The organism is Chitinophaga pendula, from assembly GCF_020386615.1.
Taxonomy (GTDB): Bacteria; Bacteroidota; Bacteroidia; order Chitinophagales; family Chitinophagaceae; genus Chitinophaga; species Chitinophaga pendula.
This window is the reverse complement of the sequence record NZ_CP077769.1, coordinates 6,374,902-6,432,572: the sequence shown is the minus strand read 5'-3', so window position 1 is coordinate 6,432,572 and position 57,671 is coordinate 6,374,902. Positions and strand designations below refer to the sequence as shown.

The following is a 57,671-nucleotide window of genomic DNA, read 5'->3' as shown; positions in this document are numbered from 1 at the left end:
ATATTCTCAACCAGCAACAACGAAATGGCATGAACGCCGTGGTCGTACAGGTACGTCCCGTAGCCGATGCCTTCTATGCCTCCCCCTTCGAACCCTGGTCCGAATACCTCACCGGTGTACAAGGGCAGGCCCCCAATCCCTACTACGATCCCCTCCAGTTCATGATCGCCGAAACCCATAAAAGGGGAATGGAGTTCCATGCCTGGTTCAATCCATATCGCGCCGTATTCAACGTCAACAGGAGCAGCGTTGCCGCCAACCACATCACCCGGCTCAAACCACAATGGTTCCTTACCTACGGCGATAAAAAATACTTCAACCCGGGTATACAGGAAGTACGCGACTATGTCGCTCTCATCATCAAAGACGTCGTACATCGTTATGATATCGACGCCGTTCACTTCGACGATTACTTCTACCCCTACCGCCTGCCGGGAAAAGAATTTCCCGACTACGCCACCTACCGGCTGCAAGGCACTAACATGATGATCGACGACTGGCGCCGTGCCAACGTCGATGCTATCATCCAGCAACTCGGCACTACCATTAAAGCAGAAAAGCCCTGGGTAAAATTCGGTATCAGCCCCTTCGGCGTATGGCGCAACCGCGATAAAGACCCAGAAGGCTCCGATACCCGCGGCGGCCAGACCAACTACGACGACCTCTACGCCGATGTGCTCAAATGGCTGCGCAATAAATGGATAGATTATGTAACCCCCCAATTGTATTGGGAGAGTGGCCACCGCCTCGTCGCATATGAAGTACTGCTCGACTGGTGGAGCCGCCATGGATATGGCCGTCACGTCTATATCGGCCATGGCGTATACCGCCTCGGCAGCAATGCCGCCTGGAAAAATCCCAACGAACTGCCCCAGCAAATACTGGATGCCCGCACCCTCAGCACCGTACAGGGCAGCATGTTCTATAGCGCCAAGTCGTTCTCCGGCAACCCGCTGGGCATAGAAGACACCTTGCGTAATCACCTCTATAAATATCCAGCCCTCCGGCCTGCCATGCCCTGGCTGGGCCTCCGCGCACCGGAGCCTCCGTATTTCATCGATGCCTTCGAACGCCCCTCCGGCCTGCATCTATACTGGGCCGACGACGATACCTCCGGCCGTACCAATCAATACGCCCTCTATCGCTTCGAAGCCAATGAAGTCATCAATCTCAACGATCCGTCCAAGATCATCGCTATCGTTCCGCAAATGCCGGATCCGCAATTCGTCGATGTCGCCTACGTCAAAGGACATCTGTACACCTACATCGTCACCGCCCTCGATCGTGTACAAAACGAAAGCCCCGCCAGCGACCCGCTGCGTATGCGCATGGCCGGCAGGGAAGTACAGTTCCTCTTTGAACCTTAAACAGGATAAGATCAGCTGAATATACTACCGGCCACATCATATTCTGATGTGGCCGGTTAATTTTATACTACTCACCACCTCCGCCTAGTCTTTCTTCCATCTCCCTTCCTATAGCTCTCCTGTAGCATTCCTGTAACATTCCTATAGCCTTCCTATAAGCAACGGATATACCTCGATATACCCTGCCTATACAATGGCTATACAATGCTTATACAACGCTTATAGCCTGGTTATACAACACCCGCATAACTATACTATAAATCAACACCTTATGCATTGTCGGACGTATACAGGCCGTCGTAATTCCTTGTAAATCAATATATTAAAACCCATTTCACGAGGTATCCTCGCCGCCGGGCTTCCTTTCATATAATGTTATTTTAACATTTCCACATTTTCTCCACTTCCCCTTTTCTTGCTTACCGTTCTCTCCCGGACGATCACCGCACTTCATCTTCGTATATTTTTAATAAACCGTACTTACTTTTTATAATTTTCTAAATTTTTCATTTTAAACAAATGTTTGTGCAAAAAATACCGCATTCCTTTAGTATCTTTAAACCGTTCCCAAAACAATTACGGTACATTTTCCGAAGGCATACGCCTATGGGGTGAAGTGTGCCTGGCCTAAAACTCTAAACTAATGCACGAAGTGAGAAATTTGCAAGGACTGTATCGCCCGGAATTTGAGCATGATGCCTGCGGAACCGGTTTCACCGCCCACATCAAAGGGCGCAAATCGCATCAGATCATCCGGGACGCTTTGACCATGCTCGAAAACATGGAACATCGCGGCGCCTGCGGCTGCGAACGCACCACGGGTGATGGCGCCGGCATCCTCATCCAGATGCCCCATGAGTTCCTGTATAATGAATGTCTGGAAATAGGCATCCGCCTCCCCGAATTTGGTAAATACGGCGTCGGCATGATCTTCTTCCCCAAAGAACCTCGCTGGAGAGAAGAATGCCGCGAAATACTGCAAAGAGCGGCCGAAAAACTCGGCCTCGAAATATTAGGATATCGTAAAGTACCCGTTCGCCCCGAAGGAATAGGAGAGAGCGCCCTCTCCGTAGAACCCGAGATCGAACAGGTATTCATCGCCTGCCCGCATCATATTAACGACCAGGAGTCTTTCGAACGCAAACTGTTCATTCTCCGTAACTATATTTCAAAAACTGTCCGGAACACCGTTCCCAAAGACAAAGCCTCCTTCTACATCGTTTCCCTCTCCTCTAAAACGATCGTATATAAAGGACAACTGACCACCTACCAGGTAAGACATTACTATATGGATCTCAGCGACGAGAAAATGGTGTCCGCCTTCGCGCTCATCCACTCCCGCTTCGCAACCAACACCTTCCCCAGCTGGAAACTGGCACACCCATATAGATATATCGCCCACAACGGCGAGATCAACACCCTCAAAGGAAATCTCAACTGGCTGCGCGCCGGCGAAAGGGACTTCGCCTCCAAATACTTCTCCGCAGAAGAAATGGAAATGATCCTGCCTATCGTAGAAGAAGGCCAGTCCGACTCCGCCAGCCTCGACAACGTCGTAGAACTACTCACCCTCTCCGGCCGGTCACTGCCACATGTAATGATGATGCTCATCCCCGAAGCATGGGATGGCAACGAAGACATGGACCCGGCCAAAAAAGCATTCTACGAGTACCACGCCTCCCTTATGGAACCCTGGGACGGCCCCGCTTCCATCTCCTTCACAGATGGTAAGATCATCGGCGCCACCCTCGACCGTAATGGACTTCGCCCCAGCCGCTTCGTCGTTACCAAAGACGATCGCGTGATCATGGCCTCCGAAGCCGGCGTACTGCCCATAGACCCCGCCAACATACAGCAAAAAGGCCGGCTGCAACCGGGCAAAATGTTCATCGTAGACATGGAACAGGGCCGCATCATCGGTGATGAAGAGCTCAAACAAACCATTTGCACCCAACAGCCCTACGGCGAATGGCTCAATAAATACAAGATCAGACTGGAAGAACTCCCGGAACCTAGGGTCACCTTCACCCACCTGGAACACGACCAGATCTTCAAATACCAGCGATCCTTCGGTTACAGCACCGAAGACCTGGAAACCATCATCTCCCCCATGGCCATCGAGGGCAAAGAACCCGTAGGCTCCATGGGCACCGACGTACCACTGGCCATCCTCAGCGATCAGCCACAACACCTGAGCAGCTACTTCAAACAGCTGTTCGCACAGGTAACCAACCCACCCATCGACCCCATCCGGGAAAGACTGGTGATGTCCCTGGCCACCTTCGTCGGCAACAATGGCAACCTGCTCGACGAGAACCCGCTGCACTGTCACGGTCTCGCCCTGCATCATCCCATCCTGAACAACTACGAACTGGAAAAGATCCGCAGCATCGACACCGGTATCTTCCAGGCCAAAACCTTACATACCTACTTCAAAGCCGATGGCAAACCAGGCTCCCTCGAAAAAGGCCTCGCCCGCCTCTGCCGCTATGCTGTAGATGCCGTAGATGATGGTTTCGAAGTAATCATCCTCTCCGACAGGGCCATCGATTCCGAACATGCCGCCATCCCCTCCCTGCTGGCCGCTTCCGCCGTTCACCACCACCTCATCCGAAAAGGATACCGTGGCCAGGTAGGACTTATCGTAGAAGCCGGCGACGTTTGGGAAGTACATCACTTCGCCTGCCTGCTGGGCTTCGGTGCCACCGCCATCAATCCGTACCTCGCTCTCAGCACCATCCGCGATATGAAACTGGGTGGCAAACTGCAAACCTCCCTCGACGTAGATCAACTCAAAAAGAACTATATCAAAGCCGTTTGCGATGGCTTGCTCAAAGTATTCTCCAAAATGGGTATCTCCACCCTCCAGTCTTACCAGGGGGCACAGATATTCGAAATACTGGGTATCAACCAGTCCGTGGTAGACCGCTACTTCGCCGGTGCTGTTTCCCGCCTGCAAGGGCTCGGCCTCGACGAGATCGCAAGAGAAACACTGGCCAAACACTGGGTAGGATATGGCCGCAAAGAAACACCCGTACAACGCCTCACCACCGGCGGCGTATACCAATGGAAAAGGAAGGGCGAATTCCACTTATTCAACCCGACCACCATCCACCTGCTGCAATACGCTACCCGCCAGGGTGACTATAATATCTTCAAGAAGTACTCCAAAGCGATCAACGAACAGACCGAACAGGCCTGCACCTTACGCAGCCTCTTCTCCTTCAAACGTAATCGCAGTGCCGTACCCATCGAAGAAGTAGAACCAGCAGCCGACATCCTGAAACGTTTCGCTACCGGCGCCATGAGCTTCGGCTCCATTTCGCACGAAGCCCACTCCACACTCGCCATCGCCATGAACCGCATCGGCGCCAAGAGCAATACCGGCGAAGGGGGAGAAGATGAACTGCGTTATGAACTCCTGCCCAATGGCGACAGCATGCGCTCCGCCATCAAACAGGTCGCCAGCGCCCGCTTCGGTGTCACCAGCTACTACCTCACCAACGCAGACGAACTGCAGATCAAAATGGCACAGGGCGCCAAACCGGGTGAAGGTGGACAGCTGCCTGGCCATAAAGTAGACGAATGGATCGCCAAAGTAAGACACTCCACACCGGGAGTAGGCCTCATATCACCTCCTCCACACCACGATATCTACTCTATCGAAGACCTGGCACAGCTCATCTTCGACCTTAAAAACGCCAACCGCGCCGCCCGTATCAGCGTTAAGCTGGTATCCAAAGCCGGTGTAGGCACTATCGCGGCCGGTGTGGCCAAAGCCCATGCCGACGTGATCCTCATCGCAGGTAACGATGGCGGCACCGGCGCTTCTCCCATCAGCTCCATCAAACATGCAGGGCTGCCTTGGGAACTGGGCCTCGCCGAAACCCATCAGACCCTCGTTCGTAACAAACTTCGCAGCCGCGTGATCGTACAGGCCGACGGACAACTCCGCACCGGCCGCGATATCGCCATCGCCACCCTGCTCGGCGCCGAAGAATGGGGCGTAGCCACCGCTGCTCTCATAGTAGAAGGCTGTATCATGATGCGCAAATGCCATCTCAATACCTGCCCCGTAGGCGTCGCTACCCAGGACCCCGAACTGCGCAAACGCTTCGCCGGTGATCCGCAACACGTAGTGAACCTCTTCACCTTCCTAGTCGAAGAACTCCGCGAAATCATGGCCAGCCTCGGTTTCCGTACCATCAACGAAATGGTCGGACAGGTAGAATGCCTCCAGGTACGCGAAGGGGTAGACCACTGGAAATACAAACACCTCGACCTCTCTCCGGTACTCTATCGCGAACCCGCCGGACCAGAAGTAGGCTTGTACAAACAGGAAGAACAAGATCACGGTATCAGCGAAGTGCTCGACTGGCAACTGCTCAAAGCAGCACAACCTGCTATAGATAAGAAAACACGCGTATTCCAGCAATACAACGTCCGCAATACAGACCGGACCATCGGTACCATCGTCTCCAACGAAATATCTAAAAAGTATAAGAGCGAAGGACTGCCGGAAGATACCATCCACTTCAAGTTCCTGGGCTCCGCCGGACAAAGCTTCGGTGCTTTCAATACCAAAGGAGTGACCCTCGAACTCGAAGGAGAAGCCAATGACTACTTCGGTAAAGGCCTCTCCGGTGCTAAGCTCATCCTCTACCCGTCTGCTGAAGCCGGGTTCAAAGCAGAAGAAAACAGCATCGCCGGTAACGTAGCCTTCTACGGCGCCACCTCCGGAGAAGCCTATATCCGCGGTAAAGCCGGCGAACGTTTCTGCGTCCGCAACTCCGGCGCCACCGTCGTGGTAGAAGGGGTAGGCGATCATGGCTGCGAATATATGACGGGCGGTAAAGCCGTCATACTCGGCAGCACCGGCCGCAACTTCGGCGCCGGTATGAGTGGCGGTATCGCCTTCGTATACGATGTAAAAGGCACCTTCGCCGGGTACTGTAACCGCGATATGATCGACCTCGATCCGCTCGATCAGGACGACATCACCCAGCTGCACGACCTGATCACCAAACACCACGCTTATACTAACAGCACCGTGGCCAGATTCATCCTCAAAGACTGGGAAAATCAACTACGGCATTTCGTAAAAGTATTCCCGAAAGAATACAAGGTAGCATTGAAAGCCGCTGTCTCTGCCAAACAACAGGTAAGAAAATAACAGCATTTCTCTATTACCCTCTAAATTTTCAGTAATGGGCAAACCAACAGGATTTCTTGAATTTACGCGCGAACTGCCTGGCAAATCAAAGCCGGCAGACAGGATACAACACTATAACGAGTTTATAGAGCGGTTCCCGGAAGAGAAGCTGAACCAGCAGTCCGCCCGTTGTATGAACTGTGGCGTTCCCTTTTGCCATAGCGGATGCCCTCTGGGCAACGTGATACCCGAGTTCAATGACGCCGTATACCGCCAGGACTGGCGCGAAGCGTACGATATATTAACCAGTACCAACAACTTCCCGGAATTCACCGGCCGCATCTGCCCAGCTCCGTGCGAAAGCGCCTGCGTACTGGGCATCAACCAACCTCCCGTTGCCATCGAAGAGATCGAACGCCATATCATCGAGATCGCTTTCGATAAAGGGCTCGTACAGGCCAAAACACCTCGCGTGCGCACAGGCAAAAAAGTGGCAGTAATAGGCTCCGGCCCCGCCGGCCTCGCCGCTGCCGCCCAGCTCAACTCTGCCGGCCATCTCGTCACCGTATTCGAAAGAGATGACGCCCCCGGAGGCCTCCTCAGATACGGTATCCCCGATTTTAAACTGGAAAAGTGGGTCATCGACCGCCGTATAAAACTGATGGAAGAAGAAGGGATCACCTTCCTCTGTAATGCCAACGTAGGCGTAAATGTCAACGTCAACGACCTACTGCGCGAATATAGCGCTATCGTGCTGGCAGGTGGCTCCACCATCCCCCGCGATCTCGATATCCCGGGTCGTAACCTCCAGGGCGTACACTTCGCCATGGATTTCCTCAAACAACAGAACAAAAGAGTCAGCAACCGCCAGGTAGAGGGCTCCGATATACTGGCCGCCGGCAAACGCGTTGTAGTAATAGGAGGGGGCGATACCGGCTCCGACTGTGTAGGTACCTCCAACCGCCATGGTGCTACTAACATCACCCAACTTGAACTGCTTCCCAAACCACCCGAAGCCCGCACCTCCTTCATGCCATGGCCTACTTATCCCATGGTACTCAAAACATCCTCTTCCCACGAAGAAGGCGCCAGCAGAGAATGGGCCGTGGCCACCAAAGCTTTTATCGGCGACGAACAGGGCAAACTGAAAGCGCTGAAGATCGTGAAACTGGAATGGGCATTGGGCGCCGATGGCAGACCAGGTGGATTCAAAGAAGTGCCAGGTACCGAACAGGAAATACCTTGCGAGCTGGCATTCCTCGCCATGGGCTTCGTTCATCCCCAGCATACCGGCATGCTGGACGACCTGGGCGTCGAAAAAGATGAAAGAGGCAATGTAAAAGCCACCGAAAGAGCTTACCAAACTTCCATACCCAAAATATTCGCCGCCGGAGATATCCGCCGGGGACAGTCCCTGGTAGTATGGGCCATCAGCGAAGGACGCGAATGCGCCCGCAAAGTAGACGAATTCCTCATGGGTACCTCCCAGCTCGAAAGCAAGGACAATTCCCTCCAGGCACTCGCTATCTTGTAATGTGAAAAATAATAACGCTGTTTTAATGCAAAAACCAGCGGGATTTTTTATACTTTAATGGTAGATCTGTGGATGATTGGAAATTCGAACATCGAATTTTAACTTTTTTCTCATAAGCAGGTTTAGATTTTGTTGTAACCTTCAGCCGGGCCGGGTATTCACCCGGCCTTTTTTTACTGTCCCGGGTACAATTATCGGCCGCCGGCACTTCAACGCCCCCCAAAGAACCACCCGCTGGTAATATTCCCCGATCAGGCGATACAATCCGCCCATTAAGCTATTTCCGCTTCTCATGTCTGCCCCGCCGGGTAATTTTAGGCCATGAGACCAGCCATTCTTCTGCTATCACTGCTTTTCCTGTTGCCCATATCCGCCATCACAGCACAGGACAGCGCCGGTAAGCTCCCCTCCGCCAAGGACTTTATCCTGCTGGCCAATACCTTCCGGCCAGGGGTCTATAAGTCCTTCCAGGAATTCCAGCTCAATACCCCCTCCATGCAGGGAAATGTGGTTATCCGCCAACGAAGCGCCACCGCTCAGAAATACCTCCTTGCCAGCAGAAACGAACTATACCTCGTCGATGACAACGGGTTCGAACAAAAGATAAAAGAAGCCTGGGGCTACAGCGATGGCAAAGACATCTATATCCGCGATAATGGTTGGAATAAAATCCAGATGGTCGGCTCCTGGTGCCTGTATGAGATCAGAGGGGTAGGTGCCACTCCAGGTTACAATCCCAACGATATCCAAATCAGACCGGTAGCTTCCTCCTACAAAAAACAACGGGTGTTCAACGCCTACACAGGACAGCAATATGACCTCACGGTCTTTTATATGCGCAAATATATCCTCGCCGACGATCCCCCACTGCTGGACGAGTTCAAGGCAGATAAAGAACGGCAGGATCGCCTGGAATACTATATTCAGCGCTATAATCAGCATAAACGGCCTATACAATAGGGTACTAACTACCGCTCACAGCTATACGCAGCTCTCATTTCTCCTGCTTTAAGTACCTTTACGGTTCTTAACCGTAAATTCAACCTGTATGCTTGGCATTGACAACTTCGGCGCTTTCCTGCTGGCAGGGATATTGCTAAATATCACCCCGGGAGCTGATACTATGTATATACTCGCCCGTAGTATCTCGCAAGGGAAAAAAGCGGGTATCTCCTCTGTATTGGGCATCAGTACGGGGATAATTTTTCACACCCTGGCTGCCACTTTTGGACTTTCCCTCATCATTGCCCGGTCCGCACTCGCTTTTAGCATAGTAAAATATGCCGGGGCCGTATACCTGGTATATTTGGGCGTCCGCACCCTGACCAAAGGCGCCGACCTCCATACAGCTACACTGCCTGGTAATGCCCCTTCCGGACACAAAATATTCTGGTCCGGTGTACTGACCAATGTATTAAACCCCAAAGTGGCCCTCTTTTTCCTGGCCTTCCTCCCACAATTCATTGACAAAGCCCATATACAATCCCCTATACCTTACCTGGTATTGGGGCTGTGCTTCGTGATCACCAGCGTCTTATGGTTCCTGGTAATCGTGTGGTGCGCCGCAGCCATGTCTGCGCAGCTGAAATATAACGTTCGCGTAAAACAATGGCTCAATCGTATATCAGGAAGCGTTTTTATCTTGCTGGGCGTGAAACTGGCCCTGACAAGAAAATAAATAACAGGACCATGTGCTGGCCCCGCAGTAGCCATACTTATCCGTACAGGTATGGATTTTGTTGCGGAAAAATACCCCAAGGTCCGTATTTGTCCCTAACTAAACCATAAATGCTGTAAAGCGTTTATTTCAGTAAATTAATCATAGTAAATTTTAATAGTGGCAGCAACGACAGAGGAACAACAATATCATGGTCGTCCCTGGTGGCGATGGATTATATGGATCATCGCAGGTATCTTGTTATTGCCGGTAATGGCTGTACTACTGCTCCAGTTAGCACCAGTACAGGATTACCTGCGACGTCAGGGCGAATTATACCTGGAACGTAAACTACATACCAAAGTCCGAATCGGTTATCTCCGGGCCCGGGGCTGGCAATACCTGGAGCTCCGGCATGTATCCGTTACAGATACCGCCTCCCAGGCATTATTGTACAGTGGCTCCCTGAAAGTGCGATACAACCTGCTGTCGCTGATCAACAACGAACTACGCATCAATAAGCTGGAATGGGACTCCGTGCTGGCCAACGTATACCGCCGCCCGCAGGATAGCACCTTCAACTACCAGTTCATCATCGATGCCTTCGTCAGCAAAAAGACCGAACCGGATACCCTCTCCGCCGAAACCGGTACCACCCTCCAATTCCATATCAAAGACCTCGACCTGCGGCAGGTACGCCTCCGCTATATCGATGGCCTTACCGGTATGTCTGCCGTGGTACGCTTCGACTCCCTGCACGTTGACCCGGATGATATCCTGCTCAACGAGGGCGTATATGCGTTCAGGGGCCTTGCCCTTTCCGGCCTCAAAGGCTTCTTCAAACAGGAATACCTGCCAGACAGGATCACCAAAGCAGAGCCGCCGCCACCACCGGCAGATACCAGCAGCACCCCTTTCCACCTGCTGCTTAAAAAACTTCGTATCAGTAACAGCAGCTTCCTCTACACCGACGCTGGCAGCGGCATCTACACCGCCTGGCAGATCGGAGCGTTGCAACTGGATAACAGCAATATCGACCAGGATTCTACCCGGGTACAGATAGGCGAACTGAAACTGGATAATACCCGCGGTGTATTCGCCCTCAATGCCGGAAAGGATACCACCACCGCCCCGGTAGATACCAGCGCCGCCCCCAACACCTGGCAGGTGCTGGCTTCCAAAGTAGCGTTGAACAATCTGGCCGTACGTTTTGACAACAACAGCAGTAACAGCCCCAGGGCTCCTCATCATGATCCGGACTACAATCACCTGCTGCTGACCGGCTTCACCGCCAACATAGCAGACCTCCGCTATAAGCCCGACTCTACCAGCGCACAGCTCAAACAGCTGACACTGAAAGATCATTCCGGCTTTGCCGTAAAAACATTCCGGACCAATCTGCTATATACACCGCAGACCGTTTCCCTGCAACAACTGCTGCTGGAAACAAACAAAAGCATCCTCAGAAAAAATATAGCCGTCACCGTTCCTTCATGGTCTACTATCGCCGATCATCTCGACCTGCTGCAGATCAATGCGAACCTGGACTCCAGCCGTATCGCACTAGGGGAGTGGCTGCCATTCGTTCCCGATGCCCGCAAAAACAAGAACTTTGCGCCTTTATGGAACAAACAGCTGGCTATCAATGCTATCCTGAAAGGCAGCCTGGGAAAACTGATCATAGAAGAATTATACCTCCGGGATAATGAAGGCAACCTCATACAAACGAAGGGAGAGGTAGCACATGTTACCAACATGGACCTGCTGCAAGCCAATATCCCCGCCCTGTATATACAAACCGGCAACCGGGCGATCCGCTCCTGGCTACCCCATGGCACCCTGCCCGATACACCGCGTCTGCCCGAAAGAATGTCCATCACCGGGTCGTTCCTGGGTAGTATGAAGGATATGCAGACCTCCATACAGCTCAAAAGCAATATCGCCACTGCCAATCTCACCGCTCATCTGCAAAATATTACCGACAGCATCCGTGCGACCTACGATGTCAGCATGCCATTTTTCCGCATACATCCGGGTGTGATGCTGTACGATACCGCTATCGGCTGGGTGTCGGGCCACCTGAGTGCCAAAGGGCAGGGCTATGTGCTGAAATCCATGGTGGCCAACGCCTCCGCCAGGCTGAATGAAGCTACCTATAACGGCTATACTTACCACGATGTGTCCGTAGATGGTAATATCGATCACCGCCGCTTCCAGGTAAACGGCCAGAGTGGAGACACTGCTATCACCGCAAACTTTGATATCGCCGGCGTCCTGGCCGATACCACGCTGCGCGAACTGGTTGCCCACCTGCAGATTGAAAAAGCAGACCTCTACGCCACCCATTGGTATGCAGCTCCTTTCGTACTCAAAGCCGATCTGAATGCAGACTTTCCGAGCATCGAACCCCGTAACATCCAGGGCCAGGCGCTCATCACCGGTATCCAGGTCGCTACCAAAGGCCAGGTGTTCCCTCTCGACACCGTATCACTCGATGCCAAAAGGGATAGCCTGCAATACATCTCGCTGAAAGGACCTTTCGGGTTCCTAAACGCTAGCGGAGACATTGACTATACCAAAGTAGGAGATGCCTTCAGCAAACTCATTATGCGCCCGATTCAGCCACCGGATACTGCCAGGATAGTGAAGATCCCTTCCGGGCAATTACTGGCCTGGAATGCGGCTATTTCGTGGCCCCGCAGCCTGCAGGACCTGCTGCCCGGTCTGCGTATGGAAACACCCCTGGTCATGGAAGGCCGTCTCAATTCAGACAGCGCATTGCTCTGGATAAATGCCTCCCTGCCTAAAGTACGGTACGACTCTCTGCTGATAGACAGCCTGCAGCTGAAAGCCAGTATAGAAGACAGCCTCCTGCAGGCCGATATTTCAATCGCCCGCCTGCAACATCCGCTGGCACCATTACACCATACCGAGCTGAAAGCAAATGCTGTTGCCGGAAAACTCGACTGGGACCTGCTGCTGGAAGACAATAAACATGCGCCCAAGTATCAGGTCGGCGGCTTACTGTCCTTCCTGCCGGCCAACGTAATGGAACTCAGCATTAAACCAGACCTGCTGCTCAACCGCCTGAAATGGAATGTAGGAGAGCATAATATCGTACGCCTGCGCGATGGCCTGCCTGACAGCGCCCATCTCAAACTATCGTATAAGGAACAGTCTATCGCGTTGGTAACCCAGTCGGACAGTACTACCTTCCCTGCCGTAAATGCCCAGATCAAAGACTTCCAGCTGTCTACCATCACCGGGTTGCTGGCCGCGGACACGCTGCTGGCCACCGGCATCCTGAATGGCGAAGCTACCGCCCGTAACCTGGACAAATCACCGCTGATCGCTGCCAATATCCAACTCGACAGCCTCACCTTCCGGGGCTCCAAACTGGGTATCCTGAAAGCAGATGTACAAACACCTCAGCCGAACCAATACAAACTGGCCGCCAATCTGAGCGGCAATGACAATAACATCAATATCGAAGGTACCTACGACAGCACCATCAACGCCAACGTAGATATTGCCAAGCTCAATATGGCCTCACTGGAAGCCTTTACCTTCGGCCAGGTTACCCAGATGCAAGGAAGCATGGATGGGCAATTTACAGTTGCCGGTACCCCTTCGAAACCACAGGTCAACGGTAAACTCCATTTCAACGATGCAGGCGGAAATATAGCCTACATCGGCTCTACCTTAAGACTGCCGGATGAAACGCTGCTCTTCGATCAAAAAGGCATTACCCTCAATAAGCTGGTGATCGCCGACAGCCTTAACAATGAACTGGTAGTAAATGGGCAGATCCAGACCAACGACTTCTCCAATTTCCAATTCCTGCTGGATGTAAATGCAGAGGATTTTATGGCGCTGGGTGAACAAAAAAGCCAGGACCAGTGGATATACGGCCCCGCTTTCATCGACGCCAAGGCAAAGATCAGGGGCACCCTGGATCTGCCTCGTGTAGATGTCTCCGTGACCCTGCGTGATAAATCTAAAGTGACCGTGTCCATGCCTTCCAGCGATCCGGGTGTATCAGAAAGGGAAGGCGTGATCGTATTCGTCGATAAGGACAATCCTATCGATTCCTCCCTGATCACCAACCAGGATACTACCCGTTTCCAGAATCCCCGTCTCAAAGGCATCATATTCTCCGGTAACGCCGAGATTACCCCGGCCTCTACCATCAAGATGATCATCGATCCGCAAAACGGTGACTTCGTAGAGGCAAAAGGTACGGCCAACATCAACGCTACACTGGACCCCAGCAGCAAGATGAGCCTCACCGGCCGGTATGAGCTGCAAGAGGGTAAATATGAGATGTCGCTGAACCAACTCATCAAACGCTCTTTCGATATTGTAAAAGGAAGTGTGATCACCTTCAACGGTGACGCAATGGATGCAGACCTCGACATTACTGCCAAGTATACTGCCAACGCCCAGGCGATGGACCTGGTAGCAGATCAACTGGGCAATATGAACGAGACCGACCGCAATAAATACAAACAACGGCTGCCATTCGAAGTATACCTTATGATCAAAGGTAACCTTGCCAAACCGGATATCTCCTTCCGGCTGGATATGCCGGAGAGAGAGCGTAACGCCTTCGGTGGTAGTGTATATAACCGCCTCAAACAGATCAACCAGGTAACCTCAGAACTGAATAAACAGGTAATGGGCTTACTTGTTCTGGGCAGCTTCATTCCGGATGATCCGATGGCCGCTCTCAGTGGCGGAGGTGGAGTAGAGCAAGCCGCCCGCCAGAGTGTAAGTAAAATACTCTCCCAGCAGTTGAATAACCTGGCCGGTAACCTGATCAAAGGAGTAGATATCAACTTCGACCTGCAAAGCAGGCAGGATTATTCCACCGGCTCTGCCCAGGAGAGCACCAATCTCAATGTGGGGGTATCGAAACGCCTTTTCAACGACCGGTTAACGGTATCAGTGGGTTCTAATATCATGTTGCAGGGCCAGGCACAACAAAACACCAGCTCCCTCGTAGGGGATATCTCTGCAGAATACCAGCTTACGGCCGATGGGCGCTATCGTGTAAGGATCTACCAGCGTAATGCTACAGAGACCATTGTACAGGGCCAGGTGGTAGAAACCGGTGTAGCGTTCATGATCGTAATGGATTATGACGAATTCCGGGAAATCTTCCGCCGTAGCAGAAAAGATAAGGAAATTGCCGACGATCTGCAGAAAGAGAAGAAAAAATCAAAAAAGAAAAAGCGTTAACAGCAAGGAATGCGATCTACAACGAAACATATCTCCACTATCCTCCTGACGGCCTGTGCCGCTCTCTTCCTGCATGCGTGCAGTACTACCCGCAGTGTGCCCGAAGGAGACCGCCTGTACACAGGTACTACCGTCAAGTGGGAAGGGAAAAAACCGAAAGATTATTCTTCCCTTAAATCCGGCCTCGACAAGAGGGTACGCCCTGCGCCTAACCGCCGCTTTTTTGGCATGCCCATCAAACTCTGGCTGTATAACCTGGGAAAAGAACCCAAACCAGGTAAAAAGGGACTTAACTACCTCCTGCGTAAAAAGTGGGGAGAGCCGCCTGTACTCCTGAGTCAGGCAAAACCCGATTATACCGCCAACGTGCTGGAGCAATACCTGGTAGACAACGGGTACTTCAAGGGAACCGTAACTTCTGCCATAAAGAACAGCGGGGAAAAGAAAGCAGCTGGTATCTATACGGCTACCCCGGATCAACGTTATTATATCAAAAGCGTCACCTACGAAACCGATAGCAGCGAACTGGGTAAAACAGTGGCACAGACTGCCGTTAACTCCTCCCTGATCGTTAAAAAACCGTATAGCCTCGACAGTGTCAAGGCAGAACGTCAGCGCATACATCTCTGGCTGAAAGAACTGGGCTATTACTATTTCACGCAGGACTACCTGCTAGTAGAAGTAGACAGCACCAACCAGGGCTTTGTGGACCTGTACGTGAAGGTCAAAGAGACGACACCAGGTATCGCGCGGCGCAAATACACCATGAAAAATGTTACCCTGTATCCCAGCTATTCGCTGGAAGCAGATTCCAGCGCTACGACGGGGGACACGGTGGTATATAAAGGACTGAACCTGGTAGATCCGCAGAAAAAGTTCAAACCCGAGGTGTTCGAACGCTCTGTGTTCCTGAAGCCTGATAGTCTTTATCGACTGAGTGCGCATAATATCACCCTGCAAAGGTTGGTGAATCTGGGTACTTTCAAGTTTGTAAGGGGCCAGTTCCGGCCTGTACGCGACAGTAATAAATTGAATGCCAATTTCTACCTGACGCCCTATCCGCGTCGCTCGCTACAGGCGGAGCTAAGGGGTACCTCCAAATCCAACAACTTCGTCGGCTCCGAGATCCGGGTCACGGCCCGTAACCGTAACTGGCTGCACGCAGCTAACTTACTGGAACTGGCACTTTCCGGCGGTATGGAGTGGCAGACAGGTGGCCGCAGCCAACAGGCTAGCACCAATTCTTATAGCCTGAAAGGGGAGCTATCCGTGACCATGCCCAGGTTTTTCATTCCGTTCTTTCAGAACGTCAACCTGCGCACACCTTATGTACCCCGTACGCGTATCAGTGGCAGCTATGAACTGTTCAGCCGGGCTAACCTGTACAACCTGAACGCTTATACCGTACAGCTGCAATACCTCTGGAAAAAATCGGCCTTCCTGGAGCATAACCTGGCCCCCATCGCCATCACCTATGTACTTCCTACCAAAACAACGGCAGCTTACGACAGTATATTAAAGGTAGACCCGGCACAACGTAATGCCATCTCCAAACAGTTCATCCTGGGAAGTAACTATACGATCACCTACAATAATCAATCTGCTGAAAAGATACATGGGTTTTACCTGAGTGGTAATGTAGATGTATCCGGTAACCTGGCTGGTCTTATCGTTCCGAAGAAAGGAGATACCGCCCGCCAGATATTTGGTAATCCTTTCGCCCAGTTTGTTCGCTTTGGAGCAGAAGGCAGACACTATTGGAAACTGAGTAAAGGAATGACCTGGGTGAACCGCCTTTTTGCCGGTTATGGTATCCCTTACGGGAACTCCAAGTCATTGCCTTTTATCAAACAGTATTTTACCGGTGGGAGCAGCAGTATCCGCGCGTTCCGTGCAAGAACCCTGGGACCAGGATCTTATCATAATGATACTACTAACCTGTTCCTCGCCAATGAGGCCGGTGATGTTAAACTGGAATTCAACTCAGAACTAAGGATGCATATCGCGAGCGTGGTGAATGCCGCTGTTTTCGTAGATGCAGGTAATATCTGGCTGCGGAATGAGGTGGATAGTAAGCCCGGCTCTGAGTTTAAAACCAGCCGTTTTACCAGTGAGATAGCAGTAGGTGCCGGAGCTGGTTTACGTATCGACGCATCCATTGTGGTAGTCCGTTTCGACCTGGCATTCCCACTGCGTAAGCCCTGGCTGCCGGAAAAAGAGCGGTGGGTATTTAAAGATATCCGCTTCGGAGATCCTGAATGGAGGAAGGAGAATCTAGTGCTTAATATTGCGATCGGGTATCCGTTCTAATACGTATTTGTACATGTTATTGACAGGGCTGTCTCAAAAGTAATCTGAAGGGCTTGAGTATTGTATATATGAAATTTCTCTCCAAGTACCCGAATAAAATCGGGTAAAAATTATTTTTGAGACAGCCCCCGTCTGCTTATAATACGTCCCGTATATGTTTATAATTGGACTTTACGGCATCAAACACTTCTTCATATCGTCCGCTTAGTATCAGTTTGCCCATCCACAACGCAAATCCTTTCATCTGGCTGAATTCTACCTTAGGAGGCATTGCCAATGAATTAGGATTAGTCCTTACTTCTACCAGCACGGGGCCATCCTGCTTCAGTGCCATTTCCAGCGTACGTTCTACTTCTTCCGGCTGATGAATGGCATAGGAAGTAAAACCCATGACGGCGGCTAGTTTTGCAAAGTCGGGGTTTACCATGTCTGTCTGCCAGTCGGGTAGTCCTGCTACTTCCATTTCCAGTTTTACCATTCCCAGCGACTGATTATTGAATACGATCACTTTGATAGGTAGCTGATATTGGATGATGGTCATCAGGTCGCCCAGCAGCATGCTGATGCCTCCGTCGCCACAGAGCGCGACGACCTGCCGGCTTGGCGCGGCAAGTGCGGCACCTATCGCCTGCGGCATGGCATTCGCCATAGAACCATGATTAAAAGAGCCTAATAACACCCGCTTGCCGGTCGCTTCCAGGTAACGGGCCGTCCATACATTGGTCATGCCCGTATCGACCGTAAAGATGGCATCCCGGGCCGCCAGCTGGCTAATCACCGTAGCGACATATTCCGGGCTGATCGCATTTTCCTTTCCTTTGTCTTCCACATATGCCTGTAGTCGTTGTTTAACTTCCTTATAAAATTCCAGCATCTCCTCCAGGAATTCGCGGGAGGATTGTTCTGTCAGTAAGGGAAGCAGGGCATGTAAGGTATCCTTTACCTGCCCGCAGAGGCCCATCTCGAGTTTAGCCCGTCGTCCCAACCGTTCCGGTTTAATCTCTACCTGTATGATCTTTGCCTTGGCAGGCATGAAAGGTGTGTAAGGGAAGTCCGTTCCCAACAGCAGCAATACCTCTGCTTCATGCATGGCCTTATAAGCAGATGCCAGGCCCAGTAATCCGGTCATTCCTACTTCGTAAGGATTGTCGTACTGGATGCTCATTTTACCACGGAAAGAGTAGGCTACCGGCGCTTTCAGCAAGGCGGCCAGGCGTACTACTTCATCATGTGCATCACTGGCTCCTATGCCGCAGAATATGGCCACTTTCCGGCCTTCCTTTAACAAGCTAGCCAGCTGCTGCAACTCTTCGTCAGACGGGCGGATGACTGGCTGAGGTCTGTACAGGAGAGTGGCTGTTTCAGCCTCTGCAGCCTCGGAAGCAGCCACATCGCCCGGTAATCCCAGCACCGCCACACCCCGCTGGTGAACCGCATGTTGTAAGGCTGCCTGTAACATCCTGGGTAGTTGTTCTGCTGTCGTAGCGATCTGATTATAACAACTACAGTCATCAAACAGCTTTATGGTGTTGGTTTCCTGGAAATAACCCATACCAAATTCTTTGGTGGCACAGGTAGACGCAATCGCCAGTACGGAAGCCCCTGCCCTGTGTGCATCGTATAAGCCATTGATCAGGTGTACGTGTCCCGGCCCGCTACTGCCGGCACAACAAGCCAATCCATTTAATTCTGCTTCCGCACCGGCAGCATAGGCCCCGACTTCCTCATGCCTTACATGTATCCATTTGATCCGTCCGTCTCTGCGAACGGCATCGTTCACATGATTTAAACTATCTCCAGTCACAGCATAGATTCTTTTGATCCCTGCTGCTACCAGCATTTCTACTAATTGCTCTGCTACTGTTGCCATATATTGAGGTTTATTTTTTCCGGAATATGATCTGTTGGCGAATGAATATCTAACGTAGATAACAGCTATTTGTTCATATCTCTCCAATAGCTATCCGATTGAAGAATTATGCCTTATTTTTATCCTAAATTCTCTATCCTGTATGAAGGCATTTTATTTATTTCTCCTGACTATCATCACGTTGCTATGCACCACATCCTGTGCCAGAAAGGTTACCCAAACTGGTAAAGCCTCTTTTTATGCCGATAAGTTCCAGGGTAGACGTACCGCTAATGGGGAAATATTCCGGCAAGGAAGGAAGACGGCGGCACACCGTACCTTACCTTTCGGTACTAAAGTAAAAGTGACTAACCTGGCCAATGGCAGGTCCATCAAAGTGCGCATCAACGATAGGGGGCCATTTGTAGACGGGCGTATTATTGATCTTTCTAAAAAGGCAGCCAGGCAGCTGGGGATGATAAGTACAGGTGTCGCACCAGTAGAAATACGTTATAAAAAGCCTAAAAACTAAAAACGGTCCATGATGTTGTATACACCATGAACCGTTGTTGACTAGAGAAAATATTTATGTAGCTGTTTTGCTCGCCAGCTATTTTTTTCCTACTCTTTTTTTAGGCATGTATGCCCTCCGCGATCTCTTCCACCATTTTCTTACAGAATGCAGGTAAGTCATTGGGATTGCGGCTGGTAACCAGTCCGTTGTCTACCACGACTTCTTCATCTACCCAATCCACCCCGGCATTGATCAGGTCTGTTTTGATAGAAGGGTAGGAGGTCATTCTTTTTCCTTTCAATTCTCCTGTTTCTATCAAGGTCCAAGGGCCGTGACAGATAGCCGCTATGGGTTTGCTGTCGTCAAAAAAGCCCCCTACAAAACTTACTGCATCTGCATTTACGCGAAGGAAATCCGGATTCATTACACCCCCTGGCAATACTAAGGCGTCATAATCCTTTGCATTTGCCTGGTCTATTGTTACATCTACTTCATATTCTCCACCCCAATCCTTTTCTGCCCATGCCTTTACTTTTCCGCTTTTTAACGATACCACTTCTACCTGTGCCCCCGCATTTTTTAATGCTTCCAGCGGTTGTGTAAATTCTGATTCTTCAAAACCATTAGCGACCAGTATTGCCACTTTCTTGTTACTCAATTGCTTTTCCATAACACGTATTTTTTTATGTTGATTAATACTGTTTACTACCATCATTTAATCGCCGGCTCGGGCTCCCTGAAGTATTGCAATGCCTGATTCGCCGGTCCATTAATCACTTTTCCTTCGTAGGTAAAACGGCTCCCGTGACAGGGGCAATCCCAGCTTTTTTCATCATTATTCCATTTCACAATGCATTGCAAATGCGTACAACTTGCTTCTACTACATGTAGCATATGATGTTCGTCTTTATATATACCGTACTTTTTGCCATTCAGTGCGACGATACGACCTTCTCCGACGGGTATGGACGAAAGCGATATTTTCTCTGCATCCCTGGGATATTCGCGCAAATACTCAAAAAAACCACCCGCGAATTCTTTAAGCCAGGTCTTGCCGGATTTAAAGATCTTGGCTCTTGCCGGATCGTATATCGATTCCCAGCGAGGTTTGTTTCCCATAATCATTTCCGGTATCATCAGTCCTGCTATGGTAGCATGTGTCATGCCGTTGCCGGAATCGCCGGTGACGATATATACATTCTCTTTGTCTCCGGGATTACGGCCGATGTATGCCAGTGAATCCATGGGTTCCATTACTTGTCCCGACCATTTAAAAACGATTTCTCCAGTATTGAAACGTGCTCTCATCCATCTCTCCAATAATGCATACCTGTCTTCCTCTGCCACCTGTTGTGCAAACGCTAATCCTGTGGCATGATCTTCCCCGCCGCAGATCAACAGGTCATACTGTTCATTGTAAGGTTGTAGCCGGACATAATGATACGGGGGAATGTCGCTGTTGGCTTTTTTATCACCAGTATCCCACCATAGCGCATCCGGTACACTTCCTTTCGGCACCGGGCTAGCTATTACGTAGGTGCGATAGGCAAACTGCTTCAAGTGGATCGTGTATTTGTTATTTACGGGGGTGTTAGTCGCTATCACTACGTGTTTGGCTTTCACTGCATGCCCTTCTGCTGTTATGATCCCGTTACTGTCTATCTCCGCGGCGTGTGTGCCTGTATAAATCCGGCCGCCCATATTGATCACTGCAGCACAAAGTCCATGCAGATACTTCATTGGATGAAACCTGGCTTGTTCTTCAAATAGGATACCTGGTCCGGTAGGCATTTTTAGTCCAGGAACAGTATCGCACAATGATACCGTAAGTCCCGCATCCTTTGCCGCGATAAACTCCTGTTGAATAATGTCTGTCTGTTCTATCTCGTATTGGAACAAGTATCCAGGTACGCGTTTGAACTCACAATCCAATAACAGTTCCCGGATTGTCGCCTCAATAAAATCTATCGCTGCGTTATGACTGGCGACGATTTCTCTAGTTGTATCCTTACCGAATATCCTTGCTAATTCCATATACCTGTCATCCAGGGCTGCTACCAGGTGTGCAGTGGTACGTCCTGTTTCTCCACTGCCGATACTGCCGTCTTCCACCACTACAACTTTATATCCCAGCTGCGATAACCGGTAAGCGATCGTGATCCCAGCTATACCACCGCCTACAATCACTACATCTGTTTCCTCATGAGTTTGCAACGGTGCATACTCTAATGTCGGCAGCGTTTCCAGCCAGTAGCTGTTGTGCACTCCGGATGTGAGATAACTATCAATACGATTACTATTTACGTTTTGCCTTGCCTCTTCCATAACCTTATTTTTAGGTTGTGCATCTTTGCTCTAAAGAAACAAGCAAAAACAGGTCCTTCGATATGAAAGTCGTTAATCTCCTTGTAAACAGGCGCTTAGGGGTAATTTATCGCAAGTGAAATGGGAATTTTCTTACTCAATACGGGTAGGAATGGTATAAGATGTTTAGTAGAAAAACGATAGAATTGCTATCTAAGGATGGGATCGTTTTTCGTGCAAATAATTTTTTTGTTACGGGACTTGTTTTTTCGGTTTTCAACGCTTTTATTTGCCGCCTCATCCTTCCGTTCGTTTCCCCCTATCAACACCAGTAGCAATTGTCATTTATCATGGCTGCCGGTATTTGTCCTGTCTCCATATCCTACATTCATATTAACCGAAACCACAGCTGCCGTTGAGTCCTTCACGGCAGTTTTTGCCCCATAAAAAAACGTGATTCGTTCGTAAAGGATGTTTCTTAATGTGTGATTTGAGTGGTGTCTGTGAGGGTTCTCATAAAGGAGATGACATCCTGTTGTTCTTGTTGGGAGAGGTGTAAAGCGTCTTTCTGCAATGTCTGTCCTTCGATTGCTATTCCCATTCCGGCGCCGCCGCCGTTATTGTAGAACTCCATTACTTCTTCGAGGGAGCTGAAGGCACCATTATGCATGTAGGGTGCTGTAACGGCTATGTTTCTAAGTGTTGGAGTTTTAAAGGCAAACCGTTGTTGTGGGATATCGTACAGGTTAAACTTCCCCTGATCGGGATCTATCTGTGTTGTATGGGGTGCTGTCGGCACTCCGATGATCTCTGCATCTGCTTTTCTGAAAAATGGCGGGGTTACTCCGCTGAACAAAGGTGTAAAATGGCAGGTGCCACATTTTGCTTTCCCCATAAACAGGTTATATCCTCTGCGTGCGGCGTTATCTATAGCAGCGGTATCTCCGCGCATATAAGCATCAAAAGGACTATTTAATTTCACTTGCGAACGTACATAAGCCGCGATAGCACTTTGCACTTCCCGTGGTGATATTTTTGCCGCTTCAATATTAAAGGCTTTATTAAACAATTCTGGGTAATCAGGTCTTTGTTGTATAACGGTCACTGCCTTTTCAAGCGAACCATTCATTTCTGCTTTGTTATGGACAACCGCATGTACCTGGTCTTCCAGATAAGCTACTCGCTGATCGTAAAAGAGAAATGGCTGCAATGCGGCATTCAGTATGGTCGGCGTGTTCCTCATCTGCGCCTTTTCTCCATGTAGTGCCAACGGTAACGTTTGTCCATCTGTAAATGCCTTCGAGGGTTGGTGACAGGTGGCGCAGGATCGATCTTTGTCTTGCGAAAGAATAGGATCCTGAAACAATTGTTTTCCGAGAGCAACCTGTGCGGGTGTTGCTTGCAGGGTCTGATCCGGTGCAAAAAAAGCCGGATTATAGGCATCCTTCGCAAATGCGTTGGAGGCGGCAGGGTCCAGGAAATAGGGGAGATTATCGTATGGTATCTTCAAAGCCTCTCTTGCCAGTTTTAAATTGACGCTGAGGCGATTCAAATACCGGGTAGTAAAATCAAGTCGGTCAAAGGAGTTGAAATCTTTTTCCTTCCGGAGGAGTTGCTGTGCATCTTCCAGGAGTGTGCTGGTATAATTGGTCAGGGAAGGATTGATCAGTTGCAGACTTGGTACGTAAAAATGCCAGATGGTAGTGATCCCTTTTAACGCTGCCGCAGCTTCCGGAATACTATGTTGCGCGATCGGCGAATCGAATCCACTGATACCCAGCGAGGTAATACGCAATAGTTCCAGTCGCATGGCATCGAACAGCTGGGCATCCGTTGCCTGTAATATTTCTGCGGTCATCTGCAACCTGTTCAGATTGGCTCTGAGTTGTTTTGCCTGTTCCAGCGCCTGCGGTTCGTCTTCCGTTTCCAATGCCGGGAATATCAATTCTTCCAGTACCTGGAATCCCTGTGCATCGATCACTACCTCTTTCTCATCTGCTTCTACTTCAGGTATATTGGGTCCATTGATGAACTTTTCCGTATACGGGTTAAAATGGGCGGTCACCACTTCCAACGCTTTATATTGCAGGCGGGCCTCTTTGAAAGCAGTCTGTATTTGAGATAGTGACTGGTGAGTAGCCAGTGCTTTACATAAATTATCGACACTGCTTTGCAATGCTGTTACCTCATGTTGATACCATTGTTTAGTATTTGATACGGCTTCTTTTCTTCCACCATCTTCATCCAGTAATGTGTAAGAAAATATGGCCAGTAACGTAATCGCTATGATAGTAATACTCTTGTACATGCAGGTAACAGCTCTTTCAGTTAAAAAAATGCTTATCTGGGCAATCCTTTTATCAATACGATCTGACTTGCCTGGTCGTCGCCCTTTGATCTTGCTCCACCATCTGCATTGGTATAACGTTGATTGCCTGTGGCTGCAGTTGTCCAGCTATGTGGTTGCACACTTAATGTGAAGGTGTTTTCCACGCCTATGATATCAGAGATATCTACCAGTGCACCGTATTCCCAGCTTCCTTTTTTTGAGTTAGCGCTACCAAATTTCTGTGCGTCTCCAGGTACATTTCTACGATGGTCCAGTTCAAATACTTTCTTTAATTCTTTTGTGGCGATATTATACTGGTAGATGTAAGCGTCATGGTCTTCTGTGCCATATCCATTGGAATCTTCCTGGATATACACATAGTTCTTTGTTACGCAGATATTATCCGGGTCCTGAAATTCTTTTGCCGGCCCATTGTCGTCATCTCCATCCAATATTACTTCCAGTTTACCTTTTAAAGGGTTGGTTTCGTCGAGTATGAGCCGGTATACACGACCATACATTGTTCGGGAGCCATCTGCATTGTAACCGGATTTATCCTGTCCTGTTGCGGTAAAATAGATCTCACGACCGGCGGCTTTATCTGTTCCTTTGCGATAATCCACATCTTCTACCCGGCCGAATTTTATTGCTTTCAGCTGATCTACCTGTGCACTTACCTGGGCGCCTGTAAGGTCACTGCTATAGTTAACAAACTCTACGTCGTAGGTATTGCCTGTTCTGATATCGGTCTCTCTCTGATTCAGGTCGGTGCGACGCAGCATATACTGTTTTCCATTCTGGAGGTCGCCGACTTTATCGCTTATATACATAAACAGTTGTCCACCGGATGCGGCGTCATCATCTTCTCCAATCAGTATTATGCTCTTGCCTGTATAGGTTTTCTGTGGTAATGGCACGGCGTTTTCGGCACTACGGAAGCCTAGGCCTTTCAGTACATGGCTGCTGCTTACATCATTATAGGTAGCAAAAGGGTCCAGGCCATGTACGTTGGCTTCTTCATTGCTTTCGCCGCAGGTAAGGTACAGCGGGCCAAAGCCATGTTCTTCCGGCATTGCCATGGTAGCCGAGCATAGGCGCCATTGGCCACCATTGGTGTTCATGATATATTCGCCTTTCACTGGTTTGAAAGTCTTGTCCAGTGTGATACGGGACACAGCAAAGTTATCTTCATGGTTGACCAGCATGATATACTTGTCGCCTTGTTTTACCAGCCCGGCTCCATCTGCGGAGCCACCGAAAATAAAGTCTTTACTTTCGGACAGTGTATCATCGCTGCCAATCAAAGCGTATACTTCCGTTCCTTCAAATCCTGTTAGTTTTTTGATCAACGCCGGGGTTTTCGATTGATCTTTGAATGCAATTCCTGTTTCGGGGTTTGTATCCCGGTGATCATTGTTCTTACAGGATAATAGTCCGCATGCAGCCATCAGGCTGAGTAAACAAATTTGCTTCCTTACAGTTAACATGTGTAGGTTTTTACAGGTAATGAAGATACCCGGCCTATGTTATCGCTGGGTTAAGGATACTTTAATTAATTTTTACGCTTATCTGCGCCTGTTTTGCGGCAGGTTTTCCCGGTTTTCCGGGGCAAGGTATCATCTGGCACAATTTTGCCGGATAAACGCCTATAACAGGCCGGTTATGTATATTGTGGTGTTTATTGATTGCAGTGCTTAAATAGTTGTGCTTCCATGTCTAAAAGAAACATTTTACCCATCCCTGAAGTACTGGATGTTTTGAATCCTTTTAAGGTAAAAAAGCAGCGGTTGATGAGTTTCAATCCTGTCACCAGTAATATTTCGCGTAAGGATGCCGAATGCATTACCATTACTGTATTTGACTATGACGGTAAGACCTTTGAAGAGATCAAGGTAACTGAGGTAGAAGATGTTTTTAAGTACCTGGATACTCCCCAAGTGAGCTGGATCAACATCGATGGTATCCGTAAGGAAGCGGTGCATGCTATTTGTATCCGTTATGGTATTCATTACCTGATAGAGGAGGATATACTAAGTATTGGTCAGCGGGCTAAAATGGATGAGATTGGCGACCGGTTGTTTTGTCTGCTACCAATGATATATTTCAATAAAGAAAGTTCTACTATTGAGCAAGAGCAGGTAGGTATTGTACTGGGTAAAAACTTTGTGATTTCTTTCCAGGAAGATCCCCGGCGCGATGTATTCGATCCTGTACGGGAACGTCTGCGCATAGCTGGTTCCCGGTTGCGGATGGCCGGTGCGGACTATCTCTGTTATTCGCTGATAGATATTATTGTCGATAATTACTTCACTGTTATGGAGCGGTTAGGCGAGCGAATTGAATTGATGGAAGACGTTATTCAGCATCAGCCTAATACACGGGCGCTGGCGCGGATCAATTTTCTCAGGAGAGAGCTGGCTTTTTTCAAAAGGGGGGTACTTCCAGTGAGGGACTTGGTCAATGGGTTTCTTAAAACGGAGAGTTCGTTACTCGATGAGCGTACAACCAAGTATTTTAAGGATGTATATGATCACATTGTCCAAGCCAGTGAACTGATAGAGAGTTATCGAGATATGATGCTCAACCTTCAGGAGTTATATCATACGCAACTGAATGTCAAGATGAACGAGGTGATGAAGGTGCTGGCGGTGGTAACGACATTAATGGCGCCTTTGACAGTTATTGCGGGTATATATGGGATGAACTTTGATAATATGCCGGAGCTGCATAGCCCCCATGGTTATTTTATCACACTGGGGGTAATGGTGGTCTTGTTTATACTGATGATCATTGTGTTTAAGAAAAGAGGGTGGTTCTAATGATATGTCCAGTGTGACAGTGTTTGTTGTTTTACATTATATCGCCATAGATCCGGCATCAATTTCCGTTGGTGATCGTAGGTTCCGCCGCCGATAAAAAGGGTACTGTCGTCTATCCATACTTCCTGTTTAATGATTGTAGCGGGACTTGTTGAAAGTATAAGCTGGCGTTCCTTTGTTTGTACGTTTACCAAAGCCACTTCTGTGCCTTTTCCAGCCCTTTGTTCTTTTCCATCTGTATCATTTCCGGTACTTTTTCTATAACTGATCATATCCAGTACATAGCTACTGTCGGGGCTATAAATAAAAAAGGAGTCAAATTCATTGAACTGTTTATCGGACATTATGGTATGGGTCGTGGGGAATCTCAGTTGTGCTGTACCGGTGTAGTACATGCTGTCGGTACTGAATATAAAACGCGTGTTACTATCTATCCAGCTTTTCCACTTGATCAATCTTAGTTCTGTCCATAGTTTTATCGTATCCATCTTTTGGCGATGGGTCAATATACTGTCGGGTTGCTCGATCTTTTTGTTGTGAGAATGAGTACTACCTCCGTTACAACTCTGTAACAACCAGGCAATAAGAGCTACGCCAGTGAAGACACTTCCCGGTTTTTCCTTGATACGGAGCATACCTATTAGCATTAATAGCTTCCTGTTTCCGAATGAGCCTACATATAGGTCGGTAAAATGGCAGGTACATTTACTTTTTCTTGTAGATAGGTACGGTAGAGCAGGGCTCTCCATACATTATGCTTTTCACAACGGGGCGTAGCAGGCGGGTGATCTCTGCATAAGCCAGCTGATCTACTCCTTTATCTCCACAACCTTTGATCACTACGCGTTTATCTTTATATTCCTCCGTGTTGATGCTTCTTAACTTCTCCAAGAACAAGGTATTATGATGTGTATGTTCATCTGCTGCCATAGCTGATTTGGCTATTGGCTCCAGATAAGTCATCACGAGCATATAGGCCCATAACGGGATAACAGCGTCAGCTGTACAAATAATAGAAACGTTTTTGCCGCTATATTGTTCCCAATCATGTGTCTGCATGGCTGCTCTGAAATCCTTTTCTTTCAGGATCAATTCCATAAAAAGGAATGGTTTCAGATCGAATGTGACGAATGTGCCTTCGGGGTAATGATCTTCGAGGTCCAGGGTTTGTAATGCACTCTGTGCCACTTTATTTATGATCTCTTCCATGATTTTCAATGTTTAGTATATATGTATATTCTTCACAGCATCTTTGTCATTTACACATTATAACAAATTTACGAAATCCGGCCTTCATGGAATACCGGCTTTAGGGTGGTGTAGGCCCCTAAAAAGAAAAAAGGCTATCCGGCATCGGATAGCCTTTTTTCTTTGTCAATTATTTATTAGAAGAACTTGGCGCGGTTGTCTTGTACTTTGCTCAGTTTCTTCAGCACTTCGAACAGTTGTTGATCTAACAGGGACTTGATACCTTGCTCATAAGCTGCGCGCAGGGTAGCAACGTCTTGTTGTGCTTGTGTAGGTTGGTAAGCGTCTACTTTGATCACGTATACGCCGGCATTGCCTTCGATCGGAGCGGAAGTTTTTCCTACACCCCATTTCTTGCTGAAAGCGGCGCCTGTTACGCGAGGTTCAAAGCCCATAGCGGGGATGAAAGGAGATGCGAAGTTTACGCCTTCTGCTTTGAGGATGGGTTGGTTACTGGATTTAGCAGCAGCATCCAGGCTGGCGGGCTCTTTCAGTTGTGCGATGATCTTTTCCGCTTTTTTAAGCTTTCTTACTTCTGCTTCTACCTGTGGGCGAACTTCGTCCAGTGGCGCAGTACCTTCTTCACGGCTACCGCTGATTACGGCTACTACGTGTTTGTCATCGAAAGAGAATACTTTACTTACGGCGCCTTTTTTACCTTCATATGCCCAACGAACGAGGTCGCGTGCCTGGCCTACACCAGGTATTACGAAGTCCATGGGGCGGATGTTATCTGCCAGGCGTTTAGCATATCCTTTTTCCTGTACTTTTTTATCGAAGGAACCCTGATCTTTTACGGCGGCAGCGAATTCGCTGGCGGCAGCATATGCCTTACTGTCAGTTTCTTTGCTTGCGTCTACTGGGCGACCCAGGTAAGCTACCCGGATAGCGGGGCCAAAGTTTTTCTGATCCAGTATTTCAATCAGGTGGTAGCCGAATTGTGTTTTCACTACTTTACGTTGACCTTTTGTTCCTTCGAGTGCGAAGTTTTTGAATTCTGGAACGAAGGAAGAACTAGGTGTTACATCGTATTCTCCTCCATTGGTTTTGCTACCAGGATCGTCAGAGAATTTTTCCACCATTGTTTTGAAGTCAGCACCACCTTTGATGGCAACATCGATGCTGTCGATGCGGATCTTGGCGATGGAGTCGGTTAATCCTGGTTTAGTAGCTACTAATATGTGGCGTACTTTAACGCTATCGGGTAATGTCTTACGATCTAACATTTTCGCATATACGATAAGATTATTATCAGCGTAAGGTCCGAATGTTTGTCCTATAGCCAGTGCAGCGATCGTATCTTTCTGAGGTACCATCAGTGCGGACTTTGACACATATCCGTCAAAATATTTGATTTCTGAATTGAGGTTCAGGAATGACTGGATATCTTTTGTGGTATCCATTTCAGCCTTCAGTTCATTCAGTTGTTTGAGTGCCATTGCAGAATCTGTTGCGGAAGGCAGTGCATCGAAAGCAACATATTCTATTTTACGCGCTTCTTCTGTTTTGAAGAGCGGTTTATGGTCCTGGATGAATTTGTTCAATTCATTATCGGTCACTTTGATTGTTGAATCAGCGATCGTTGCATAGGGAACGCTTACATAAGATATAGCAGCTGTTTGGCTGTTATCTTTCTGTTGTTGTTCTGCTAACCACTTAGGATAATATACGCCTTGTCTTACGAGGGTAATATATTTCTGTTGTTGTTGTTGTTTGGCGATTGCTTCTTCGAGTTGTTGTAGTGCGTCACGCATTCTACCGGATTGATCCTGGCCTACGTTCTGCAGGGCCTGTTGCATCAGTGCTCTGTCAAATTGACCGGTTTCGGGATTGGTAAATTGTTGTACAACGATCGGATTGGGATTTTTGCCGTTGAATTGGTCTACTACTTCTGCTTCAGTTACTTGCAGACCCAGTTTAGCATATTCGTCTACCATGATCTGTTCGGTCAGGAACTGGTTCCAAACCTGCTCGCGGATATATTGACGTGTTTGTTCATCGATATTTCCGTTCGGCATTTGTGACCGGGCGCCGTTCTCCGCATTTTGAATACGCTGTTGATATTCAGCGAAATCCAGTGCTTCACCGTTTACTTTTCCCACTGAAGTGGAGCGACTGCCTATAGAGTTCCTACCAAAAAAGGCATCTTGAAGAAGGAAACTAACAATAGCCAGGCAAATCACTACAACGATCACTACGGCATATTTGTCCCTGATCTTTTGAATAACTGACATAATATTATATAGTATAAATTTTTAAGGAAAGCAAAAATAGAATAAAATAACTGTAACTGCAAAATAGGTTTTTTTGGCATCAAATCCAATACAGTAAAGGATTTCAAGAAGTAGAACCTGCTTTCCGTCAGGTCATATTTCACAGGTTATCCACAAAGCTGCTCTGTTGGTTGATAGGTAAATTTACTAATTTCAATGTACCTTTTTGCTATAAGGAGCAAATATTTGGGCATTTTTCGACGGTGTAGGTACCTGGGTGCTTATTCACAAAACTGAAAAATGTTAATTTCTTCATTCACACCCCAAATGTGTATAAAAACTATTTACAGGCTATTACAGCTCTTTAAAACGTCGGTGGTGTTTTGAAGCAATTTTTTCCACATTGGCTGTGTAAAAGCCCTAGATAAATCAGAAAACAGGTGGGAAAACCTACCCTCATGAAGAGGGAAAACTAATTTTGTTATTCCCACAGAAATCATTTCCGCTCAAAAACCGGATTTGCTGTGAATAGTTCCGCCCAACTGTTAACACTTTTTTAATATAGCTCCTGACTAAAAGATTTTCACGTTCCCCGATATCCACCTATGTGGAATACTATATAGAAAGTCAATATTGGCGGGATTTTAGCGTGTTAATTTCCTGTGGATAGCCTAGCTCAGAAGAATAACAACTACATTTGTACACGGGCTAAAAATTTAATTTCCACATATTCACGGCCCTAATAGTAGTGGGTTTTTCTTTTTAAATAAATAAATAGATATATAATTATGATTAGGGAGCTGACCAACGCAAAAAAAAATTTGCAGCGTAATGGTTTTTTGGATATACCTATTGACGTCAACCTGGACCTCTTCGCTGAAATTGAAAGGCTGAAAAAAGAGAAGAATGCTATCGTCCTGGCGCACTATTATCAGGAACCGGATATTCAGGATGTAGCGGATTACATTGGAGACAGTCTTGGACTTAGTCAGCAAGCCGCCAAAACTGATGCGGATATTATAGTTTTTGCCGGCGTACACTTTATGGCGGAGACGGCTAAGATCCTCAGTCCTCAGAAAAAAGTGTTGTTACCCGATCTGAAAGCTGGCTGTTCACTGGCAGACAGTGCTCCACCTGAATTATTCCGGAAGTTTAAGGAAAAGTATCCTGATCACCTGGTGATTTCTTACATCAACTGTTCTGCCGGTATCAAGGCACTCAGTGATATTATTTGTACTTCTTCGAATGCAGAAAAAATAATTGAAAGTGTTCCGAAAGACCAGCCTATCATTTTTGCACCTGACAGAAACCTGGGTGCATACCTGATGAAAAAGACGGGCCGGGAAATGAAGTTGTGGAACGGTGCCTGCATGGTACATGAGATATTCTCTCTTGAGAAGATTCTGAAATTGAAAGTGAGACATCCTTATGCGAAGGTGATTGCACATCCGGAATGTGAGCAGGCGGTTTTGGATGTTGCTGACTACATCGGTTCCACGACGGGTTTGCTGAAATTTACGCAAAGGGATAGTGCGAAGGAATATATCGTTGTGACCGAAACGGGAATTCTGCACCAGATGCAGAAAGAGAATCCAGACAAGACTTACATTCCAGCTCCACCTAACAATGCCTGTGCTTGCAATGATTGTCCGCACATGAAATTGAACACGCTGGAGAAACTATATCTCTGTATGGAGTACGAAGAACCTGAGATTACGATGGATGAGACTTTGCGTATAGCAGCCAGGAAACCTATTGAGCGCATGTTAGAAATAAGCGCCCAAGCGGGATTGTAATTAACTAATTGATTTTCAATTAGTTGTAAAGTATTAATATAGTTAGTATCGACCAATAAAGGCATCAAACCCTCCAGGAGTGCAGTATTTCTGCCAATACCTGGAGGGTTTTTTATTTATTCAATTCTCAGCGCCTGACCAGCGAGCTGAGAGTGAAATAGTTTTTTTCGGCAACGGTATTACCAGGACTATTCAATTCTGGTACATTACGAGACAGATTTAGCGAATGAAGTTACGATATATTTTGCGCTATTCCCTACTGGAAGCGGACTTTATCTTTGGTTAGGCTGTATGCTATGAGCGCTTTTACAGTTTTGTTAACCCATCTATTCCTTTCATTACTTCAAAAAATAAATTCTCAGCGCTTTAACAAGGCGATGAGAGTGCGATATTTTTATAAAATCAGTGGGTTAGTCTGATTACGCCATGAATATTTAATTCTCAGCACTTTTAGAAGGCGCTGAGATTTCAATATTTGGTTAATTGCTGATGAAGGTATAGGATATCTGATTTTTGGCTAATTCTCGCGGCATTATTAACACGCTGAGGATTGCTTATTTTGATTTCGTGTTGATAGTAACCACGGACAACACAATATGGGTCAATTCTCATTGGCTTGTTCAGGCGCTGAGAATTGAATATTTTCCCGATTACTTGCTGCGAGGCGGATCAAGCCTATCTATGGAAATCTCAGCTGCTCGTTAAAACGCTGAGATTTTAAAATTTTTTTTTGCTTTACCCTAGTATTACAAATATGATCTGTAAAGCGATCTGAAAATGTTGCTTCAAATTTTTTTAGCGTGCTGAAGCAATGATATGTGAATGGCGTAAAAACTTTCCTTCTGAAGTATGGGATCTGCTAAAATCTTTTTGCTCATTCTCGCTGGCTAATAAGGGCGCTGAGAATTGAATATTTATTTCCGGTGGCTGTTTGTATCACTAATTTTACATTGTAGCAATCTCAGCGTCTTCTTAAAGCGCTGAGATTTTAAAATTTCTACTTTTTCCTACTATCTACCAACGAGGATAATAATAAGCGATTGTCAGCGGGCTTTTTAAGCGCTCAGAATCGAATATATTCCTATGCTCCTTCCCCTATGCCAGGAAAATGTTTTTCGCGCGTTTTTGAGCCTTTTTACAAAGGCTTGAGATTTCAATTCTGCTTATTTTCTCCTGGTCACCCCGGGAGTTTATTGTTGGTACTATTTTAATAGCACATACAGGGCTTTGAGAATGGCTTATTTTATTTGTTCTTTGGGTATGTCCATAAAATGATATCGCATGCGAACCTCCTGAGGTGATAGAGGCGCTTAGAAATAAAAATTTTTTTTGTTTCTATACACAGCGCGAAAACTGTATTTACGCTTGATCCTCGCCGGATAAGAAGAGCGCTGAGCATTGAATATTTTAAAACTCACCTGCAACTGTTTTTATATTTATTACCAGGGATAATCTCAGCGCGTTATTTAAGCCCTGAGAATTGAACGGAGGTCGTTTTAACTAAGTTGTATTCAGTGGAAGGGTTTGACGGAATTCTCCCTTGGTTTGCCAAGGGCTGAGATTATGCTGAAAGTTTATTCGCTTGATACATCCCCGGATATGTGTTTCGGGAAACAAACTGGGAGGCGACTACTATCGCCTGAGAATTGTGTGGATGTTTTTTGCCGAGGTATGTACGGAGATATCCAAAAGCAGTTAAGGAGCAGGCATTTACAAAGAGCGGAGAATATCAAATTTCTATAAACACAAGGGGTAGGGCAGGATGAAGGTATTCCGCCAGGGCCAGCAGGCATAGTAGGAAGGCTGAGAATGGATTATTTATTGGTATTTGGAGGTGTAGGAGGTTCTGTTGATATCAGCGAAAGGAGGGGAGATGAGCTTACTATATCCAATAAAGTACGGAGCCAGGTAGCAGGCGATAAAAGCTGAGGAGCGAATTTTAATGTGTTTGACCGGGAGAGAACCAAGGTGTTGACGGAGCAAGTTGAGAGTGTTTGGCGGGTAAGGATTGAATTCGATTTAATCGCATGGAGACGTACCTGGTGATTCGGTGAAGGCACTGATAGGAATAACGAATTCGGATTTGGATCTGTGCAAGTGGATATTTGTTTGTGATAAAGTTGATGAGAGAGGATTTGGACCGATTACCTGGAATGCATACACTTAATGATTTTGGGAAGCAATGTAAGAAGGAGTACAGTCAATTAATATCTGCAGGTGTGCTTGTATGGGTGAGAAGAATGACATTTAATTGTGTGGAGGGTATGCATTTCATTGTCTACACGTGTGCTTGTATAAAGGCTTGTATGGGTGAGAAGGATGGCTTTAATGTGTGGAGGGTATGCATTTTATTGTCTACACGTGTGCTTGTATAAAGGCTTGTATGGGTGAGAAGGATGGCTTTTAATGTGTGGAGGGTATATATTTTTTATTGTCTACACGTGTACTTGTATAAAGGGGGCCTGGGGGGAAGGGTAGATTCCAATGCGAGAAGTGTGTGCATCTTATAGTTTTTGGATAGGAAGGAGTTGTTTGATGTCTTTTAATGCGCTGGAGACTGGGAGTCTGGTGGATGTAATACGATAAAGGGGGCGGTATATTGATTTTGTTGGATACAGTGATCACAATAGAGGTGGAGGCATGGCGGCAAAAAGAGGAACTTTAAATTTCCTCTACCCAAATATGATCGGCTTCTGTTTTTCGGAGGGACAGATTGTATCCTGCTACCATGATAGATATTGGGTCTCCCAGGGGGGCAATTTTTTCGATCTTAACGGTTTCGCCTGGCACACATCCCATTTCCATGAGTTTAATATGCAGATCGTCTTTTTCAAATTCTATTATAACTGCGCTTCTACCTGTGCTTAATGCAGAAAGTTTGATCATTTCTTTTTTCATGTACCTACGATTAATCGTGATGAACTTTGCCATTCGTTTTCGGGAGACTTGCAATGGAATAATGAACAAAGGTATCTGTCCGGTGGCAATTGGCCAAACACGGAGGTGCTGTAAACCAAAATTTCACTATACTTTTACATCTTTATTACGGATAGCGAGAAACATGGCGATTAACTTTATAGCACATGAGATTAAATTAGATCTCAGGAACAAGACCAGGTTAAAGTCCTTTTTAAAGGATCTATTTGCTGCAGAACAACAGGGATTATCTGGGCTACAGTATATCTTTTGTTCTGATGATTATTTGTTGGAGATCAATCAATCTTTTTTGCAACATGATACGTATACTGATATAGTGACTTTTGAGATGAGTGATGATCCTGCTATTACGGAGGGGGAGGTTTATGTGAGTGTGGATCGGGTAAAGGATAATGCGGAAAAATATGGGGTATCTCCGGAGCAGGAATTACACCGCGTTATTTTTCACGGTGCATTACATCTTTGTGGTTTCAAGGATAAAACGAAAAAAGAGGCGTCGTTGATGAGAGAAAAAGAAGAAGAATATCTTCAAAAATATTTTTCCAAGTAAATGTTCCACGTGGAACATCACATTTGCCAACGGAGTTTTTATACCGTTTCCCATTATTAGTTCCAGTTTTTTATGATACTGTCTATGCCAATGAGGGTAATTACCTACCTACTACTTTTTATGTTGCTGCTTGCCGGCATGCATGCGCTGATCCTTTTATTGATCTGCTGGTTTATTACTTTACCATTAGGTTGGATGGTCTGGGGAACTATTGGATTTCTCCTGATCAACTTGGCCGGTGTGAAATGGAGTTGTGCACTTTTGTCTAAGTGGTCTATGCAAATGAATGGGTTAGGGTATACCTTTTTACCGGTGGTTGCTATGGGTTGTAGTTTGTTAGGAAGTGCCTTTCTTTATCGTTACCTGCTATCTGCTCCTGGGCAATTTTTGTGGGCGATTTGTTTGTACATCATATTGGCGGGAGGCACCTGTGCCTTTTTGATCTACCAACGCAAACAGTAAATTCAAATGTTCCACGTGGAACATTCATCAAATGGAATAGCGCCTGATTTTTCCTTGCTTCTCTGTAACTTTGCAGTTCGATTTATAAATTATGTTTCCTTCTTACGATGTAATTGTGGTAGGCGCCGGTCATGCCGGTTGCGAGGCAGCGGCTGCTGCTGCCAATATGGGCTCCAAAGTATTGTTGGTGACCATGAATATGCAGACTATCGCGCAGATGAGCTGCAACCCTGCTATGGGTGGAATCGCTAAAGGACAGATAGTTCGGGAGATAGATGCTTTGGGAGGATATTCCGGTATTGTCACTGACCAATCCATGATACAGTTCCGTATGCTGAATCTTTCAAAAGGTCCTGCGATGTGGAGCCCCCGTACCCAGAATGACCGGATGTTATTTGCTGCCAAGTGGAGAGAGGCGTTGGAGCGGACATCGAATGTGGATTTTTATCAGGACATGGTAAAAGGACTGTTGGTAAAAGATGGAAGCTGTTGCGGGGTGATCACCGGGCTTGGACATGAGATCAAATCAAAAGCGGTGGTACTGACCAATGGTACTTTTCTTAATGGTGTGATCCATATCGGTGATAAAAGATTTGGCGGGGGCCGGGTGGCGGAAACCGCGGCCACCGGTATAACGGAACAACTGGTTTCCCTGGGTTTTGAAAGTGATCGTCTTAAAACGGGAACGCCTCCCAGGGTAGATGGACGGAGTCTGGATTATTCCCGGATGGAAGAACAGAAAGGGGACGATATCATCACCGGGTTCTCTTACCTGGATGTAGAAAAAATAAAACCTTCCCAGCAGAGAAGCTGCTATATCACCTATACCAGCGAAGCGGTACATGAGATGCTTCGGACGGGGTTTGACCGTAGCCCTATGTTCCAAGGCAGGATACAGGGAGTAGGCCCCAGGTATTGTCCAAGTATTGAAGATAAGATCAATCGTTTTGCAGAAAGGGACCGGCACCAGCTGTTTGTAGAACCGGAAGGCTGGAACACGGAAGAAATATATGTGAACGGTTTTTCTACTTCCCTGCCGGAGGATGTACAGATGAAGGCATTGAAGATGGTGCCTGGTTTTGAGAACGTGAAGATGTTCCGTCCCGGGTATGCTATCGAGTATGATTACTTCCCACCTACCCAGCTGAAGTTTACCCTTGAGACCAAACAAATAGCATATCTCTATTTTGCCGGGCAGATAAATGGTACTACCGGGTATGAAGAAGCTGCCTGTCAGGGTCTCATGGCGGGGATGAATGCCCACCTGAAAGTGAACGGACAGGAACCTTTTATTCTGAAAAGGAGTGAAGCTTACATAGGGGTATTGATCGATGATCTGATCAATAAGGGTACAGATGAACCTTACCGTATGTTTACTTCGAGGGCTGAATTCAGGACTTTGCTTAGGCAGGACAATGCGGATCTGCGACTCACGGAGAAAAGTTACCGCCTGGGGCTGGCTTCAGAAGAAAGGGCGCGTCGTGTAGAGGAGAAAGGGAGTGGAGTAGCTGCCATTAAAAAAATACTGAAGGAGTTGCCTATTGATCCGGAGGATATTAATCACCTGTTGCAGGAAAAAAATTCTGCTCTCCTGGTACAAAGACAAAGAGCTTTCCAGCTGTTGTTACGTCCTGGAATGGATATTTTCTCTATGATGCAAAAGGTAGACAAGATTGGAAATGCCTTGAAGGGATATGACCGGGAGATACTGGAACAAGCAGAGATCCAGGTGAAGTATGATGTCTATATAGAGAAGGAGCAGGAGTTGGTTCAGAAGATGAGTCAACTGGAAGATCTGATTATTCCAGATAGTTTTGATTATGGTAAACTGGTATCGCTGAGTGCAGAGGCCAGACAAAAATTCAACAAAATACGTCCCCGTACATTAGGGCAGGCCAGCAGGATCAGCGGTGTAAATCCCAGTGATGTACAGATACTCATGGTGTACATGGGACGATAAAAAATAAGCCAAATAAAAAGCGCCGGTCTGATTTCAGACCGGCGCTTTTTATTTGGCAGCGAAACAGTCCAATATCTCTATTGTCAGCCTGGTCAGTTCAGGTAATGTAGATAGCTGGAGTTCGGCAATATTTAGTCCGACGATTGCGGCTGCATACCAGACGGGATAACTGGTACTGCCTGGCATAAGCGCCCAGATCAATGGACTATATACACTCATGCCATCGTTGGGCAGTTTTTGCTGTAATTTCTTTTGGTATGATTCGTAGTGTGGGGAGGGGGGATGATCTGTGGTAAGTTGTTTGATCAATTGCAGGGCACCTTTACCCAGTTCATCCAGGTGGTTACCGGTGAGCAAGCAAAAGTTATAAGTGATCATCCGTTGTTGTTTTTCTGTGAGTGGTCGAACTTTTGTATTAAAGAGTTCCCAATATTCTTTAGATCCTTCCGGGTTATTATTCATGCAATTTGGTTTACGGATATGGCGGTCATTAGTTGTAATGTTCCACTTTACAAGTTTAACTTATTCGGGGATGATTAGAGAACCGGGATTTGATTATTGTTTGATCTAGTGGTGAAACGGTTTGTATATGAAATGGCCTTCAGCTAACACAAATACAATTTGGAAAACCCGTAGATATTGTAGACTTTTAAATCTGAAAAACTTAGACCCTATTTGTATCAATTACCAAAGCAAGTCACAACAATCATTTTTATTGTTCAAACATCACTTTTTCGACGCATCTCTTAAAAAAACAGCTCTCAGAAAGGCGGTAAAATTTGCCGAACGCCACCCGGTTAATACCATTCATCCAAAAGGAGAAAGGTGTCCTTAAATTGGCTAAAACGCCTGAATTTGACGATTTGTCAAAAAGTGAAAAAAATTTTTTCTTCAGGCAACTGTTTATGGACGGCTTCCGTACTCACTGAGGTGCAAAAAGAAATTCGATATTAAACTCGAACATGAACAACCAAATCCGGATATCAGGATAATTTGTGCAGGACCTAACAAATATAATAGCAGGTTGCCGGAAGCAAAACCGAAGCAGCCAGGAAGAGTTATACCGGCAATTCTTTGGATATGCCATGAGCATCTGTTTGCGCTATTCACATCATAGAGAAGAAGCTATTGAGATACTCAATGATGGATTTCTAAAAATATTCCAGCATATTGATACTTTTGATATGAATCGTCCATTCAAAAGTTGGCTGGGCAGGATCATGGTCAACACTTCCATAGATTTTCTGCGAACTAAAAAGAAACTGGCTTTTACGGAAGATATTTCCCAGACTTATGAAATAGGGGTAGATGACAAGACGCTAGATAAATTATCTTACGAAGAATTGCTGCTGCTGATACAATCATTACCACCGGGCTACCGGGCGGTGTTTAATCTATACATTATGGAGGGGTATCAACATCATGAGATAGCAGAAATATTAGGTATCTCTGAAGGGACGTCCAAATCCAATCTATTTAAAGCAAAGAAGATATTGAAGGATCGGATTACCGAAACAGCTGCTTATACCGCATTTAATAACGAAGACATGGGGAGGCTTACCGACAGGAAATGAAAGATGCTTTTGAAAATAAGATCCGTGAGAAGCTAGAAAAGGCAGAGCAGGAATCATTTGATCCCATTGCCTGGGAGAAGATGAAAGCCCAACTCGATGCTACTGGCGATGATGACAAAACCGGCGCCTTTTGGTGGTGGTGGATACCTGTGCTTGTACTTCTGCTGGCAGGTGGTATTTTCATCTGGCCGGGCGGCATCCTATTAAATAAACATAGCTCAACGCCTGTCGCTGCTCAATTGTCTGTATCTGATAAACATCCTTCATCTGCTACTTCTCTCCCCCTTACAAAAGATAGAAACGATCATTCAACGCAGAAAAATATATCCCGTACGTCAGCGTATAGTAATACAGGTAGTGATTTGATTCTTGGTAATGGAAATAATGGAAAGGTGGACGACCCTAGTATTTCATCTGGTGCTCATCATGGTCAGCAACAGGCTATTACCACCAGCATCACACCGGCGAAAAAAGGAATATCCACTGCTTCAACTGTGCCTGGACACCGGCCACCTGTATTAGCAGCTGTGAGTGGTCAGCACCAGGCTACTGCTTCACCTTCGGAGGGGGCGCAGATACCGGAATATTCGCAAACGAATACTACCGTTGTTCCCAATACTGCCGCAATACCGAATACCATACAAGCGATTGCTTCCCTGTTCCCACAAGAACCGGAGATCGCTACCGGTCTTACGCTGCAACGGCCTACGGCAATGCCTGTAAAGGAAACGACGACAGTAGTGATTGCCGGCAATAAATCCCGTAAGGAGCCGCAAGTGAAGGGGATTGGTGTAGGGTTATCATTGGGAGCGGATTATAATAGTGCACCCTCTCTGAAATATGGAAAGATCAAACCTAATTTTGGATTGTCTGTCAACTATTATTTTAACAATCGCTGGTCTGTTTCCACAGGTTTGGTGTACAGTAAGAAATCGTATGGTGCGACGCCATCTGACTATAAACTGCTAAAAAAATTACCCCCGCCCAGTTCTCCTTATTACGTAGTTAAAAAGGTAGATGCGGATTGTATTGTACTGGATGTGCCGATCAATGTAAATTACACTTTTGCGGAAAAGAACCGGCATCGCTGGACTGCTACGGCAGGCCTTTCCAGTTATTTTATGATCAGGGAGAACTATTGCTACATATATGCCTGGGCTACTCCCAAAGAGATAGAACTGAATAACAAAAACCAGCATTACTTATCCATACTTAACCTCGGTATTACCTATCAGTATTCATTAGGCAAACACACCACACTCGGACTCCAGCCTTACGCCAAAATACCATTACGCCCCATTGGTTTTGGTGAAATCAACCTGTTCAGTGCGGGTGCGGCTATTCAACTCAACTTACACGGAAGGAGATAACAACGTTGTATTTCCAATGATCGCCTCTTTGAAAAAGTGGGCGCTGTTTTTGTATTTTGTAACGATTAAACCCTGATACAAATGCATAAGTTTTTATTATTCTTTTACCCGATAATAATACCATTTATAGCTATGGCACAAGGAACTGCAGATAAGCAGCTGCTACTGATCGGCACATATACCAAAACCAGCAGCGAGGGGATATATCTCTATGAATTTGACAGCAAGAATGGACAGTTACAACCTGTGGGTGTAGCGAAGCAAGTTGACAATCCTTCCTATCTGGTGGTATCGCCTAATGGTAAGCAGGTGTATTCCGTGAATGAGGTAGGTGCGAGTCGTAAGGGCAGTGTGAGTGCATTCACTCTGGACCGTAGTGCCGGCCTGTTGACATTTACGGGTAAGCAGCCTGCGGGTGGTGATGGTCCTTGTTATATTAATACCGACAGGCAAGGTAAGTTTGTTGTGGTGGGTAACTATGCGAGTGGTAGTTTATCGGCGCTGCCTATACAGGTAGACGGTAATATTGCAGCGCCGGTACAAACCATACAACATACCGGCTCCAGCATCAACAAGAGCAGGCAGGAAACGCCGCATGTACACTGTGTAGAATTTTCTCCTGAGCAACATTATCTCTATGTACCGGACCTGGGTACGGACAAAGTAAATATTTACAAATTTGATCCGGCGGCAACACAACCTTTACAGCCTGCATCTCCTGCTTATGTGGTTTTTCCGGGAGGTTCAGGACCTCGGCACCTGGTATTCCATAATAACGGGAAGTGGGCATACGTAATTCATGAATTAGATGGGAAGATCAGTGCATTTAACTATCAGCCACAGAGCGGAGCACTGGATCGTTTTCAAACCATTACGACCCTTCCTGCCGGCTTTAACGGCACGATCTCCGGCGCGGACATACATATTTCTCCGGACGGTAAATTTCTCTATGCTTCTAACCGTGGTACACTCAATGATATTGTCATTTACCGCATCGCTATGAATAGTGGTAAACTTACTTATGTGGACCGGCACAGCAGTGGTGGTAAGACGCCCCGCAATTTTATGATAGACCCTTCTGGTCAGTTTCTGCTGACGGCGAACCAGGATTCTGATAATGTGGTGGTATTCAAAAGAGATGTCAATACGGGTAAACTGGCTGCTACGGGGCAAGAAATAAAGATCGCTATGCCGGTTTGTCTTAAAATGACGTCCCGTCAATAAGATACTGGCACTATCTTTTTGCGATACTTACTAAAATGTAGTGTTATGAAAGATAAACAGCCGAAAAACGAGGAGTCGCAGGTACCTGGCGGGCAAAGGCAAGATAAGCCGCAACCACCGACAGCAGCGGAGCAGGAGCAGCGGCATGATGAGTTGTTTCCCGGGTACCCCAGTTATCCTAAAGGAGAAGATATCACCAGTCGTAATGAGGAGGTGGATATGGATGTAGAAGATGCTACCCGTTCTACCCAGCTGAATGATGAAATATTACGCGAGCGCCAACGTACTGCGCGAGAAGATATGGATGAAGGGTTGGATGTACCCGGTGCAGAGTTGGATGATGCGGATGAAGAGACGGGAGGAGAAGACGAGGAGAATAATTTCTACAGTCTGGGTGGTGATCGACATGAGGATTGATCTTATAATAAAGGTGTCAGTAAGCGGCACACGGCGTCGGTGAACTTTTGGAATAATGGCCGGTTGCGCCAGGACTTTCTATCTACTTTGACGGCGTCGCACAGGTCGTCTTCAAAACTTTTATTCAGTTTGTTGGCGAATGTTTGATCGTAAATAATAGCAGCTATTTCACAGTTAAGATAGAAGCTACGGTTGTCGAGGTTTACGGTGCCTACCATGGCTACATTGTCGTCTATCAGGATGGTTTTTGCGTGCATGAAACCTTTCTTATACAAGTATACATGAATACCTGCTTCCAACAGGGATTTGATGAATGACATAGCTGCGTGCTGTACTACGAATGAATCTCCTTTTTCGGGTAATAGCAGCTCCACATCTTTACCCGCCAGGGCTGCTATCTGCAAAGCAGTCAATATTTGTTCATTGGGGATAAAATAGGGATTACAGATCCTGATGCGACGTTTGGCTACATTGATAGCCATGAGGATGCATTGCATTGCCATGGGCCATTCTGAATCGGGGCCGCTGGCTACGATGTCTGAGAAGCAAGTTTCCCGTATGGTAGAACGCTGAAAGTAAGGAATGGCAAAAGAGAATGTTTGTTTGCTGCAATAGCGGTAACTCAGCAAGAACTGTAGTTGGAGGTTGTTTACTGCGTCGCCTTCAATCATCAGGTGGGTATCTCTCCAGAAGGTACTATGTTTTCCGTTGTTGACGTAGCGTTCGTCAACATTGATACCACCGGTAAAGCCTACACGTCCGTCGATGACGATGATCTTACGGTGATTGCGATAGTTAGCGTTCAGGTAAAAGTATATGCGGACAGGGGAGAAGGGGTATACTTCTGCGCCATGTGCTTTAAGGCGGGCAGGTATATCGCCGATATGATTGCTGCCCAGGTCATCATATATTAGTCTTACTTCTACGCCTTCTTTGAGTTTTTCGATGAGTATTTCTGTTACGGCGTTGCCGATATCATCCGCTACGAAAATGTAGTATTCTATGTGAATGTGATGTTTGGCATGTTTCAGTGCTTTGAATAGGGCGGGGAATTTCTCTTCTCCATTTAACAGGAGGTGTACGCGGTTGTGTTTGGTAAGAACTGATTGCCTGGTGTTAAGGAGCATTGTGGATACTTCCTGTTTACTGGCTACCTGTTGTCGTAGTTCCAGCTGCATGCGTTCCATTTCGGGCCGTTGTGTTTCCCAGAAGCGGTAGATCAGTGTTTCATCTTTACTTCCTTTTAAGGTAAAACGGCGGCGTTTGCGCAGATCGCGGCCCAGGTAGTAGTATACGATCAGTCCCAGTACGGGTACAAAGATCAGCAATAATATATAGGCGGAGGCTTTAACCGGATTGCGGCTTTCCAGTAAAATAGTGCCTACTACGCCTATGAAGGTAAGTGCAAGCAGTACATAGCCCGCTATTTTTACATAGGGATGCCATGTTGATCCGGATAATAGTTGTACGATCGAATTCAAGTGAGAAAGTATTGCCTGTCTAAAGTTAAAATAATTTGTAGTCAGTTAAGTCACTACCAGTTATCATCACAAGGTGTGCCTTTCTTTCTTACGTCCATACAAAAAGATTAATTTAGTGCACTTCATAGCGGGGGTATCCCGTTATTATATGCGATAAACTACCATATACGAGCATGCAGGAGACCATCCTTCAAAAGCTGGAAGCATCCCGGAGGGAACTATTGGACCTCGGAATGCGCAATCCCTTATTAAACTACAGATTACCCGCAGGACGCGGTATTCGAATCGTACAGGAGCAATCGGTGGCGACGTATGATATACTCGTTGCCCAGGGCAAGGCGATGACGTTTAGTCCGCGGCCGGAGAAAATGCCTGCTGATGTGCTTTCCGAAACGATTGATAATGCGCCGGATGCAAAATTGCAGACAACGGAGTTAGCTGCGGCGTTACAGCTCCGGTTGCTGAACACTTATTATGCGGCGCGTACCAGTGTGGAAGAGCAAGGGGTCAATACGTTGTACCTGACCCTTGGCATGTTGCGGTGGTATGAGGCGGCGAATGGTACGGAGGTGAGGCAGGCTCCGCTGATATTGGTTCCGGTATCTCTGGAGCGTTCCAGTGCCCGGGAACGATTCCGTCTGCGATATACCGGGGCAGAGGTAGAGATGAACTTGTCCCTGCAAGCGAAGCTGAAAGCAGATTTTAACCTATTCCTGCCTGATATCCCGGATGAAGAGGAAACAGATATTGCTGCTTACATCCTGGCGGTGGAAAAAGTGATCAAAGGGATGTCGGGCTGGGAGGTCGTTGCGGATGCTATTGAACTCGGCTTTTTCTCTTTCGGGAAATTCATGTTATATCATGATCTGGATAGTACGCAATGGCCGGCAGATAGTAAACCGATTGCGCATCCTATTTTACAGGATCTTTATACGGATGGTTTCCGGGATGCGCAGCCATCTGTGCCCGAGGATGCTTTTATTGATGCGGAACCGAGGGCCGCGACCTTACACCAGGTGGTAGATGCTGATAGTTCACAGTTGTTGGCGATGCTGGCTATCCAGGAAGGCCGTAACCTGGTGATACAAGGTCCTCCGGGTACGGGTAAGTCCCAGACGATCACCAATATTATTGCGAATGCGATCGGGGAAGGGAAGAAGGTGTTGTTCGTTGCCGAAAAGATGGCGGCGTTGGAGGTGGTAAAGCGGAGGTTGGACAATATTGCATTGGGAGAGGCCTGTCTGGAATTGCATAGCCACAAAGCCAATAAAAAGGAGCTTCATCAGGCATTGAAAAGAGTGCTTGATCTGGGTAAGCCAGCTATTCAGAAACTGCAACAGGAAGTATCGATGCTGGCGGAGTATCAGGATGAGCTGAACGGATATTGTGCGGCGATACATACAGAAATAGGGAAGAGTGGGTGGAATGCTCAGGAGGTTACGGGACGTCTGCTGCAGATCGCGGCGGAGTACCCGGTGGAGCTGCCCCATCTGGTGCCTCCCGGTATGTCTATGTGGGGTGCTGAGCAGATGCAACAGGCATCTGCCCTGGCGGAACGTATACAGGCCTGGATAGCGGCATCTGGTCAGCCTGCGGACAATGCCTTCTGGGGTTCCCGGTTGCAGGTGCTGGTACCGCAGCAACAAACGGTTGTAGCTAACTCTTTGCAGCGAGCTAACGACGCGGTACAAGCTTTACAGGCATTGTCAGCCACGGTAGCGGCACATGTAGCTACACCTGCCCCGTTGAATAGGACAGAGACGGTATTGCTATCTGTTACGATGCGGCTGGCATCGCAAAAGCCGGATCTGTCTGATATCCATGTCCAGCATGATGCCTGGCTATTGCAGGCTGCTGATATACAGGATTTATTGCAGGTAGGCAGGCAATTGGATGCTATCCGTAAGGCGTATGAGCAGGTATTGCTACCTATTGCCTGGCAGCAGCCGGTACTTGATATCCGGTCGCAGTTGCTCGCTTATGGAGACAAGTGGTATAAGTTTGTGATGGGGACTTATCGCCGTAGCAAACAACAGTTGGCAGCCCTGTGTAAGCACGATCTGCCTGCTGATACGGCGACGCAGTTATCGCTCGTAGATGCTATACTACAGGCCCAGCAGCTGACGGCCTCTTTGCAGGTCTACGATACGTTGGCCAAAGCATTATTTGGTGTTCGCTGGAAGCAGCAAACATCTGACTGGGCGCAGCTGGAAGCGATACATGTTTATTTGCAGCAAGTACATCGGGCTGTGCAGCAAGGCGATTGCCTGGCGATATTACCTGCTTATCTGCAGCGGCAGGAACCAGCCATCAGTGCGGCTACTCATCACCAGGAGCTGGAGCAAGCCTTGCAACAACAGGCGCAGCAGTTGCGTGAATTGCTTGGTCTGATCGACCTGGACGAAAAGGTACATTTTACTGACGGTCCATTGCTTTTGCAACGTCCCTATGAGGAGCAGCTGCTAATATTGTCTGTGTGGAAACAGCGGTTGCCGGAGCTGCACCAGGTGATCGCGTGGAACAATCTGAAGGAGAAAGCTACTGCTTTGCAGCTGGACTGCCTGATACAGGAAGCGGCACACTGGCCTGCTGCGGGGACCCAACTAAAGGCGGCATTGGAACAAAGCTGGTATAACTATCTCCTGGAGCAGGCGATCCTATCGGCACCTGCTATACGAAGTTTTGAACGTAGCAGTCATGAGGAGGCCATTCGTCAATTCCGTAAGCTAGATATTATTCATCAGCGATATAACAGGGCGAGGGCGGCTCTTACGCATTGGGAAGCTATTCCGCGGCTGGAAGCCGGTGGGCAGGTGAATGTGCTCCGGACGGAGTTTAATAAAAAGGCGAGGCATATGCCTATCCGCAAACTGATGCAGGAGGCGGGGCTGGCCATTCAGGCGATCAAGCCGGTATTTATGATGAGCCCTTTGTCTATTGCCAACTATTTACCACCGGGAGCATTGGAATTTGATTTGGTCATTTTCGATGAGGCGAGTCAGGTGAAGCCGGTAGATGCACTAGGTGCCATTTTGAGGGGGAAGCAGTTGGTGGTGGTAGGAGACAGTAAACAATTACCCCCGACCAGTTTCTTTGATTCTCTTACGGCAGACCTGGAGGATGAGGAGAATGTAACGGCCGATATGCAGAGTATATTGGGGATGTGTGAAGCGCAAGGTGCGCCGCAGCGTATGTTGAGGTGGCATTATCGCAGCCGTCATGAATCGCTGATCAATTTATCCAACCAGGAATTCTACGATAACAAGCTGGTGATCTTCCCGAGTCCTGGGGGAGAGGACCGTATGGGGCTGGTATGGCATTATCTGCCTGATACGGTATATGACAAAGGGCAGACGCGAACGAACCGGCAAGAAGCAGCCAGTATAGCTGCGAAGGTGATGGAGCATGCGCGAATATATCCTCATCTCAGTTTGGGGGTAGTAGCGTTTAGTACGACGCAGATGCAGGCGATACAGGAAGAGCTGGAGACATTACGGAAGGCTTCTCCGGATCAGGAAGTATTTTTCCGGCAGCATCCAGAAGAACCGTTTTTTGTTAAGAATCTTGAGAATGTACAAGGTGATGAGCGAGCGGTCATATTTATCAGTGTGGGTTATGGAAAGACGGCGGAAGGAACTGTTAGTATGTCGTTTGGGCCCTTGAATAATGAAGGCGGTGAAAGGCGGCTGAACGTGTTGATCACCCGGGCTAAATTGCGCTGTGAGGTGTTTACCAATTTGAGACCGGAAAATATAGATCTGGGGCGTACGCAGAGCAGGGGGGTAAAAGCGTTGAAACATTTCCTGTATTACGCGGCACATGGTAGTACGATGGCTGCGGATAGTACCGTCGAGCCATTGGTACATCCTTTTGAAGATCATATCGCTGCCTTGTTGCGAGAGCGGGGATATACCGTTCATACGCAGGTGGGTACAGCAGGTGTTTATATTGATCTTGCTATTGCAGATCCGGCTACGCCGGGGAGATACCTGCTTGGTATTACCTGTGATGGTGCTTCTTACCAGGCAGCGCGGTCTGTGCGTGACAGGGATCGTTTGCGTCAGCAGGTATTAGAAGGGATGGGATGGAAGCTGTACCGGGTATGGAGTACAGATTGGTTGCGTCATCCTCAGCGGGAGCTGGAAAGATTGATCAATGCTATAGAGGACGCCAAGGCTAGTGTTCATACAGTAGCTGCTGCTAACGAGCCAGTGGCTATACTAGAACGGGAGGAGAAGGAAGTATTGCCGGAAGCGACTGTTGTGATGTACGAGCAGGCGACAGTGCCTCAGGAGATTGCGGCTGTTGATTTTCATGATCATCCTATTGGCAGGCTGAGTGGTTGGATGGAGGACATTGTAAATGTGGAGAGTCCTGTTCACATAGAAGAAGTGACGCGCCGGTTTGGCGAGGCGGCGGGATTACAACGGATCAGTAGCCGGGTGAAGGAAAGTCTTAAAACAACGATGGATTTTGCTGCAGATAAAGGGATTATTAAGGTAAAAGGGGACTTCCTCTGGCATAAAGATATGCAGACGCCATTGCTGCGTAATAGGAGTGAGTTGCCAGCCTCCTCTCGCAAATTGGTATACATTGCACCGGAGGAATTACAGCTTGCTATTTTGCAAGTCGTCACTGCCGCTATTGCTATCACTGCTGAAGATGCGGTGCCGCTGATTGCGAAGTTATTTGGCTTTACCCGTGTTACGGAAGAGATGAAACTGACTATACTGGAGCATCTGCAAAAGGCGGTAGATCAGCAGGTCGTTATCGAGGATGGAGAATGGCTTAAAATAACTGCTTAAATATAATACCGGGAGTATGTCTACTCATACTCCCGGTATGCATTAAAAGAGCGGAAGTGTAAATGTTCTGACGGCATTGCCCCGCTTTGTATAATGGTGTTGTTGCCATTGTTGCGTTGCCTGTATCGCTGCCTGTTGCCATTGCCATGACTGTACCTTCTCTTTCAACCGTTCGACTGCTTCCTTCTTATTCTGATGTTGTGAGCGGGATGTCATGCAGAGGACACTGATACCGGAGGGTATGTGTGTTGCCCTGACGGCGGTTTCGGTTTTATTTACATGTTGTCCTCCGGGGCCTGCCGCACGGCAGGTTTTGAAACTTACCTCTTTCGTATTCCATTCTTTCAGTGATAATGTATCGTACCGTTGTATGGTGATGAACCAATTCTTCCTTTTATGCATTTTGCGATAAGGGCTTTGGCCGATCCATTGGATGGTACCGATCCATGATTGTATAAATGACACTAATTCATTTCCAGATAATTTTACTGTTACGGACAGCAATGTGCCGTTCATCGTACCCGGTATTTTATTTATAACGTCAGCGTATATATTATTTTTCCTGGCTTCTTTCAGGAGTTGTTCCAATACCAGTGCCACTACGCGGGAGCATTCCGTGGGACCCTTGCCGGCAGATAGTTGTAGTAAGCTGTTGTTATTTATGTTTTGTTCCATGTAATTATTCTTTATTCATTCTTACGATGCGCGGGGTGAAGTGTCCATGTATGGTGATGAGTTCTTCCTGCGCGTTCATTACTGTCTGTATGTCTTTGTAAGCCATAGGAGATTCTTCTACGCTACCTCCGATCAAGGTGACACCGGCGGCGGAGAGTAGCTTTTTAAGGGATGACTGTGTGAATTTTTCTTTGGCTTTTTTTCTGGACATCGCTCTACCGGCTCCATGGGCAGCGGACTGGAGGGATGTGCTGTTGCCTTTACCTGTTACGAGGAAGCCACCATCTATCATATTGCCGGGGATGATACCTGCTTCTCCGGTATGTGCCGGTGTGGCGCCTTTCCGGTGTACATAGGCAGTACGCCCATCGGGCAGGCTCTCTTTCCAGGCGAAATTGTGATGGTTTTCTACTTTGGCGACTGGTTTTAAGCCAAGTACTTTTGCCAGGTTGAGATGTATGCGGTCATGGCAGGCTTTGGCATAATCGCCTGCCAGGTTCATGCTGAGCCAGTACTCTTGTCCTGCTTCGGTATTCATATCGAGCCAGGCGAGTTGTCTGGCTTCTCTTGGCAATCGGCATTGTTCCATCGCGAGTTGTGTATAATGTTGTGCAATGGAGGCCCCAAGCCCTCTGGATCCGGAGTGGGACAGGATGGCGAGGTAGTTACCTTCGGGAAGCCCCAATAGGTTATCTGCGTACAGGAGCATATTGCCAAATTCAACGAAGTGGTTACCGCTACCGCTGGTACCCAACTGGCGGACTGCTTTGCCATGCAGACTTTTAAGCAAGGCGGTGTAGCTGAATTCTTTTCTGTCGAGTACTTCGTGTTCCTGGGAGAAGGGTAGTCCTCCTTCCATGCCGAAGTGGGTATAGTCCTGTAAGGCCATTTTTAGCTGGTAGGTGTTCCTTTGGAGGAAGTTGCGACCGGTATCATATAATGTGAGTGCCATGCGGCATCCGATGTCTACGCCTACACCATATGGGATCAGGGCGTTTTCGACGGCGAGTACAGCGCCTACCGGCAATCCGTAACCGGCATGGGCATCCGGCATGAGCGCGCCCTGTATGGCTACCGGCAGGCGCAGGCATGTCTGCATCTGTTGTTTGGCGGCAGGTTCGATATGTTTGCTACCGAATGCTTTAACCGGTGCTGCGGTCTGTTCGGAGCGCAGTTCATATGCTATATAGTTATGCTCTTCTTCTTCCGGCAGTAAGGTGGCTGCCAGTTTATGCCATACTTCATCCTGCAGCCATTGCTGCGGTTGCTGATGGATAGCGGTCAGTGTTTGTATCAGCAGTTCCCTGGCTATGTGCCTGGACTGCTTATTAAGTATACCTATTGCAATGCTGCGGCTTCTGTCGTCTGTATAACCCAGTTTGCTGAGGTCTTTAAGTCGTATGTTATGATTGCTCATTTTCTTCGTTTTGATAGTAGTGCTGATTAAGTATGTCGGAGAGCGACCTGTTGAGGAGGGGGCTCTTTTCATACTTTCTGTTTTCGAACCAGTATTGATATCCCCGGCTACAGGTTAGTTTGTAGATATGAGGGCGCAGATGCCGGTCTGTGATATAGCGGTTTAATTCTGCCAAGGAGCTTTCCAGCTCATGGTTCCGTTTTTTTACCCGGGTGATCATCTTTTTATAATGACTGCAATAGCTGGTGACCCGTTCAAACAATGCTGCTTCTTTTTCCGTCAGTTTTAGTTTTACAAACGTGTTCAAATCAGGTTGTCTGAGATGTTGTTCATTGTTAACGTATACTCGTTTACGATGTATCCGTTTTTTAACTTTAAAGTCTTTGCGATGGCTGTATGCTATCGTGTTGATCTTGTCCAGTATTCCCTGATAGAAGGTTGCTTGTCTGCCAAGTGCTGTATCATTCCGCAGGATGAAGCTTCTTTTCCATCCACGTTGATATGGCGGATCCAGTTTTTCGTATCCGAGTTGCCGGATCTGCGTATACAGGTTGGTGGTCGTACGGTCTAACCGCAGCAGTTTTTTTTCCCAGTCTTCGTATACCATTCTGCGTTTGCTTCTTGCGGAGCGGATACGGCAATGCTGCAGTAATTCCTGGCAAGAGGAATTCTGTACCATAGCAAAATATTTTGCCGGTGAATAAATAGTGACCGCGAGTGATCGCGATCTGTTTATGATCGGATGAGGAGTAACGGACCGGTGGGGAAGTACTGGTTGGGAGTAGCTACAGGAGTTTCCTGTTTGGGCAGCGGCAGCAGTCAGGTATTGTAGTTAATACGAGCATGCATTTGCTTTTGCAGCAAAGCAGGGTAACACTTCCATAAAATTACCAGGGAAAGTGGTCCGTTAGGCGATATGTGTAGTTTGTTCCAGCATATGTAAAGTCCTCCATATAGTTTAGTGAAAACGTGAGGAAGAAATTGCTGGCGCGAAGGTACGGATAGTTTTTGCGGCGGGAAAATATAATCGGTTAACTGCAGATAAGAATGACGATCGTCATTCGTCAGGGGCGGGAGTTTGTCAACGGAAGGGGTAAAAACGTACATTTGAGACCTATCAATTCTAACTTATGTCAGAACAGGTTCGTTTACAGTTAACGGCAGCGGTTATGCTGGCTCCGGATGATCTTTTTATGGAGGCGCTGTTAGCGCCGGTACATGAATGTTTGGAGCAGGGGTATACCTGGGATGATTTTGAAGATCCCGGTATTATATTTCCTTATCTCTTTGATATTATGGATAAGCAGGTGAACAACGGGGGATTTATTCAACTGATATATAATGGTTACGGGCATTATATATTCGGGTTACAGGAGGAGTTTCTGCGGGCGATGGAGGCATATGGTGTATTGCAGCTGGTACAACTGTTGCGGGACGTATTACCATTATATGGGACCTACCAGGAGGAGATTGTTAGGACGAGTGAGGAACGACCCGGGGATATGGCGGCGTTCCACGCGCTTAATGTGAAACTGTTGCCTTATTTCCACGAGGTTAACATGCGATATTTTCAAGGGGTAGGTGAGCGATCAAAGGCGATGCTGCGACAGTATATCCAGGAGCATATAGCCGAGTTTGCAGATATTATTTAGATCAACAGAAAAACGGTCAGATGAAAGCAATTGTTATCACAACACCGGGAGGACCGGAGGTACTGCAATGGCAGGAGCGTCCGCGGCCGGTGCCCGGAGAAGGGCAAGTATTGGTGAAGGTGCATGCGGCGGGTATTAACCGGCCGGATGTTTTTCAGCGCAAGGGGAATTATCCGCCGCCGCCGGGAGTACCGGCGGACATACCGGGGTTGGAGATTGCGGGCGAGGTTGTGGAGCTTGGAGCGGGTGTGCAGCGTTGGCAGGTAGGAGATCGTGTTTGTGCTCTGGTGGGCGGAGGTGGTTATGCGGAATATGTGATCGTGCATGCGGAGCATTGTTTGCCGGTACCAGCCGGGTGGAATTTTGCGGCTGCCGCTTCTCTGCCGGAGACGATGTTTACAGTGTGGCACAATGTGTTTCAGCGGGGGCGGTTGCAGGCGGGAGAGCATTTCCTGGTGCACGGAGGTTCGAGTGGTATTGGCATCACTGCGATACAGTTGGCGAAGGCTTTTGGTGCCATTGTATTTGCTACGGCGGGAAATGATGATAAGTGTTACGTATGTGAGCAGCTGGGAGCCACGCAGTGTATTAACTATAGAACGGCGGATTTTGCGGCGGTGCTGGCGGACAAGGGGATAGATGTGATACTGGATATGGTAGGCGGCGATTATATTCCGAAAAACATCCGATTGTTGAGTCCTGACGGCAGGCTGGTATTTATCAATGCGATGGAGGGCGGGTTGATCGAGTTGGATATGTTATATATTATGCGGCAGCGACTTACCATTACGGGCAGCACATTGCGGAACCGGGATATTGCATTTAAGGCTGGGGTGGCAGCTGCGTTGGAGGCGGAAGTGTGGCCATTATTAGATAAAGGAGTTATTAAACCGGTGATATATAAGACGTTCTCTATAGCGGAAGCGGCGGCTGCTCACCAGTTGATGGAAAGCAGCCAGCATATAGGCAAGATCGTATTGACGATCGATTAATGTTGAGAAATTATGTTGTTGTTTTTGTCAGGTCCTTTTCTATGAAGGAGGTATGTTTGGTATCTCTTACGAGGGTGTATACGATGAGGGAGATGAATATGCAGCCGGTCACATACCAGTAGTAGTAAGATTCATGGCCTATCTTTTTGAAGTAGAGCGCGATATAACCGGCGGTGCCGCCGAATAGTGCGACGGTGATGGCATAAGGGAATCCTACTCCTAATGCTCTTACTTCTGCCGGGAACATTTCTGCTTTTACGACTGCATTGATAGAGGTATATCCGCTTACGATGACCAATGCTGCGAGCAGTAGGAGGAATGCCTGCCATACATCGGAGGTGTGGCTTAGTGTGGAGAGGATCGGTACGGTGAAGAGGGTGCCCAGGACGCCGAAACCTACGAGTAATGGTTTTCTGCCAAAGCGGTCAGACAGGGATCCGAATATTGGCTGCATGCCTGCATAGATGAAGAGCAGGAAAAAAACGATCATGGTGGATTGTTCTTCACTCAGATGTACTGTGTTTACCAGGAATTTATGCATGTAGGTGGTGTAGGTATAGAAAGCCAGAGTGCCCCCCATGGTGAGGCCTACTACTGTGAGTACGGCCCTGGGGTATTTGGAGAAGAGGGTTTTTAGTGATCCGCGGTCGGCGCGATGGTTGGATACGTCGGTGGATTCCTGCATGCCGCGGCGCATGAAGAGGGCGCTGAGGGCGAGGAGGGCGCCGATTGCGAAAGGGATGCGCCATCCCCAGTTGTGTAGTTGTTCGGGAGTCAGGAACACCTTTTGCAGTAGGAGCTGTATGCCGAGTGCGAGTAGTTGTCCGCCGATGAGGGTGACATACTGGAAGCTGGAGTAGAAGCCTCTGCGGTCGGCGGTGGCTACTTCGCTGAGGTAGGTGGCGGAGGCGCCATATTCGCCGCCTACGCTGAGGCCTTGCAGTAGTCTGGCCAGTAGTAGGAGTGCGGGTGCTGCATAGCTGATGGTGTTAAAAGAAGGCGTAAGAGCGATCATCAAGGAGCCGAGGGACATGAGTAAGACGGAGAGTGTCATCGCTGCTTTACGGCCACTACGATCGGCAATACGGCCAAACATCCAGCCGCCGATAGGGCGCATCAGGAAGCCTACGGCGAAGATGGCGGCGGTATTCAGGAGTTGGAGGGTGCGGTTGCCATTCGGGAAAAATACCGGGGCGAAGTAAAATTCGAAGGCAGTGTAGGCGTACCAGTCGTACCATTCGACAAGATTTCCTACTGCTCCGGTAAAGATGGCTTTTAGTCGCCATGCGTTATTGGTTGTGGTGGAATGATTATTTTTCATGAACGTATTAAATGAACGATAGACATACGGTGGGCAACAAGTTATATTATTTTTGCGGAGGATGATTGGAGCCGGTGTAGTTGACAGGGAATATTTTACGTTTATTCAGGGAATTTATATGCAGGAAGCGATCGTAAGAGCAAAAAAGGCCGCTGCGGAAGAAGCGGTTAATTATATAGCGCCGGGGATGACCATCGGGTTGGGGACCGGCTCTACAGCCTACTGGGCTATCGTTAAGATAGGGGAGTTGGTGAAACAGGGGCTTAACATACGGGCTATTGCGACATCTGCCGCTTCGGAGGCGTTGGCGCAACGGCTGCATATCCCGTTGGTTAACTTTGCCGGGATCAGTCATATTGATGTTGATATTGACGGGGCGGATGAGATAGATGAGCAGCTTAACCTGACCAAGGGCGGTGGCGGGGCGTTGCTTCGGGAGAAGATCATTGCTGCTGCCAGCAAACGGATGATCGTGATCGCAGACGATGCTAAAAAGGTAAAGACGCTTGGTGCGTTTGCGTTGCCGGTGGAGGTGGTACGGTTTGGCTGGGAGATGACTTTGCGGAAGCTGGAGGCTACCGGTAATAAGCCGAGTCTGCGGAAAGAAGGCGATTATCCGTTCCTGACGGACAATGGCAATTACATCATTGATTGTGCTTATGGGGAGATCCCTGATCCTGCGTCGCTGGATACCTTGCTACATCGTATACCTGGTGTAGTGGAGACGGGGCTTTTTGTGCAGATGGCGCATACGGTGATCATCGGGAAGGCGGATGGTACAACGACGACGTTACATCACCTGTAAATAGTTGATACAAAGAGCCGGGGCCTGGCAGATACATCTCATTGTATCTGCCAGGCCCCGGTTGTATTTATACGGGAACAGCGGTCAATCCTGTAGTTCCATTACTTCTTCTTTTTTGCCGGTAAATTCTTTCACGGTCATATTATACATTACGCTGTGGCGGTTATTGACACGTTGTACGAGGTGTACGTGGGCGATAAAGCGCTGTACGATCTGTATTTTATCGCTCGGTGTTACTACCAGCAATTGCAGGTGTAGCTGCCGGCACAGTTCCATGAGATAGGTGGCTTTTTCTTCATCCTGGTTGCTGAAGCTTTCATCTACTGCGATGAAGCGCAGGCTGCGGGAGTTCTGGCCTTCTTTGGTGATTCCGAACTGGTAGGCGATGGCGGAGCAGAGGATGGTGTAGGTCAGCTGGGCTTTTTCTCCACCGGAGAGTTGTCCCATCTGGCGATACGTTTTTTTCAGCTCGTCGGTATTGCGGTATTTTTCATCTGCCCAGAATTCGAACCAGTTGCGTACGTCGAGTACCCTGGAGCGATAGCTTTCGCTTTCTTCCAGGTTGCCTATCAGTGGTTGTACGTGCTGGCGGAAGTGCAGTGCTTTTTCTTCGAAGCTATTTTGCTGCCAGTCTGCTGCTTGTGGTAATGCATTGAGCAGGTTGGCACGGAACTCTTTGATGGTGGTGTCAGGAACGGAGCGCATGCCCAGTTGTATGTAGGTATCGGGCAGGCGGTTGAAGTTGATGCCACCTAATGACTGGTTGAGTGTATTGACGCTGCCTTTGATCTTTTGTTCCCAGCTTTCCAGTTCTTCGTTGAGCTCACCGATCTTGTAGACCATGGTTTCGTGGAGGTAGCGTTCGAAGTCTTTTTTATAGCGGGGGAGGTTGTCGGACTGTAGTTTTTCCAGCCATTCCATGTATTCCTGTACGAATTCGCGGTCGGAGGGGAGTTGTTGTACATCTCCTGTCCAGTCGGTGAAGCGTTGCAGGGTTTCGAGAGGCGGATTTTTGATGCGGTTGATGCCGCGGTCGAGTTCGCGACCTACTTTGATCAGGGCGTCTTCCAGTTGTTTGACTTCTTCTGACAAGGAATTTTTGATCTGCTGGTATACCAGGTCGATGTTGTTGAGGCCGATATTAAGCAGTACGGAGTCGTGTCTGCGCTGGAAGTCGAGCAGTTGCAGGGTATCTTCTTCTGTGAGTTGCTGCAGGAGGGGCTGCAGGTGTTGTTGTTGTGTTTCTACCTGTTGCAGGTTGTTTTCGCTGATACCGATTTTTGTGAGTAAGGCATCTCTGTCGGTTTCCTGCTGCATGATCTGTTCCTGAACGGCGGTGAGCTGGCCGGTCAGTTCGGACAGCTGGTTGCTGCTTTGTTTGAGGGCGTTGATCTGCTCTTCTATATTACGGATGGCTCTTTGTACGCCAGCGATATTGATCAGGGAGAAGCTGTTATGATCGATGATATGTTGAACGGAGACGAGTTGTTTGCCTAATCTTTTCTTTTTATTATCGGCTCTGTCGAGTGCTTCTTTGGCGCTTTCTGCTTCTGCTATCAGGCGAAGCCTTTTAGTGGTGAGGGCTTCTTTCTTTTTTTCGTTGTTCCAGCCCAGTACGTATCGGCTGGGATCATTACGATCGGGGCGGTCATCTTTTTCATGGCGGTCTCTGTTTTTGATAAGGCCATGTATGGTG

The 57,671-nt window shown here is 47.7% G+C and carries 37 protein-coding genes (2 of these 37 only partly in view); 21 read left to right on the top strand and 16 right to left on the bottom strand.

Going from position 1 to position 57,671, the window contains the following annotated elements:
- The 7 genes from KTO58_RS24050 to tamL form a co-directional block, all read left to right on the top strand.
- A protein-coding gene (locus KTO58_RS24050; RefSeq protein ID WP_095836961.1) for a glycoside hydrolase family 10-like protein crosses the window boundary here: on the top strand, positions 1-1,367 show its 3' portion. It extends 175 nt beyond the left edge of the window; only the last 1,367 of its 1,542 coding nucleotides appear in the window; its start codon lies beyond the left edge, outside the window; its stop codon occupies positions 1,365-1,367.
- Positions 1,368-2,010: 643 nt separating this feature from the next.
- Complete coding sequence (gene gltB, locus KTO58_RS24045; protein WP_095836962.1) at positions 2,011-6,540, top strand: glutamate synthase large subunit; 4,530 nt, start codon at positions 2,011-2,013, stop codon at positions 6,538-6,540.
- Positions 6,541-6,574: 34 nt separating this feature from the next.
- Complete coding sequence (locus KTO58_RS24040) at positions 6,575-8,053, top strand: glutamate synthase subunit beta (protein ID WP_095836963.1); 1,479 nt, start codon at positions 6,575-6,577, stop codon at positions 8,051-8,053.
- A 321-nt stretch (positions 8,054-8,374) separates the two neighbouring features.
- Positions 8,375-9,013 (top strand): DUF6563 family protein, encoded by a 639-nt coding sequence (locus KTO58_RS24035; protein ID WP_095836964.1) that lies wholly within the window; start codon positions 8,375-8,377, stop codon positions 9,011-9,013.
- A gap of 88 nt (positions 9,014-9,101) precedes the next feature.
- Positions 9,102-9,731, top strand: a complete 630-nt coding sequence (locus tag KTO58_RS24030) for a LysE family translocator (protein ID WP_095836965.1) — start codon at positions 9,102-9,104, stop codon at positions 9,729-9,731.
- A gap of 159 nt (positions 9,732-9,890) precedes the next feature.
- Complete coding sequence (locus tag KTO58_RS24025) at positions 9,891-14,951, top strand: translocation/assembly module TamB domain-containing protein (RefSeq protein ID WP_095836966.1); 5,061 nt, start codon at positions 9,891-9,893, stop codon at positions 14,949-14,951.
- Positions 14,952-14,960: 9 nt separating this feature from the next.
- Positions 14,961-17,261, top strand: coding sequence for a translocation and assembly module lipoprotein TamL (gene tamL, locus KTO58_RS24020; protein WP_095836967.1), 2,301 nt, complete (start codon positions 14,961-14,963; stop codon positions 17,259-17,261).
- A gap of 136 nt (positions 17,262-17,397) precedes the next feature.
- On the opposite strand, the gene KTO58_RS24015 is transcribed toward tamL, so the two are convergent.
- The gene (locus KTO58_RS24015) at positions 17,398-19,131 is read right to left on the bottom strand and encodes a thiamine pyrophosphate-dependent enzyme (protein ID WP_095836968.1); all 1,734 of its coding nucleotides are present in this window, start codon (positions 19,129-19,131) and stop codon (positions 17,398-17,400) included.
- Positions 19,132-19,273: 142 nt separating this feature from the next.
- Here KTO58_RS24015 and KTO58_RS24010 point away from each other — a divergent pair, with 142 nt between their 5' ends.
- Complete coding sequence (locus tag KTO58_RS24010) at positions 19,274-19,642, top strand: septal ring lytic transglycosylase RlpA family protein (RefSeq protein ID WP_095836969.1); 369 nt, start codon at positions 19,274-19,276, stop codon at positions 19,640-19,642.
- A gap of 100 nt (positions 19,643-19,742) precedes the next feature.
- On the opposite strand, the gene KTO58_RS24005 is transcribed toward KTO58_RS24010, so the two are convergent.
- The 4 genes from KTO58_RS24005 to KTO58_RS23990 form a co-directional block, all read right to left on the bottom strand.
- Positions 19,743-20,294, bottom strand: a complete 552-nt coding sequence (locus KTO58_RS24005) for a type 1 glutamine amidotransferase domain-containing protein (protein ID WP_095841414.1) — start codon at positions 20,292-20,294, stop codon at positions 19,743-19,745.
- A 41-nt stretch (positions 20,295-20,335) separates the two neighbouring features.
- Positions 20,336-21,949 carry an FAD-dependent oxidoreductase gene (locus tag KTO58_RS24000; protein WP_095836970.1) on the bottom strand — a complete coding sequence of 538 codons (1,614 nt, stop codon included), beginning with the start codon at positions 21,947-21,949 and terminating at the stop codon, positions 20,336-20,338.
- A 457-nt stretch (positions 21,950-22,406) separates the two neighbouring features.
- Positions 22,407-24,236 (bottom strand): cytochrome c peroxidase, encoded by a 1,830-nt coding sequence (locus KTO58_RS23995; protein WP_095836971.1) that lies wholly within the window; start codon positions 24,234-24,236, stop codon positions 22,407-22,409.
- Positions 24,237-24,268: 32 nt separating this feature from the next.
- Positions 24,269-25,744 (bottom strand): hypothetical protein, encoded by a 1,476-nt coding sequence (locus tag KTO58_RS23990; protein ID WP_198315128.1) that lies wholly within the window; start codon positions 25,742-25,744, stop codon positions 24,269-24,271.
- 225 nt (positions 25,745-25,969) lie between these two features.
- On the opposite strand from KTO58_RS23990, the gene corA reads away from it, so the two are divergent.
- Positions 25,970-27,076: a magnesium/cobalt transporter CorA gene (gene corA / locus KTO58_RS23985; RefSeq protein ID WP_095836973.1), complete on the top strand. Its 1,107-nt coding sequence runs from the start codon at positions 25,970-25,972 to the stop codon at positions 27,074-27,076.
- Here corA and KTO58_RS23980 read toward each other — a convergent pair.
- The 3 genes from KTO58_RS23980 to KTO58_RS23970 form a co-directional block, all read right to left on the bottom strand.
- Positions 27,073-27,711, bottom strand: a complete 639-nt coding sequence (locus KTO58_RS23980; protein ID WP_095836974.1) for a hypothetical protein — start codon at positions 27,709-27,711, stop codon at positions 27,073-27,075. The two genes, corA and KTO58_RS23980, sit on opposite strands and share 4 nt — an antisense overlap.
- A gap of 70 nt (positions 27,712-27,781) precedes the next feature.
- Complete coding sequence (locus KTO58_RS23975) at positions 27,782-28,285, bottom strand: DUF2480 family protein (RefSeq protein ID WP_095836975.1); 504 nt, start codon at positions 28,283-28,285, stop codon at positions 27,782-27,784.
- A gap of 176 nt (positions 28,286-28,461) precedes the next feature.
- Positions 28,462-30,558 carry a peptidylprolyl isomerase gene (locus tag KTO58_RS23970; RefSeq protein WP_095836976.1) on the bottom strand — a complete coding sequence of 699 codons (2,097 nt, stop codon included), beginning with the start codon at positions 30,556-30,558 and terminating at the stop codon, positions 28,462-28,464.
- 767 nt (positions 30,559-31,325) lie between these two features.
- On the opposite strand from KTO58_RS23970, the gene nadA reads away from it, so the two are divergent.
- Entirely contained in the window at positions 31,326-32,333 is a 1,008-nt protein-coding gene (gene nadA, locus KTO58_RS23965; RefSeq protein ID WP_225859896.1) for a quinolinate synthase NadA, read from the top strand.
- 2,661 nt (positions 32,334-34,994) lie between these two features.
- Here the strand turns inward: nadA and KTO58_RS23960 are convergent.
- Complete coding sequence (locus tag KTO58_RS23960) at positions 34,995-35,231, bottom strand: FeoA family protein (RefSeq protein WP_095841415.1); 237 nt, start codon at positions 35,229-35,231, stop codon at positions 34,995-34,997.
- 163 nt (positions 35,232-35,394) lie between these two features.
- Here KTO58_RS23960 and ybeY point away from each other — a divergent pair, with 163 nt between their 5' ends.
- The 3 genes from ybeY (at position 35,395) to mnmG (ending at position 38,242) form a co-directional block, all read left to right on the top strand.
- Entirely contained in the window at positions 35,395-35,820 is a 426-nt protein-coding gene (gene ybeY, locus KTO58_RS23955; RefSeq protein WP_095836979.1) for an rRNA maturation RNase YbeY, read from the top strand.
- Between the two features lie 120 nt (positions 35,821-35,940).
- The gene (locus tag KTO58_RS23950) at positions 35,941-36,282 is read left to right on the top strand and encodes a hypothetical protein (RefSeq protein ID WP_157752765.1); all 342 of its coding nucleotides are present in this window, start codon (positions 35,941-35,943) and stop codon (positions 36,280-36,282) included.
- A gap of 91 nt (positions 36,283-36,373) precedes the next feature.
- The gene (mnmG, locus tag KTO58_RS23945; protein ID WP_095836981.1) at positions 36,374-38,242 is read left to right on the top strand and encodes a tRNA uridine-5-carboxymethylaminomethyl(34) synthesis enzyme MnmG; all 1,869 of its coding nucleotides are present in this window, start codon (positions 36,374-36,376) and stop codon (positions 38,240-38,242) included.
- 48 nt (positions 38,243-38,290) lie between these two features.
- Here mnmG and KTO58_RS23940 read toward each other — a convergent pair whose 3' ends face one another.
- Entirely contained in the window at positions 38,291-38,704 is a 414-nt protein-coding gene (locus tag KTO58_RS23940; protein ID WP_095836982.1) for a hypothetical protein, read from the bottom strand.
- 533 nt (positions 38,705-39,237) lie between these two features.
- On the opposite strand from KTO58_RS23940, the gene KTO58_RS23935 reads away from it, so the two are divergent.
- The 4 genes from KTO58_RS23935 (at position 39,238) to KTO58_RS23920 (ending at position 42,827) form a co-directional block, all read left to right on the top strand.
- The gene (locus KTO58_RS23935; protein ID WP_225859895.1) at positions 39,238-39,816 is read left to right on the top strand and encodes an RNA polymerase sigma factor; all 579 of its coding nucleotides are present in this window, start codon (positions 39,238-39,240) and stop codon (positions 39,814-39,816) included.
- Positions 39,813-41,186, top strand: coding sequence for an outer membrane beta-barrel protein (locus tag KTO58_RS23930; protein WP_095836984.1), 1,374 nt, complete (start codon positions 39,813-39,815; stop codon positions 41,184-41,186). The genes KTO58_RS23935 and KTO58_RS23930 overlap by 4 nt, the downstream gene beginning before the upstream one ends.
- Positions 41,187-41,318: 132 nt before the next feature.
- Positions 41,319-42,410, top strand: a complete 1,092-nt coding sequence (locus tag KTO58_RS23925; protein WP_198315129.1) for a lactonase family protein — start codon at positions 41,319-41,321, stop codon at positions 42,408-42,410.
- Positions 42,411-42,455: 45 nt separating this feature from the next.
- Entirely contained in the window at positions 42,456-42,827 is a 372-nt protein-coding gene (locus KTO58_RS23920) for a hypothetical protein (protein WP_198315130.1), read from the top strand.
- A gap of 2 nt (positions 42,828-42,829) precedes the next feature.
- On the opposite strand, the gene cls is transcribed toward KTO58_RS23920, so the two are convergent.
- Entirely contained in the window at positions 42,830-44,308 is a 1,479-nt protein-coding gene (cls, locus tag KTO58_RS23915; RefSeq protein ID WP_157752766.1) for a cardiolipin synthase, read from the bottom strand.
- A 173-nt stretch (positions 44,309-44,481) separates the two neighbouring features.
- Here cls and proA point away from each other — a divergent pair, with 173 nt between their 5' ends.
- Positions 44,482-49,113 carry an anti-phage protein ProA gene (proA, locus tag KTO58_RS23910; RefSeq protein ID WP_095836987.1) on the top strand — a complete coding sequence of 1,544 codons (4,632 nt, stop codon included), beginning with the start codon at positions 44,482-44,484 and terminating at the stop codon, positions 49,111-49,113.
- 42 nt (positions 49,114-49,155) lie between these two features.
- On the opposite strand, the gene prfH is transcribed toward proA, so the two are convergent.
- The 3 genes from prfH to KTO58_RS23895 are packed head-to-tail and all read right to left on the bottom strand — an operon-like array spanning position 49,156 to position 51,884.
- Positions 49,156-49,788 carry a peptide chain release factor H gene (prfH, locus tag KTO58_RS23905; RefSeq protein ID WP_198315131.1) on the bottom strand — a complete coding sequence of 211 codons (633 nt, stop codon included), beginning with the start codon at positions 49,786-49,788 and terminating at the stop codon, positions 49,156-49,158.
- A 4-nt stretch (positions 49,789-49,792) separates the two neighbouring features.
- Positions 49,793-51,205, bottom strand: a complete 1,413-nt coding sequence (locus KTO58_RS23900; protein WP_095836988.1) for an RtcB family protein — start codon at positions 51,203-51,205, stop codon at positions 49,793-49,795.
- Positions 51,192-51,884 (bottom strand): hypothetical protein, encoded by a 693-nt coding sequence (locus KTO58_RS23895; protein WP_095836989.1) that lies wholly within the window; start codon positions 51,882-51,884, stop codon positions 51,192-51,194. Before KTO58_RS23895 ends, KTO58_RS23900 begins: the two co-directional genes overlap by 14 nt.
- Before the next feature lie 451 nt (positions 51,885-52,335).
- Here KTO58_RS23895 and KTO58_RS23890 point away from each other — a divergent pair, with 451 nt between their 5' ends.
- Complete coding sequence (locus KTO58_RS23890) at positions 52,336-52,857, top strand: DMP19 family protein (protein ID WP_095836990.1); 522 nt, start codon at positions 52,336-52,338, stop codon at positions 52,855-52,857.
- Between the two features lie 20 nt (positions 52,858-52,877).
- A complete protein-coding gene (locus KTO58_RS23885) occupies positions 52,878-53,849 on the top strand; it encodes an NAD(P)H-quinone oxidoreductase (protein ID WP_095836991.1) in 972 nt (323 codons plus the stop codon).
- 10 nt (positions 53,850-53,859) lie between these two features.
- On the opposite strand, the gene KTO58_RS23880 is transcribed toward KTO58_RS23885, so the two are convergent.
- Positions 53,860-55,170: an MFS transporter gene (locus KTO58_RS23880; RefSeq protein ID WP_095836992.1), complete on the bottom strand. Its 1,311-nt coding sequence runs from the start codon at positions 55,168-55,170 to the stop codon at positions 53,860-53,862.
- Between the two features lie 118 nt (positions 55,171-55,288).
- On the opposite strand from KTO58_RS23880, the gene rpiA reads away from it, so the two are divergent.
- Positions 55,289-55,975: a ribose-5-phosphate isomerase RpiA gene (rpiA, locus tag KTO58_RS23875; protein WP_095841418.1), complete on the top strand. Its 687-nt coding sequence runs from the start codon at positions 55,289-55,291 to the stop codon at positions 55,973-55,975.
- A gap of 84 nt (positions 55,976-56,059) precedes the next feature.
- Here the strand turns inward: rpiA and KTO58_RS23870 are convergent, their stop codons facing one another.
- Positions 56,060-57,671: the end of an ATP-binding protein gene (locus tag KTO58_RS23870; protein WP_095836993.1), read on the bottom strand. 1,790 nt of this gene lie beyond the right edge of the window; only the last 1,612 of its 3,402 coding nucleotides appear in the window; its start codon lies off the right edge, out of view; it ends in the stop codon at positions 56,060-56,062.

Coding starts and splice junctions, on each gene's coding strand:
- gltB (WP_095836962.1), top strand. CDS start 2,011: ATGCACGAAGTGAGAAATTTGCAAGGACTGTATCGCCCGGAATTTGAG.
- KTO58_RS24040 (WP_095836963.1), top strand. CDS start 6,575: ATGGGCAAACCAACAGGATTTCTTGAATTTACGCGCGAACTGCCTGGC.
- KTO58_RS24035 (WP_095836964.1), top strand. CDS start 8,375: ATGAGACCAGCCATTCTTCTGCTATCACTGCTTTTCCTGTTGCCCATA.
- KTO58_RS24030 (WP_095836965.1), top strand. CDS start 9,102: ATGCTTGGCATTGACAACTTCGGCGCTTTCCTGCTGGCAGGGATATTG.
- tamL (WP_095836967.1), top strand. CDS start 14,961: ATGCGATCTACAACGAAACATATCTCCACTATCCTCCTGACGGCCTGT.
- KTO58_RS24015 (WP_095836968.1), bottom strand. CDS start 19,131: ATGGCAACAGTAGCAGAGCAATTAGTAGAAATGCTGGTAGCAGCAGGG.
- KTO58_RS24010 (WP_095836969.1), top strand. CDS start 19,274: ATGAAGGCATTTTATTTATTTCTCCTGACTATCATCACGTTGCTATGC.
- KTO58_RS24005 (WP_095841414.1), bottom strand. CDS start 20,294: ATGGAAAAGCAATTGAGTAACAAGAAAGTGGCAATACTGGTCGCTAAT.
- KTO58_RS24000 (WP_095836970.1), bottom strand. CDS start 21,949: ATGGAAGAGGCAAGGCAAAACGTAAATAGTAATCGTATTGATAGTTAT.
- KTO58_RS23995 (WP_095836971.1), bottom strand. CDS start 24,236: ATGTACAAGAGTATTACTATCATAGCGATTACGTTACTGGCCATATTT.
- KTO58_RS23990 (WP_198315128.1), bottom strand. CDS start 25,744: ATGTTAACTGTAAGGAAGCAAATTTGTTTACTCAGCCTGATGGCTGCA.
- corA (WP_095836973.1), top strand. CDS start 25,970: ATGTCTAAAAGAAACATTTTACCCATCCCTGAAGTACTGGATGTTTTG.
- KTO58_RS23980 (WP_095836974.1), bottom strand. CDS start 27,711: ATGCTCCGTATCAAGGAAAAACCGGGAAGTGTCTTCACTGGCGTAGCT.
- KTO58_RS23975 (WP_095836975.1), bottom strand. CDS start 28,285: ATGGAAGAGATCATAAATAAAGTGGCACAGAGTGCATTACAAACCCTG.
- KTO58_RS23970 (WP_095836976.1), bottom strand. CDS start 30,558: ATGTCAGTTATTCAAAAGATCAGGGACAAATATGCCGTAGTGATCGTT.
- nadA (WP_225859896.1), top strand. CDS start 31,326: ATGATTAGGGAGCTGACCAACGCAAAAAAAAATTTGCAGCGTAATGGT.
- KTO58_RS23960 (WP_095841415.1), bottom strand. CDS start 35,231: ATGAAAAAAGAAATGATCAAACTTTCTGCATTAAGCACAGGTAGAAGC.
- ybeY (WP_095836979.1), top strand. CDS start 35,395: ATGGCGATTAACTTTATAGCACATGAGATTAAATTAGATCTCAGGAAC.
- KTO58_RS23950 (WP_157752765.1), top strand. CDS start 35,941: ATGTTGCTGCTTGCCGGCATGCATGCGCTGATCCTTTTATTGATCTGC.
- mnmG (WP_095836981.1), top strand. CDS start 36,374: ATGTTTCCTTCTTACGATGTAATTGTGGTAGGCGCCGGTCATGCCGGT.
- KTO58_RS23940 (WP_095836982.1), bottom strand. CDS start 38,704: ATGAATAATAACCCGGAAGGATCTAAAGAATATTGGGAACTCTTTAAT.
- KTO58_RS23930 (WP_095836984.1), top strand. CDS start 39,813: ATGAAAGATGCTTTTGAAAATAAGATCCGTGAGAAGCTAGAAAAGGCA.
- KTO58_RS23925 (WP_198315129.1), top strand. CDS start 41,319: ATGGCACAAGGAACTGCAGATAAGCAGCTGCTACTGATCGGCACATAT.
- KTO58_RS23920 (WP_198315130.1), top strand. CDS start 42,456: ATGAAAGATAAACAGCCGAAAAACGAGGAGTCGCAGGTACCTGGCGGG.
- proA (WP_095836987.1), top strand. CDS start 44,482: ATGCAGGAGACCATCCTTCAAAAGCTGGAAGCATCCCGGAGGGAACTA.
- prfH (WP_198315131.1), bottom strand. CDS start 49,788: ATGGAACAAAACATAAATAACAACAGCTTACTACAACTATCTGCCGGC.
- KTO58_RS23900 (WP_095836988.1), bottom strand. CDS start 51,205: ATGAGCAATCATAACATACGACTTAAAGACCTCAGCAAACTGGGTTAT.
- KTO58_RS23895 (WP_095836989.1), bottom strand. CDS start 51,884: ATGGTACAGAATTCCTCTTGCCAGGAATTACTGCAGCATTGCCGTATC.
- KTO58_RS23890 (WP_095836990.1), top strand. CDS start 52,336: ATGTCAGAACAGGTTCGTTTACAGTTAACGGCAGCGGTTATGCTGGCT.
- KTO58_RS23885 (WP_095836991.1), top strand. CDS start 52,878: ATGAAAGCAATTGTTATCACAACACCGGGAGGACCGGAGGTACTGCAA.
- KTO58_RS23880 (WP_095836992.1), bottom strand. CDS start 55,170: ATGAAAAATAATCATTCCACCACAACCAATAACGCATGGCGACTAAAA.
- rpiA (WP_095841418.1), top strand. CDS start 55,289: ATGCAGGAAGCGATCGTAAGAGCAAAAAAGGCCGCTGCGGAAGAAGCG.